Annotated in this window: 45 protein-coding genes (1 of these 45 only partly in view); 20 read left to right on the plus strand and 25 right to left on the minus strand. The window is 63.3% G+C overall.

What is annotated here, in order from left to right:
• Window positions 1-1,189, minus strand: the 5' portion of a protein-coding gene (locus tag VXL81_RS01100) for a peptidoglycan-binding domain-containing protein (protein WP_340544704.1). The gene continues 485 nt to the left of window position 1, outside the view; only the first 1,189 of its 1,674 coding nucleotides appear in the window; it begins with the start codon at window positions 1,187-1,189; the stop codon falls past the left edge of the window.
• Between the two features lie 124 nt (window positions 1,190-1,313).
• On the opposite strand from VXL81_RS01100, the gene lipB reads away from it, so the two are divergent.
• Window positions 1,314-1,985 (plus strand): lipoyl(octanoyl) transferase LipB, encoded by a 672-nt coding sequence (gene lipB, locus VXL81_RS01105; protein ID WP_416552586.1) that lies wholly within the window; start codon window positions 1,314-1,316, stop codon window positions 1,983-1,985.
• A gap of 29 nt (window positions 1,986-2,014) precedes the next feature.
• Here lipB and VXL81_RS01110 read toward each other — a convergent pair whose 3' ends face one another.
• Window positions 2,015-3,928: an alpha/beta fold hydrolase gene (locus VXL81_RS01110; protein WP_416552588.1), complete on the minus strand. Its 1,914-nt coding sequence runs from the start codon at window positions 3,926-3,928 to the stop codon at window positions 2,015-2,017.
• Window positions 3,929-4,379: 451 nt separating this feature from the next.
• Window positions 4,380-4,808: an HIT family protein gene (locus tag VXL81_RS01115; RefSeq protein WP_416535882.1), complete on the minus strand. Its 429-nt coding sequence runs from the start codon at window positions 4,806-4,808 to the stop codon at window positions 4,380-4,382.
• A gap of 326 nt (window positions 4,809-5,134) precedes the next feature.
• Here VXL81_RS01115 and VXL81_RS01120 point away from each other — a divergent pair, with 326 nt between their 5' ends.
• The 3 genes from VXL81_RS01120 to VXL81_RS01130 all read left to right on the plus strand — a co-directional run bounded on the left by VXL81_RS01120 (window position 5,135) and on the right by VXL81_RS01130 (window position 8,508).
• Window positions 5,135-6,808: a cytochrome c oxidase subunit 1 gene (locus VXL81_RS01120; RefSeq protein ID WP_340544700.1), complete on the plus strand. Its 1,674-nt coding sequence runs from the start codon at window positions 5,135-5,137 to the stop codon at window positions 6,806-6,808.
• Between the two features lie 156 nt (window positions 6,809-6,964).
• Window positions 6,965-7,456 carry a DUF2244 domain-containing protein gene (locus VXL81_RS01125; RefSeq protein ID WP_340544699.1) on the plus strand — a complete coding sequence of 164 codons (492 nt, stop codon included), beginning with the start codon at window positions 6,965-6,967 and terminating at the stop codon, window positions 7,454-7,456.
• 230 nt (window positions 7,457-7,686) lie between these two features.
• Window positions 7,687-8,508 (plus strand): prephenate dehydrogenase/arogenate dehydrogenase family protein, encoded by an 822-nt coding sequence (locus tag VXL81_RS01130; RefSeq protein WP_416552590.1) that lies wholly within the window; start codon window positions 7,687-7,689, stop codon window positions 8,506-8,508.
• A gap of 27 nt (window positions 8,509-8,535) precedes the next feature.
• Here the strand turns inward: VXL81_RS01130 and VXL81_RS01135 are convergent, their stop codons facing one another.
• Window positions 8,536-9,009, minus strand: a complete 474-nt coding sequence (locus VXL81_RS01135; RefSeq protein ID WP_260087338.1) for a GatB/YqeY domain-containing protein — start codon at window positions 9,007-9,009, stop codon at window positions 8,536-8,538.
• Between the two features lie 220 nt (window positions 9,010-9,229).
• Between VXL81_RS01135 and carA the strand changes: the two genes are divergently transcribed.
• Together carA and VXL81_RS01145 are read left to right on the plus strand one after the other, a co-directional pair.
• Complete coding sequence (gene carA, locus VXL81_RS01140; protein WP_416552592.1) at window positions 9,230-10,393, plus strand: glutamine-hydrolyzing carbamoyl-phosphate synthase small subunit; 1,164 nt, start codon at window positions 9,230-9,232, stop codon at window positions 10,391-10,393.
• A gap of 137 nt (window positions 10,394-10,530) precedes the next feature.
• A complete protein-coding gene (locus tag VXL81_RS01145; protein ID WP_416552594.1) occupies window positions 10,531-12,483 on the plus strand; it encodes a glycosyltransferase in 1,953 nt (650 codons plus the stop codon).
• On the opposite strand, the gene VXL81_RS01150 is transcribed toward VXL81_RS01145, so the two are convergent.
• Window positions 12,480-13,133 carry a GntR family transcriptional regulator gene (locus VXL81_RS01150; protein ID WP_340544695.1) on the minus strand — a complete coding sequence of 218 codons (654 nt, stop codon included), beginning with the start codon at window positions 13,131-13,133 and terminating at the stop codon, window positions 12,480-12,482. The genes VXL81_RS01145 and VXL81_RS01150 overlap by 4 nt on opposite strands.
• Before the next feature lie 180 nt (window positions 13,134-13,313).
• Here VXL81_RS01150 and VXL81_RS01155 point away from each other — a divergent pair, with 180 nt between their 5' ends.
• The 3 genes from VXL81_RS01155 to VXL81_RS01165 all read left to right on the plus strand — a co-directional run bounded on the left by VXL81_RS01155 (window position 13,314) and on the right by VXL81_RS01165 (window position 15,688).
• Window positions 13,314-13,955: a pyrimidine 5'-nucleotidase gene (locus VXL81_RS01155; RefSeq protein WP_416552596.1), complete on the plus strand. Its 642-nt coding sequence runs from the start codon at window positions 13,314-13,316 to the stop codon at window positions 13,953-13,955.
• A gap of 101 nt (window positions 13,956-14,056) precedes the next feature.
• Window positions 14,057-14,380, plus strand: a complete 324-nt coding sequence (locus VXL81_RS01160; RefSeq protein ID WP_416552598.1) for a hypothetical protein — start codon at window positions 14,057-14,059, stop codon at window positions 14,378-14,380.
• Window positions 14,381-14,491: 111 nt separating this feature from the next.
• Window positions 14,492-15,688, plus strand: coding sequence for a UbiH/UbiF family hydroxylase (locus tag VXL81_RS01165; protein ID WP_416552600.1), 1,197 nt, complete (start codon window positions 14,492-14,494; stop codon window positions 15,686-15,688).
• 88 nt (window positions 15,689-15,776) lie between these two features.
• Here VXL81_RS01165 and VXL81_RS01170 read toward each other — a convergent pair whose 3' ends face one another.
• Both VXL81_RS01170 and VXL81_RS01175 read right to left on the minus strand, forming a co-directional pair.
• The gene (locus VXL81_RS01170; protein ID WP_340544690.1) at window positions 15,777-16,235 is read right to left on the minus strand and encodes an Lrp/AsnC family transcriptional regulator; all 459 of its coding nucleotides are present in this window, start codon (window positions 16,233-16,235) and stop codon (window positions 15,777-15,779) included.
• A complete protein-coding gene (locus VXL81_RS01175; protein WP_340544689.1) occupies window positions 16,232-16,687 on the minus strand; it encodes an Lrp/AsnC family transcriptional regulator in 456 nt (151 codons plus the stop codon). Before VXL81_RS01175 ends, VXL81_RS01170 begins: the two co-directional genes overlap by 4 nt.
• Window positions 16,688-16,819: 132 nt before the next feature.
• Between VXL81_RS01175 and ilvC the strand changes: the two genes are divergently transcribed.
• From ilvC to VXL81_RS01190, 3 genes are all read left to right on the plus strand, one after another.
• Window positions 16,820-17,842, plus strand: a complete 1,023-nt coding sequence (gene ilvC, locus VXL81_RS01180) for a ketol-acid reductoisomerase (RefSeq protein ID WP_340544688.1) — start codon at window positions 16,820-16,822, stop codon at window positions 17,840-17,842.
• A gap of 89 nt (window positions 17,843-17,931) precedes the next feature.
• Entirely contained in the window at window positions 17,932-18,840 is a 909-nt protein-coding gene (locus VXL81_RS01185; RefSeq protein ID WP_416543183.1) for a DMT family transporter, read from the plus strand.
• Window positions 18,841-18,933: 93 nt separating this feature from the next.
• Window positions 18,934-19,851, plus strand: coding sequence for a DMT family transporter (locus VXL81_RS01190; protein WP_416552602.1), 918 nt, complete (start codon window positions 18,934-18,936; stop codon window positions 19,849-19,851).
• Between the two features lie 117 nt (window positions 19,852-19,968).
• Here VXL81_RS01190 and glmM read toward each other — a convergent pair whose 3' ends face one another.
• From glmM to VXL81_RS01230, 8 genes are all read right to left on the minus strand, one after another.
• Window positions 19,969-21,315, minus strand: a complete 1,347-nt coding sequence (glmM, locus tag VXL81_RS01195) for a phosphoglucosamine mutase (RefSeq protein ID WP_416535785.1) — start codon at window positions 21,313-21,315, stop codon at window positions 19,969-19,971.
• Between the two features lie 21 nt (window positions 21,316-21,336).
• On the minus strand, window positions 21,337-22,332 hold the full coding sequence (gene folP / locus VXL81_RS01200; protein WP_416543181.1) for a dihydropteroate synthase: 996 nt from the start codon (window positions 22,330-22,332) through the stop codon (window positions 21,337-21,339).
• Window positions 22,329-23,249: a dihydroneopterin aldolase gene (locus VXL81_RS01205; protein ID WP_340544682.1), complete on the minus strand. Its 921-nt coding sequence runs from the start codon at window positions 23,247-23,249 to the stop codon at window positions 22,329-22,331. Before VXL81_RS01205 ends, folP begins: the two co-directional genes overlap by 4 nt.
• A 151-nt stretch (window positions 23,250-23,400) precedes the next feature.
• The gene (locus VXL81_RS01210) at window positions 23,401-24,084 is read right to left on the minus strand and encodes a cell wall hydrolase (RefSeq protein WP_340546285.1); all 684 of its coding nucleotides are present in this window, start codon (window positions 24,082-24,084) and stop codon (window positions 23,401-23,403) included.
• A gap of 135 nt (window positions 24,085-24,219) precedes the next feature.
• Window positions 24,220-26,799 (minus strand): putative PEP-binding protein, encoded by a 2,580-nt coding sequence (locus VXL81_RS01215; protein ID WP_416552604.1) that lies wholly within the window; start codon window positions 26,797-26,799, stop codon window positions 24,220-24,222.
• A gap of 221 nt (window positions 26,800-27,020) precedes the next feature.
• Window positions 27,021-29,249: a glycine--tRNA ligase subunit beta gene (glyS, locus tag VXL81_RS01220; protein ID WP_416539341.1), complete on the minus strand. Its 2,229-nt coding sequence runs from the start codon at window positions 29,247-29,249 to the stop codon at window positions 27,021-27,023.
• Between the two features lie 145 nt (window positions 29,250-29,394).
• Entirely contained in the window at window positions 29,395-29,928 is a 534-nt protein-coding gene (locus tag VXL81_RS01225; protein WP_416535782.1) for a DUF6446 family protein, read from the minus strand.
• Between the two features lie 32 nt (window positions 29,929-29,960).
• Entirely contained in the window at window positions 29,961-30,890 is a 930-nt protein-coding gene (locus VXL81_RS01230) for a glycine--tRNA ligase subunit alpha (RefSeq protein ID WP_340544678.1), read from the minus strand.
• Window positions 30,891-31,148: 258 nt separating this feature from the next.
• Here VXL81_RS01230 and VXL81_RS01235 point away from each other — a divergent pair, with 258 nt between their 5' ends.
• The gene (locus VXL81_RS01235; protein ID WP_416552606.1) at window positions 31,149-32,939 is read left to right on the plus strand and encodes a serine protease; all 1,791 of its coding nucleotides are present in this window, start codon (window positions 31,149-31,151) and stop codon (window positions 32,937-32,939) included.
• A 114-nt stretch (window positions 32,940-33,053) separates the two neighbouring features.
• Here VXL81_RS01235 and VXL81_RS01240 read toward each other — a convergent pair whose 3' ends face one another.
• The 4 genes from VXL81_RS01240 to VXL81_RS01255 all read right to left on the minus strand — a co-directional run bounded on the left by VXL81_RS01240 (window position 33,054) and on the right by VXL81_RS01255 (window position 35,748).
• Window positions 33,054-33,695 carry an SDR family oxidoreductase gene (locus tag VXL81_RS01240; RefSeq protein ID WP_340544676.1) on the minus strand — a complete coding sequence of 214 codons (642 nt, stop codon included), beginning with the start codon at window positions 33,693-33,695 and terminating at the stop codon, window positions 33,054-33,056.
• Window positions 33,696-33,708: 13 nt separating this feature from the next.
• Window positions 33,709-34,242, minus strand: a complete 534-nt coding sequence (locus tag VXL81_RS01245) for a DUF1178 family protein (RefSeq protein WP_416552608.1) — start codon at window positions 34,240-34,242, stop codon at window positions 33,709-33,711.
• 130 nt (window positions 34,243-34,372) lie between these two features.
• The gene (locus VXL81_RS01250) at window positions 34,373-35,152 is read right to left on the minus strand and encodes an EcsC family protein (RefSeq protein WP_340544674.1); all 780 of its coding nucleotides are present in this window, start codon (window positions 35,150-35,152) and stop codon (window positions 34,373-34,375) included.
• 86 nt (window positions 35,153-35,238) lie between these two features.
• A complete protein-coding gene (locus tag VXL81_RS01255) occupies window positions 35,239-35,748 on the minus strand; it encodes a GNAT family N-acetyltransferase (RefSeq protein ID WP_340546284.1) in 510 nt (169 codons plus the stop codon).
• Between the two features lie 204 nt (window positions 35,749-35,952).
• On the opposite strand from VXL81_RS01255, the gene VXL81_RS01260 reads away from it, so the two are divergent.
• Together VXL81_RS01260 and VXL81_RS01265 are read left to right on the plus strand one after the other, a co-directional pair.
• Window positions 35,953-36,558, plus strand: coding sequence for a flavin reductase family protein (locus VXL81_RS01260; protein WP_416552610.1), 606 nt, complete (start codon window positions 35,953-35,955; stop codon window positions 36,556-36,558).
• A 9-nt stretch (window positions 36,559-36,567) separates the two neighbouring features.
• The gene (locus VXL81_RS01265; RefSeq protein ID WP_416552612.1) at window positions 36,568-37,209 is read left to right on the plus strand and encodes a CatB-related O-acetyltransferase; all 642 of its coding nucleotides are present in this window, start codon (window positions 36,568-36,570) and stop codon (window positions 37,207-37,209) included.
• Window positions 37,210-37,309: 100 nt separating this feature from the next.
• On the opposite strand, the gene VXL81_RS01270 is transcribed toward VXL81_RS01265, so the two are convergent.
• A complete protein-coding gene (locus VXL81_RS01270) occupies window positions 37,310-38,950 on the minus strand; it encodes a SulP family inorganic anion transporter (protein WP_416535776.1) in 1,641 nt (546 codons plus the stop codon).
• 372 nt (window positions 38,951-39,322) lie between these two features.
• Here VXL81_RS01270 and VXL81_RS01275 point away from each other — a divergent pair, with 372 nt between their 5' ends.
• From VXL81_RS01275 to VXL81_RS01295, 5 genes are all read left to right on the plus strand, one after another.
• The gene (locus VXL81_RS01275; RefSeq protein WP_416552614.1) at window positions 39,323-39,616 is read left to right on the plus strand and encodes a hypothetical protein; all 294 of its coding nucleotides are present in this window, start codon (window positions 39,323-39,325) and stop codon (window positions 39,614-39,616) included.
• 147 nt (window positions 39,617-39,763) lie between these two features.
• Complete coding sequence (locus tag VXL81_RS01280) at window positions 39,764-40,639, plus strand: S-methyl-5'-thioadenosine phosphorylase (RefSeq protein WP_416552616.1); 876 nt, start codon at window positions 39,764-39,766, stop codon at window positions 40,637-40,639.
• 244 nt (window positions 40,640-40,883) lie between these two features.
• Window positions 40,884-41,423, plus strand: a complete 540-nt coding sequence (locus tag VXL81_RS01285; protein WP_008563170.1) for an adenine phosphoribosyltransferase — start codon at window positions 40,884-40,886, stop codon at window positions 41,421-41,423.
• A 218-nt stretch (window positions 41,424-41,641) separates the two neighbouring features.
• A complete protein-coding gene (locus VXL81_RS01290; RefSeq protein ID WP_416552618.1) occupies window positions 41,642-42,118 on the plus strand; it encodes a fasciclin domain-containing protein in 477 nt (158 codons plus the stop codon).
• A 242-nt stretch (window positions 42,119-42,360) separates the two neighbouring features.
• On the plus strand, window positions 42,361-43,581 hold the full coding sequence (locus VXL81_RS01295; protein ID WP_340544667.1) for a CynX/NimT family MFS transporter: 1,221 nt from the start codon (window positions 42,361-42,363) through the stop codon (window positions 43,579-43,581).
• Between the two features lie 18 nt (window positions 43,582-43,599).
• Here VXL81_RS01295 and VXL81_RS01300 read toward each other — a convergent pair whose 3' ends face one another.
• The 5 genes from VXL81_RS01300 to VXL81_RS01320 form a co-directional block, all read right to left on the minus strand.
• Window positions 43,600-45,024 carry an FAD-binding oxidoreductase gene (locus VXL81_RS01300; RefSeq protein WP_416552620.1) on the minus strand — a complete coding sequence of 475 codons (1,425 nt, stop codon included), beginning with the start codon at window positions 45,022-45,024 and terminating at the stop codon, window positions 43,600-43,602.
• A 63-nt stretch (window positions 45,025-45,087) separates the two neighbouring features.
• Complete coding sequence (locus tag VXL81_RS01305; RefSeq protein ID WP_260105589.1) at window positions 45,088-45,678, minus strand: GNAT family N-acetyltransferase; 591 nt, start codon at window positions 45,676-45,678, stop codon at window positions 45,088-45,090.
• A complete protein-coding gene (locus VXL81_RS01310) occupies window positions 45,678-46,940 on the minus strand; it encodes a M16 family metallopeptidase (RefSeq protein WP_416540593.1) in 1,263 nt (420 codons plus the stop codon). Before VXL81_RS01310 ends, VXL81_RS01305 begins: the two co-directional genes overlap by 1 nt.
• Window positions 46,937-48,325 (minus strand): threonine synthase, encoded by a 1,389-nt coding sequence (thrC, locus tag VXL81_RS01315; protein ID WP_416552622.1) that lies wholly within the window; start codon window positions 48,323-48,325, stop codon window positions 46,937-46,939. Before thrC ends, VXL81_RS01310 begins: the two co-directional genes overlap by 4 nt.
• A gap of 4 nt (window positions 48,326-48,329) precedes the next feature.
• A complete protein-coding gene (locus tag VXL81_RS01320; protein ID WP_416552625.1) occupies window positions 48,330-49,004 on the minus strand; it encodes an SURF1 family protein in 675 nt (224 codons plus the stop codon).
• Window positions 49,005-49,010 lie beyond the last annotated feature (6 nt).

Here is a 49,010-nt window from a genome sequence, read left to right on the forward strand (position 1 = left end):
CCTGTGCCTGGCTCACTCCCTGCACCTTGGCCACAAGCGCTTCGCCGGAATTGATCGCATAGGACCGGGTCAGGCAGAACTGCTCACCCAATGCTAGCTCCGGGTCGCGCAGATTGGCAACGGTCATATAGCCACCGTTGGAACTGGTGAGCAGGCTGACCTTGCTGCAATGGCTGGTGAGCGACGCGGTGCTTGCCGCCGGTGCCGGTTGCTGGAACAGCTGAATGCCGGCCAGCCCGCCTCCGGCAGGAGCGGGTGCGGGAGCAGGCGCCGGAGCGACGGCCTGCGGCGCGGAGGCCAGCACAGTTGCTCCCGGAGCGGGTGCGGGCGCAGGGGCCGGGGTTGGCACAGCCGCCTGAACCGTGCCCGACGTCGGCTCATCCGTCATCCGGCAGACGCCCTGATGACAGGCGAAGTTTGCCGTCGTGACGCCCCGCGCCATGAAGTCATTGCGCTGATAGCCCTGCGGCGTTGAGGCAAAGACCATGACGGAGCAATGCGACGCACCGCACCAGAAGGAGCTGCCGGACACCGAGGTGTCGATCATGTAGTCGTTCTTGCCATCGCCGTTCAGATCCGCCAGCTGCATGAAACCCGAACGTTGCAACAGCTGTTCGGCGCTGGGATCGGCGCTGGCCGCGATTTCATCCACGGCCTGGCTGACTTCAAACGGCAGGCCGCCGTAGCTGCCATAGCCGGCTGCACTCGCGCTGCGGGTGCCGGTCGCCTCATCCCGCCAGATCCGCAACAGCCCGCGGACGCCATTGGGGCCCTGCATCGCCTTGATCACCTGCGGGCCGCCAATCTGGGCGCGGCTGTAGGACGACACCAGGAAATCCCGTTCATATTGTGTCAGCTGCCCGGTTGCCGGGAAACCCATATGCCCCTGATACTGCGCCACGGCGCTGCGGGATTTGCGCCCCATCACGCCATCGGGGGAGCCGGCGGGAAAGCCGAAGTAATTCAGCGCCGTCTGCGTTTCACGGTTCTGCGCCCGCGCGGGCGAATAGGTCCGTTTGCGGGTCACCGGCTGTTTGCGCGCGCGGTTTTTATGCGCTTCATTGACGATCACGCCGCCGATGATACTGCCGACCAGCGCCGCGCCAAGATTGTCGGCAACCGCCGGAGCAGCGCCGGAGGTCGCCAGAATTGATGCTGCCAATGTAGTTTTAAGAGATTTTGAGAACATATTACGCGTCCCCCCCATTGATGAATACACGCAATCACGGTAGCGCACGACCCATCACGCAGGCCAGAAAATTCCGCGCATTGCTCTATAGTGGTTACAAAAGTCATAACAAAGGACACCGTCGATGGTTGAATGGATCACCACCTCCGGCCTGACCGGCTATGACGAGGCCGTCACCTTCATGGAGGAGCGTGCGGCGGGTATTGCCGCAGGAACCCACGAGGAATGTATCTGGCTGGTTGAACATCCCCCGCTCTATACGGCCGGCACCTCGGCGCGGCCCGGCGATCTGACCGACCCCGACCGCTTCCCGGTCTACGCAAGCAAGCGCGGCGGACAATATACCTACCACGGACCCGGCCAGCGCGTGGTTTACGTCATGCTGGATGTCGCCAAGCGGGGCCGCGATGTGCGTTGTTTCGTCCGCCAGCTGGAGCGTTGGGTGATCCTGGCGCTCGACCGGTTCAACGTGACCGGCCATATCCGCGACGGCCGTGTCGGCGTCTGGGTGGAGCGGGACGACAAACCCCTGCGGCCCAACGGCGAGAAGACCGAGGACAAGATCGCTGCAATCGGCATCCGCCTGCGCAAATGGGTGAGCTTTCACGGCATTTCGATCAACGTGGAGCCTGACCTCAGCCATTTTGACGGCATCGTCCCCTGCGGCATCACCGAATTCGGCGTTACCAGCCTCGTGGATCTGGGCTTGCCGGTCACGATGACGGATGTGGATGTGGCGCTGAAGCAATGTTTCGATGTCGCCTTTGCCACAACCGAAACCTGTTCCCTCGACTAGGCGTCAGCCCCCGTTGCGGGACAGGCCGATCATGACGTCATGCGCTGACGCAGGTCGTCGATCGCTGCAAACACCAGCTCCGGCTGGGCATAGAGCAGCATGGTACCGGCGCGTTTGCTGACCCGGATCTGAAGGTTGGCGTGACCACTCCCCAGCGCGGCCTGCAATTTGTCGACCGGCGTCACGGTATCTTCTCCGCCATGCAGATAGATGGTCGGCGCGGCCTTGGCACAATGGCGCATGTCGCGCGAGCGAACCGCCAGCCGCAGATCAATTTCGTAGCCGCCGCGTCCCTGCTGCATCATCATCCTGTGGCTCTGGTCCAGAACCGCGCTCAACGCGGGGTCAGCCAGCAGTTGACGGTCCGCGCTTTCGCGGGCGATCTGGCGCGACACCAGGACCTGCGGCCCCTTTTGCCGCACGGACCGTGACCAGCTGCGCACCACAAGCGGCAGCACCGCGCTGGCATGGACCGCGCTCAGCGCCAGCGCGCGCTGATGCCCGCGCAGGGCCCTTGCATGTCCAATACTGGGCAATGGCAGTGTCGCGCCGATACAGACCACCCCGCCCAGCCGGTCACGCAGCCGGCGCCCGGCGGCGGCGGCAAACAGGCATCCGCTGCGATGCCCCATCAGGATGGGATTGACCAAACCCTCCGCGTCGATCAGCGCATCCAACTGGGTTACGAATAAATCAATCGGATCAGTCCCGCTCGGCAAACTGTCCGAGCCACCATAGCCGCAGCGCAAAGGTGCCAGACACCGCAGGCCACGCGCCCGCAACTGCGGTTGCAGCCGCTGGATCGCCGCAACCCCGTCAAAGATACCATGGACAAAGATCACCGGCTGGCCGCGCTCGGCGCCAAACTGCAAATATTGTGAAGTCAGCCCGGACGCCAGGCTCAGTACGCGTTGTGGGGGTGACGCGCGACCCGCAGCGATATCGTGATCGCGAGTCGTCTGCTGCATGAGATAGGCAAGGAACCGCAGCATCTCAGGGCAGTTTGGCGCTGCAGTTTTGCTGAGCATCTGGCCCAGAAGGGCCAGTTCAGGCCCGCGTTCGCCACCGGTCCCGATGCGCAGCTCAATCCAGTCGGCCTCAATCAACAGATGACGCAGCAGCGACATTTCCTCCGGATCAAAGCCGAACCGCAATGCCACCTGATCTGCCGCCACATCCGACCAGCCGGTCGTAAGCTGTTCCACCAGAACCGCCGGTGCCGAGGGGTCCACGGCCCGTAATCGGCCGCGCCATGCAGCCATGTCAGACGGGCGCGCGCCAGAAAGACCATCGACGGCGCCCAGCCTCTCCCCGCGGCCGCCCACCGCTTGGCACATCAGCAGCCGCCCCCCCTCGCCCCGCAGCAACGTAAGTGCAGGGCGCGGCCTATCCTCATCAAAAAGCGTGTACCACAGCGGCAGCTTGGCATCCGCGACCCCAATGGCCTGAGCGATCCAGGGCGCGGTGATGCGCCCACGGCTCGGCCAGTCATCACCTGCGGCCAGAATCTCCGCCTCGCGCGATACCAGCAGCCAGTTCCTCGCACCGCAGGGAAGCACTGCCTGAAGCTCTGGCCAGGATCCATGGCTCTGCGCCGCGATCAGGCGACTCCTGAGATAGATGGCGCGGTCAAAGTGACGTCCGATCAGCGCCGACCCGGCAAGCTCGCGTTCAGGTGACAAATGCGCCGAAAGCCCCAGCCCATCAGAAGAGCCCGCAGATCCCTGCCAGGAGCTGGCAACCGCCTTACCGGCGCCAACCGGCGTCGATCCTATCAGTGCGCTCTTGGCTTTCCCGGCGACACCATCATAGCCCGCACGGATCAGCCGGTCCCGCCAGGCGACCGCATTGGACGCGCCAAGAACAGAGCCGTAGACGGCCGCTGCCACTGTCTCGTCCGACAGCCCCCTTAGATCACCACTATCCTCTGCCGTCTTACCCACGGCCCCTCCTCAGCAACATACACAGGCCAAACGCCCGTCACTTTGCAAAACCATGGCGCATCTGCGCAGGTTGGTATGAACACAACCAGCCCCGACCAATACGAGACTGCCGCAACTTTCATTTCCGGTTCCCCTTCGCCGGGCGCTGCAAAGACACCACGGGCAGGCCAGGGACAGGCCGCCATAAACATGAAACCCACATCGCTCCGCCTGGACAGCTGCGCTGCCAAGCCCCCTCCCGATATCGGTTCAGTTCTCAGTTCTTCAGGCCCTATGGCCGAGACTGCCGGGACCCTAGGATAAACGGGTCACACATATCAATATAAATTTCATCCAAAGGTAGAATAACTGGTCCGCGACTTCGCGCCTGTGCATCAGCACAGCAGCACGAGCCGCGACAGGCCAGGACAGCCCGCCGGTAATCGCTTACTCTGAGAACATGCGGCCTCTATCAGGCGGCGGCGTCCACGGCCTTGCGCATTATCTCCGCATGTGCCTGCAAAACACCCGGATCGGCCATTATGCCCGGTGGTCGCACTGTATCGCCGTCGCGACGTGGCAACACGTGGAAATGCAGATGGAACACCTCCTGCCCACCCGCAGCCTCGTTGAACTGCTGAATGGTAATCCCTTGGGCGTCAAATGCCTGCATCGCGATCCGACCGATCTTCTGCACGGTCGCCATGACCGCAGCCAGCTGGGCCGGTGATGCGTCAAGGACATTCCGGCAGGGCGTCTTGGGGATCACCAGCATGTGCCCGTCGGAGCGCGGCATGATATCCATAAACACCAGGGTGTCATTGTCTTCGTAGACTTTGTGCGCTGGCAGTTCTCCGAGCAGAATTTTTGCGAAGATATTGTTTGGATCGTACACCGCCACTATCTGCCCTCCGTAGCTATCAACGGGAACTTGCGCGGCTATCGCCCGCTGGTCAAGCACACAAGGACCGCCCGTTCGATAAAACACGGCTAAATCCTTCCCGGACGACCCAAGGCCGGGGGGCGCTTCGCCGTGACATACGCCGGACCACGGCGCCAAAGGATCAGAAAGGCAGCCCGAAAGGGCCTGCCCGCGACAATTATTCTTGATCCATATCAAACTCCGCCATTGAAGGCCTGTTGCCGGCGAACTAAAACGCAGGATGAGTCTAGGCCCGCCGGGGACGGTGTTTGTTGGCCTATCGTTATGCAACAGGAGGCACCTTAATGGCAGATGCAGCCATTCATGGTCACGGCCACGAAGACGAGCGCGGTTTTTTCACCCGCTGGTTCATGAGCACGAACCATAAGGATATCGGCATTCTCTACCTGATCGTTTCGGCGATCGTTGGTTTCATCTCCGTCGCGTTCACCGTTTACATGCGGCTTGAACTGATGGATCCCGGCGTTCAGTACATGTGCCTTGAAGGTGCACGTCTTTTTGCAGATGCGTCTGCGGCATGTACCCCCAATGGGCATCTGTGGAACGTTCTGATCACCGGCCACGGCATCCTGATGATGTTCTTCGTGGTTATTCCCGCGCTGTTCGGCGGGTTCGGCAACTACTTCATGCCGCTACAGATCGGCGCGCCGGACATGGCGTTCCCGCGGATGAACAACCTGTCGTTCTGGATGTATGTCGCGGGCACCTCGCTCGCGGTTGCCTCGGTCCTCGCACCGGGCGGCAACGACCAGGCCGGTTCCGGCGTCGGCTGGGTTCTCTACCCGCCGCTGTCCACCAACGAAGGCGGCTTCTCCATGGACCTGGCGATCTTCGCCGTTCACGTCTCTGGTGCGTCCTCGATCCTCGGTGCGATCAACATGATCACCACCTTCCTGAACATGCGTGCCCCCGGCATGACCCTGTTCAAGGTGCCGCTGTTCTCCTGGTCGATCTTCGTCACCTCCTGGCTGATCCTGCTGTCCCTGCCAGTTCTGGCCGGCGCGATCACAATGCTGCTGATGGACCGCAACTTTGGGTTCACCTTCTTTGACCCTGCTGGCGGCGGCGACCCGATCCTGTATCAGCACATCCTGTGGTTCTTCGGCCACCCGGAAGTGTACATCGTGATCCTGCCGGGCTTTGGCATCATCTCCCACGTGATCGCGACCTTCGCCCGCAAACCGGTCTTCGGCTACCTGCCGATGGTCTGGGCGATCATCGCGATTGGTGTTCTGGGCTTTGTCGTCTGGGCGCACCACATGTACACCGTCGGCATGTCGCTGAACCAGCAGGCCTACTTCATGCTGGCCACCATGGTGATCGCGGTGCCCACAGGCGTTAAGGTGTTCTCCTGGATCGCCACCATGTGGGGCGGCTCGATCGAGTTCAAAGCTCCGATGATGTTCGCCTTCGGCTTCCTGTTCCTGTTCACCGTCGGTGGTGTGACCGGTGTGGTTCTGTCGCAGGCGGCTGTCGACCGCGCCTATCACGACACCTACTATGTGGTTGCGCACTTCCACTACGTGATGTCGCTGGGTGCTGTCTTTGCGATCTTCTCCGGTGTGTACTTCTACTTCGGCAAGATGACCGGTCGTCAGTACTCCGAGCTGGGCGCCCAGATCCATTTCTGGATGTTCTTCATCGGCGCCAACCTGACCTTCTTCCCCCAGCACTTCCTGGGCCGTCAGGGCATGCCGCGTCGTTACATCGACTACCCGGAAGGCTTTGCGTACTGGAACAAGATCTCGTCCTATGGCGCGTTCCTGTCCTTTGCATCGTTCCTGCTGTTCTTTGGCGTTGTGATCTACTCGCTGCTGCGCGGTGCCCGCATCACCCAGAACAACTACTGGAACGAATATGCGGATACGCTGGAGTGGACCCTGCCCTCTCCGCCGCCGGAGCACACCTTCGAAATCCTGCCCAAGCAGGAAGACTGGGATCGCTCCCATTCGCACTAAGGTGTTGATGAACTGAATGACAGACAGGCCCCGGAGCACCCGCTTCGGGGCCTTCTTTCTGCCCGCAGCACCGACCCGGTTCCCCCCTTTTGCAGCTGCGACGCATGGCCCTGTCGAGATGCTGGACAGGCCGCTGGCGGACGCTAAATTCACGCCATGCCGTATCAATGGATCACAGCCCGAACCGACAGCAATCAAGAGCTGCACCTATGGCCGCATCAGTCGCTGCCGCCAGAGGGCTATGTCCGCTTTCTGGGTGTGCTTGCGGCGCTGATCACCATCCCGATGATCCCCCTTTTGGGCAGTGCGGCGCTCTGGGGGGTTCTGCCCTTTGTGACAGCGACGCTGTTTGCGGTGAAATGGGCGCTGGATCGCAGTCGCCGTGACCGGCATGTGCTGGAAGTGCTGACGCTGGACTCCACCGAAGCGCATCTGGAGCGCATCAACCCGACCGGACAGCGCCAGAACTGGCGTTGTAACCGCTATTGGACACAGGTCGAACTGCATGCCGATGACGGACCCGTGCCGAATTACGTCACCCTGCGCGGCAGTGGCCGAGAGGTCGAAATCGGCGCCTTCCTGTCCGAGGAGGAACGCAAGGCGCTCTATGAGGATCTGAAGACCGCGCTGCACCGGCACAGCCCGTGACACCCCGATGCCGGAGCGCCCCGCATAACTGCACCTTTGACTTTGGCCGGGGCGCCGCGTATCAGAGGCATATGTTCAATACGTCCGTATCCTTTTCGATCCAGTATTATCCGCTGTTTTCATAACGGCGGACGTATTCTCATTTCTTGATGTTCATCCCGCCGCGTTCCGGCGGACAGAGGCAGCATCTCACATCATCCCAACGGCAGCGCGGCACAGACCGGAGCCCGATGTCGATGTCGCTTTCCACCAGATTCCCCCGCGTTGGCCTGATTGGTTTTGGCGCCTTTGGCCAGCTGATCGCCCGTCACCTGTCGCCGCTGGTGCCGATCTGCGTGCATGATCCAGCCTCAGGCTGTGACCTGCCGCAACACCCGTCCCTGCGTTTCTGCCCGCTTGCCGAAACCGCCGCCTGCCCGCTGGTCATTCTTGCCGTCCCTGTCAGTGCGATGGAGCAGCTCTGCCACGAGATTGCACCGCTGCTCACCCTCGGCGCATTGGTGATGGATGTCGGCTCTGTCAAAATGGCGCCGGCGGAGGTGATGCTGCGGACCCTGCCGCCTGAGGTCCAGCTTCTGGGAAGCCATCCCTTGTTCGGCCCCCAAAGCGCCGCGCAGGGTCTCGCCGGTCAGAAAATCGCTCTCTGCCCCTTACGCGGCGCGCGCCCCTTGCGTCTGGCGGCGCTGCTGCGCCATGTCTTCGGGCTCGATGTCATCTGGACCACACCCGAGGCCCATGATCGCGAGCTGGCGACAGTACAGGGTCTGACCCATCTGATCGCCCAGGCGCTCAGTCAGGTTGCGCCGGGTCCCCTGCGGATGACCACAGCCAGTTTCGAACTGATGCAACAGGCCAGCCGGATGGTCGCCGGAGATGCCCCCAACGTGCAGCAGGCGATCCTGCGCGACAATCCCTTTGCCGCTGAGGTGCGCGCGACCTTCCTGCAATGCGCGGCCGACCTCGGCCAATCATCCACATACCAGCCCCGGGCAACCCCCTGGTCGGCAACCCAATGCCCAGCAAAAAGCCCGCCAAAGGTGGCGGGCTTCTGATCTGACAGCGATTGGCTCAGATCAGCGTCAGCAGTCGCCGCTGTGGCAGAGCTGATCCTTCACCAGGGGGCCGACTTTGCCGAAATCCATCTGGCCGGTGTATTTGCCCTTCAGGGCGCCCATCACCTTGCCCATGTCACGGATCGACTGCGCACCAGTATCAGCAACCGCAGCCTTGACCGCCTCGGCGATTTCGTCGTCGCTCAGCTGTTTGGGGAGAAATTCCTCGATGATAGCAATCTCACCCAGCTCGCGTTCGGCCAGGTCCAGCCGTCCGCCTTCCTCGTAGGCGCGTGCGCTTTCGTTGCGCTGCTTGGTCATCTTGCCCAGAATGGCGAGGATCTCTGCATCGCCAATTCCGCCCCCTTCACCATCGACCCGGTCGGCAATTTCACGGTCCTTGATCGCGGCATTGATCAGACGCAAGGTTGCCAGTCGGGCAGCTGCGCGGTCCTTCATGGCCTGTTTCAGGGCCATATTGACCCGAGTTCGCGTATCCATTTATCTGTCCATTCCCACGGAGTCGGAAACCGGATCTTTACCTAAAGTGGTAGTCAAGTTCAAGTTGGGGCCAGACAAATGACGTTGGGGCACCCAAACACCGTTAGATGGTGCCGGCCTCGCCCCGCAAACAGGCCCAGATCGCAGCGACGGAGGCTTGACGGCTTGGCGCACACCCCTTAGATACCCGTGAATTTTGCCCATATTGGAGAGTCGCGCCATGGCCGATACCGTCCCACCCAAGCCCACCGCATGTTTGGCACTGGCTGATGGCACCATCTTTTATGGAAACGGCTTTGGTGCCACCGGCGAAACCGTGGCAGAGCTCTGCTTCAACACGGCCATGACCGGCTATCAGGAAATCATGACCGACCCCTCCTACGCGGGGCAGATCGTGACCTTCACCTTCCCTCACATCGGCAACACCGGCGTCACCCCCGAGGATGACGAAACCGCCGATCCCGTCGCCGCAGGCATGGTGGTGAAATGGGATCCGACACAATCCTCCAACTGGCGCGCCACCGAAGAGCTGAAAACCTGGCTCACCCGCACCGGGCGTATCGCCATCGGCGGCGTTGACACCCGCCGCCTGACCCGTGCGATCCGCCAGCAGGGCGCCCCGCATGTGGCCCTGGCCCATGATCCCGACGGCAATTTCGACATCGAAGCACTGATCGCCAAGGCCCGCGAATGGTCGGGCCTTGAAGGGCGCGACCTGGCCAAGGACGTTACTTGCGCGCAAAGCTATCGCTGGGACGAAATGCGGTGGGCCTGGCCCGAGGGCTATACCCGTCAGGAAGACCCCAAGCACAAGGTTGTCGCCATCGACTACGGTGCCAAGCGCAATATCCTGCGCTGCCTCGCATCGGCGGGTTGTGACGTGACCGTCCTGCCGGCCTCTGCCACCGCTGATGAGGTGCTGGCCCATAACCCCGATGGTGTATTCCTCTCCAATGGTCCCGGTGATCCCGCCGCCACTGGCGTTTATGCCGTGCCGATGATCCAGCAGATCCTCGACACCACGGATCTGCCGATGTTCGGGATCTGCCTCGGCCACCAGATGCTGGCACTGGCGCTTGGCGGCATGACCGTCAAAATGAACCACGGCCACCACGGCGCCAACCACCCGGTGAAGGAGAACGCCACCGGCAAAGTTGAGATCACATCGATGAACCACGGGTTTGCCGTCGACGGGCAGAGCCTGCCTGACGGTGTCGAAGAGACGCATGTGTCGCTGTTCGACGGCTCCAACTGTGGCATTCGCATCTCCGATCGTCCGGTCTATTCGGTGCAGCACCACCCCGAAGCAAGCCCCGGCCCGCAGGACAGTTTCTACCTGTTCGAGCGCTTCGCCGAGGCTATGGCTGCGCGCAAATCTGCGTAAATTCAGCGGGGCTGAGATAAGCCTACGCAAAAAACACTGTTCCATGGCAAGCTTTTGCCATGGAAAACAGGGGCTTGAGAAATACGCCCCTGTAAAAACCTCTTGCTCGAATCCATGACCGCATAAACTGTGCTGTCATGGTTGAACACAACCTCAAATTCCTAGAGGCGGCACGACCCCTCATTCGGCGCGAACGCCAGACCTCCTTTGAACGGCGGCTGGTGGAAGATCACGCCGTCAGCAAGGATCACCTGATGCGGGCGCTGGTTCTGCGTCAGCATCAGCGCGCTCCGATTGATCAGATCCTTGTTTCCGAAGGGTGGGCCAGTCAGGAGCAGGTTCTGGATGCGCTGTCGTCCCAGCACGGGATGCCACGGGTTGATCTGGGCGGTCATCGCCCCCAGGCGCGTCTGCTCGCGCGCAAACCCGCCCGGTTCTGGCTGCGTCGCTGTGCGCTGCCATACATGCAACTGGGGCAGACCGTGATCGTCGCGATAGCGCATCCAGCCGCCTTTGCCGAGGTGCAGCGCGACCTTGCAGAAAGCTTTGACGATGTGCGACCGGTGATCGCAAGCGAAGCGCAGATCACCGAACTGCTCAGCAGTCATTTCCGCGAGGATCTTGCCCGCGACGCCAGCGCCTCTGTACCGCTGCGCTATAGCTGCCGCACTTTGCGCCAGCCGAACTGGCTAGGCCTGCCGCTGCTGACGGGGCTCGCCGGCCTTGGCCTGACCGCGACCCGGCCAAGGCTGGTTTTCACCCTGCTCTGCGGGTTGGCGCTCTTTACGCTCTTGCTGTTCATTCTGCTGAAATGTGCAGGTTTCGTATCCCATTTGCAGGACCGGCGGCGGCGACGTCTGCACGAGAGCACGCAGCCTCTACCAAAGCAGCCGCCCAGCGCAGGCCCTCTACAGCTGGCGGCCACGGGACAGCGCCTGCCGCGCATGTCGGTCCTTGTCCCGCTCTACAAAGAGGCCGAAATCGGCCGCGCCCTCCTGCGACGCCTGTGCAAACTCACCTACCCGCGCAGCCTGCTCGAAGTACTGCTGGTCCTCGAAGAAGACGACGAGGTCACCCGCAACGCCATCCATTGCGCCGATTTACCCGATTGGTTCCGCGTGATCGAAGTGCCCGCCCACGGCGGCCTGACCACCAAGCCACGGGCGATGAACTACGCGCTGAACTACTGCCGGGGGGAAATTATCGGTGTTTGGGATGCCGAAGATGCCCCGGATCCCGACCAGTTGGAACAGGTCGCACGTGCCTTTGCGCAGGGCGATAACGATCTGGCCTGCCTGCAAGGCGCGCTCGACTACTACAACCCGGATCAGAACTGGATCTCGCGCTGCTTCACCCTCGAATACGCCAGCTGGTTCCGCATCGTACTGCCGGGCATCGCCCGCCTTGGGCTGGTGGTTCCGCTGGGTGGCACCACGCTGTTTATCCGCCGTGACATTCTGGAACAGCTGGGCGGCTGGGACGCCCATAACGTGACCGAGGATGCCGATCTTGGCGTCCGCCTCAGCCGCCTTGGCTATCGCACGGAAATGCTGCCCACCACCACCTATGAGGAGGCCAACTGCCGCGCATGGCCCTGGATCAAGCAACGCTCGCGCTGGCTGAAGGGGTTCATGGTCACCTATCTGGTCCATATGCGCCGCCCCGCCGTACTGGCGCGGCAATTGGGCTGGCGCCAGTTCCTCGGCCTTCAGGCCTTCTTCCTCGGCACCGTTGGCCAGTTCCTGCTGGCGCCCTGCCTCTGGACCTTCTGGCTGATCACCCTCGGCCTTGGCCATCCCAGCGCCCCGTTGCTGCCCGCAGGCGCGCCCTATCTGGCCGCTGCCGCCCTGGTTTTCTTTGAACTCCTTGGCATCATCATCGCCGTTACAGCGGCCTTTGCCAGCGGTCGGCGATCGCTGGCGATTTGGGCTCCCAGCATGATGCTCTATTTTCCGATGGGTGTGATTGCCGTCTACAAGGCGCTCTACGAGCTGATTTTCAAACCGTTCTTCTGGGACAAGACCGCGCACGGCCAGCCCGCGAAGGCTCGCAAGCCGCTCGCCCCGAGGCTCCCGACCGGTGGCGCCTAGCCCTTGCTGCGATCGCCCGCGTCCTGTTTCAGCCGGGTCATGAAGGCGACGGAAATATGATCCTTCAGCGCCCGCCCCGCCGCCTCTTCATCGCGACGCTCGATCGCGTTCACGATGGTCTTATGTTCGGCCTGCGCAATCCGGCCCCGCCCCTCCGCCGCCAGCGAGGTGGTCGCCATCAGCGCCATCGTGCGGTGGACCAGGTTCAGCTGCTGCACCAGGTACCGGTTATGTGACGCCAGATGGATCTGCTCGTGAAACCGGCGGTTGGCCTTCGCAAGCTCCGTCGGATTGTCTACAAAGGCATCGTCAGAGGCGACCATCTCCTGCAGCACCCGGACCTCCTCCTCGGTAGCGTGCCGCGCCGCAAGGCTGGCCGCCAGCCCTTCCAGCTCGCGCCGCACCACATATAGCTCCGCCATCTGGTTGTGATCCAACGAGGCAACAATCAGCGACCGGCCATCGCGCTCCAGCAGCGATTGGGTCTCCAGCCGCTGCAACGCCTCGCGGATGGGCGTGCGCGAGACACCGAACCGTTCGGCAAGGTCGCTTTCGACCAGACGGTCTCCGGGCCGGTAAACCCCGACATCGATGGCTTCAAGGATCAGCGCGTAAGCGTCGGTCTGGCTGGTGCTGCGGGTCAGGTTCATGTCGATCCTTGGGTTGTTGACCCCCGATGTCTACAGGTCCGGCCGCCATGCAATCAACCCCGCCCCGAGCACGCAGTTAAAATCAGCCCCTCGGATCGACCCGAAGACGCCACGACGATGTAGTGCACCGGCGCATGGCGACAGTTGCAATCATGCGGCGGGCGACCTAGGTCACAGGCCATGGTATCGCAATCTTTTTCTCACGTCCGCCACTGGGTGTTCGATCTCGACAACACCCTCTATCACCCCTCCGCCCGGCTGTTCGATCAGATCGAGGTCAAGATGACGGACTACGTCATGACCGCGCTTGGCGTCGACCAGCAGATGGCCAATAAGCTGCGAGATGACTACTGGCGCGAACATGGCACCACCCTTGCCGGACTGATGGCCCATCACGATCTGGACCCGGACCCGTTCCTGATCGAGGTCCACGACATCAATTTCGATCATCTGGAGCCGGACAGCCTGCTGGCCGAACGGATCCGGGATCTGCCGGGCAAGCGGATCATCTATACCAATGGCACCGCTCCCTATGCCGAGCGGGTGCTGGCGGCGCGGGGTCTTGAGGGCTGCTTTGACGAGATCTACGGGGTCGAACATGCCAATTACCGCCCCAAACCCGAACGTCAGGCCTTTGACATCATCTTTGCCAAGGCAAAGATCAACCCGACAAAGGCTGCGATGTTCGAGGACGATCCGCGCAATCTGCAGGCGCCGCATGATCTGGGGATGCGTACGGTGCATGTGGCACCAACCGCGGCGACCGGCGCGCATATTCACCACCACACGGATGATCTGACCGGGTTTCTCGGGCTGCTGTAGCCGCCTGCGGACAGCGTAAGGTGGCCCCCGGCATGCGCATCCTGTCGCCCCCCCGTGGCGCGCCGCCGCACCCGACTTTTTCCGGGACTGATAACCTCTATATGGCAGGTAGCTTTTCCGCGCAGGCCCGGCCCTTCCGCCATCAGGCTGCGCTCTCCGCCACAGCCAAGGATGCCCGCCAGATGAATGACCTGACGTTCGACCACAGCCAGCACCGCACCACTGTGACCGCAGCCCCGGCGGCGGCTCCCGTGCCTGCCGACAGCCATAACAGTGGCGCCACAAAGGCGCTTCTGGCTATCCTCCTTTATGTTCTGCTCTGGGGCCTCGCTGTTGCGATCTGGGGCCTGCCCGCGCTGTTCCTCCCTGCGGTCGCCAAGACCGGCATCATGTTTGTCGTCTTGGTGATGATCACCCGTGGCTAGGGGCGCGGCGCCAATTGAACCCCGAAAAAGGCCCGGCATAAGGACAGTATGTCGCTTGTCATTCCAGCTGCCAGCGGCCTATCTCAGGACCAGTGATGAAAGGCAGGTCTGATGACTGACAGCTGTGACATTCTGATTTCGGGTGGCGGTATCGCCGGGCTCACCGCCGCCGCAACCTTTGGCGCCGCCGGGTTCCGGGTGATCTGCGTCGACCCGACCGCGCCCGTAACACTGCGCGACGAGGCCGGTGCCGATCTGCGAACCACCGCAATCCTGCAACCGGCAAAGGCGCTGTTGCAGGACGCCGGGATCTGGACCCGGCTCGACGCCCACGCCGCGCCGCTGGACATCATGCGGATCATCGACGCTGGCGGGGCAGAGCCGGTGGCCCGTGTCACCAAGGATTTCAAATCCGCCGATATCTCCGATCAGCCATTTGGCTGGAACCTGCCCAACTGGCTCCTGCGCCGGGAACTTTTGGCACGTCTGGACGATCTGGAGACGGTGGATTTCCGTGCGGGTCTGGGCACCACCGGCCTGTTCACGCGCACGGACTCCGCCCAGGTCACCCTGAGCGATGGCACCCGGGTCACGGCCCGTCTTGTGCTCGCCTGTGACGGGCGCGACAGCCCGATGCGGCGGGCAGCGGGCATCCCTGTGCGGACCACCCGTTACGGACAGAAGGCGCTGGCCTTCGCCGTGACCCACGACCTGCCCCATCAGAATGTCTCGACCGAAATTCACCGCTCCGGCGGCCCCTTCACTCTGGTGCCGCTGCCCGATCACGACGGTCGGCCCTCCTCTGCGATTGTCTGGATGGAACGCGGCCCAAGAGCCGAGGTATTGCAGCGGATGGATCAGGCCCCGTTCGAAATCGAGATGAACCGGCGCAGCTGCGGTGTGCTGGGAGACCTGCGGCTGGCCTCACGCCGCAGCATCTGGCCGATCATCAGCCAGTCTGCCGCCCGCATGTCGGGCGAACGCCTTGCCCTGATGGCCGAAGCCGCCCATGTGGTGCCACCAATCGGCGCCCAGGGCCTGAATATGTCGCTGGGAGATCTGCGGGTGCTGCTGGATCTGGCACAGACCCGGCCCGAGGCCCTGGGCGACGCCAGGATGCTCGAGAGCTATCACAAGGTCCGCCATGGCGACATTCTGATGCGGGTGAAGGGGATCGACCTATTGAACCGGACCTCGATGCTGTCGCCTCGCCCGCTGCGCGATTTGCGCGCGTTTGGCCTGAATGCGCTCTATTCCATGGCCCCCGTACGCAAGACCCTGATGCAGATGGGGCTTGGGGTAAAATAGGGATCCGGCCCCCTACGGGGACCGGTGCCTTCGGCGAGAGTATTTGGGGAAAGATGACAGGGCTGTCGCATCCGGGCGACGGCGGCGTTTAACCGAGCGGGCCGGGTCGGCGCTCTTCGCTCAAGAGCACATTGGCATCCACATTGCCCACCCCGGGCAGGGTCATGATCCGGCGCCGCAGCACGCGTTCAAAATCAGCAATGTCGCGCGCCGTCACCCGCAGGCGATAGTCATACATGCCCAGCACATGTTCGACCGTCTGCACCTCCGGGATGGCAGTCACCGCACGTTCGAAATCTTCAAGCGAGACGCGCCCCTTGGTGGCCAGTTTGAGCCCCAGAAAGACCGTCACACCAAAGCCCAGCTTGCCGGCATCAAGATCCAGCTTGCGGCCCCGGATGATCCCCGTCTCCTGCAGGCGGCGGATGCGGCGCCAGGTTGCGGGCTGGCTCAGCCCCAGTTCGCGCCCCAAGGCGCCGGCCGATTGCGTGGCATCCCGTCCCAATGCGCGCAGCAGCGCGTGGTCGATGTCATCCAGTGCCATCATATCGGCAGCGCCTCGTCCGATTTGATGCGTGCCACATGCATCAGCGCCTCAATGTCGGTGATATGCGGCAGGATCAGGATCTGGCTGCGGTAAATCCCCTGATAATGTGCCATGTCCCGCGCAATCACCGAGAGCCGTACATCGACCTGGCCAAGGAAGGTCTGGATTTCCAGCACCTCCGGGATCTCACGCGCGGCGGGGATGAATTCATCAAAGGCGCGGGGATTGGTCTTGTCCAGCGTGATCCGCAGCGAAACCTCCACCTCATAGCCAAGCGCACGCCAGTCGATCACCGCCCGCTGCCCAAGGATCACGCCGGTCTCGCGCAGCTTCTCCAGCCGCCGCGACAGGCGTGAGGCGGTGAGGCCAAGGCGATCCCCCAGATCAGGCAGCGATTGTTCTGGGTCCGCCTGAAGATGGCGAAGTATGCGTCGGTCCAAGTCATCAAGCATGATTTTCATTATAATTGCGTAATACACGAATGACCATTGCAATAATTTGCAGATTTTCGCGCCAGATACGCCTCTCCTTTATTGAAAACATGCCTATGCTGCATCCAAACACGAACCAAAAGGACGATGATCATGCGTGTATACTATGACCGCGATTGCGACGTTAACCTGATCAAGGACAAGAAAGTGGCCATCCTGGGCTATGGCTCTCAGGGCCACGCCCACGCGCTGAACCTGCGCGACAGCGGCGCCAAGAACCTTGTCGTCGCCCTGCGCGAAGGCTCCCCTTCCGCGAAGAAAGCCGAAGGCGAAGGCCTGCAGGTGATGGGTATCGCAGAAGCGGCGGCCTGGTGTGACGTGATCATGTTCACCATGCCCGACGAACTGCAGGCAGAAACCTACAAGAAATACGTCCACGACAACATCCGTCCGGGTGCCGCGATCGCGTTTGCCCACGGCCTGAACGTGCACTTCGGCCTGATCGAGCCGAAAGAAGGCGTCGACGTCATCATGATGGCCCCCAAAGGCCCCGGCCACACCGTGCGCGGTGAATACACCAAAGGCGGCGGCGTGCCCTGCCTGGTGGCTGTTGACACCGACGCCACCGGCAAAGCGCTGGAAATCGGCCTGTCCTATTGCTCCGCCATTGGTGGCGGCCGCTCCGGCATCATCGAGACCAACTTCCGCGAAGAATGCGAAACCGACCTGTTCGGCGAGCAGGCGGTTCTCTGCGGCGGTATCGTCGAGCTGATCCGTTGCGGGTTCGAAACTCTGGTCGAAGCCGGTTACGCACCTGAGATGGCCTATTTCGAGTGCCTGCACGAAACCAAGCTGATCGTTGACCTGATCTATGAAGGCGGCATTGCCAACATGGATTACTCGATCTCCAACACCGCGGAATACGGCCAGTATGTCACCGGCCCGCGCATCCTGCCCTACGAGCAGACCAAAAAAGCCATGAAGGACGTGCTGACAGACATCCAGCAGGGCAAATTCGTGCGCGACTTCATGCTGGAAAACGCTGTGGGCCAGCCCACCATCAAAGCGTCGCGTCGTGCCAACGACGAGCACCAGATCGAAGTGGTCGGCGGCAAGCTGCGCGACATGATGCCTTGGATTTCCGCAGGCAAGATGGTCGACAAAGAGAAGAACTAAGGCGCCCGCGAGACTGCTCGCACACCCTAGCTCTCCGGGGCGCTCCTGTTTGGGGCGCCCTTTTTCATTTGTTTCACTGAGGTGATCCGATGCCAGACTCCCCCGGTGCCGCCAATTGGGCCAAGCTGTTGTTCCTAGGTGTGATCTGGGGCGCCTCCTTCATGGCGGTGTCACTGGCGCTCAGGGGCTTTGCGCCGCTGACCATTGCCGCGCTCAGGATCTCCATCGGTGCAGCCTGTCTGCTGGCGGCTGTCTACGCCATGGGAATCGGCCTGCCCACCCTGCGCAACCGCGACGGCCGCATCATCTGGGCCTGCGCGGCTGGCATGGGGCTCTTTACCAATGCGCTGCCCTTCACCCTGCTCAGCTGGGGGCAGACTTTTGTGGCCAGCGGCTTTGCCGGGGTCTGCATGGCGGTGGTGCCGCTGTTTGTGCTGCCGCTGGCGCATTTTCTGGTGCCGGGAGAGCATATGACCCTGCGCCGCAGCATCAGCTTCCTGATAGGCTTTGCCGGTGTGGTGGTGCTGATCGGGATCGACGCCCTCCGCTCTGCCGGAACGGATTTTGAATCGCTGGCCCGCCTCGCCTGCCTTGGGGCCTCGCTCTGTTATGCCATCGGTGCGATCATCACCCGGCTCTGCCCACAGGTGAATATGCTCTCGCTCTCGGCAGCAACCCTCCTGTGCGGAGCCACAATGATGGTGCCGGCCGCGCTTTGGGTCGAAGGGCTGCCAGAGCTGCCCGCCCCCCTGCCACTGGGCGCCGTGATCTACCTCGGCCTCTTGCCCACCGCGCTCGCCCAAGTGCTGCTGGTGCAGGTCGCCCGCAGCGCAGGCCCGGCATTCCTGTCCACCGTGAACTATCAGGTGCCGGTCTGGTCGGTGATCTTTGGTGCGGCGCTGCTGGGGGAAACCCTGCCACCGCAGCTGTTTGCCGCGCTGGCGCTGATCCTCGGCGGCCTGCTCCTCAGCCGCAGCCGCCGCCCGCGCATGGCCTGAACCGCAAATCGTTCGATAGCGGACAAAGCAATTGCGATTGACCCGGCCACTCCGTCGGGGTCTTGTCGCGCGACACCACAAAGGGAGATCGCGATGCCCGATATCGCCCCGCGCTACTGGCTGATGATCGCCGCCCTGGGCTTTGTCTGGGGTGGGACATTCCTGCTGATCAAGCTGGCCCTGACGGGCACGACGCCGTTCTGGCTCGCGGCCAGCCGCATCGGGTTTGCAGCTTTGCTGCTGACCGCGATCTGGGGCCTGCGCGGGTTCAGGCTGTTCAAGGATGAGACCAACTGGCCATCGCTGGTGATTATCGGCGTGCTCAGCACCGCGCTGCCCTTCATGCTGATTTCATGGGGCCAGCAGCATGTCTCCTCTGGATTTACCGGCGTCAGCATGGCGGCGATTCCGCTGATGGTGCTGCCCTTGGCGCATGTCTTTGTGCCGGGAGAGCAGATGACCCTGCGCCGCCTGATCGGGTTTTCCATCGGCTTTGTCGGGGTCGCGGTCCTGATCGGCAGCAAGGCGTTTCAGAGCACCGGCGCCGCATTGGAGGGCTATGGCCGGGCCGCCTGCCTGTCCGCCGCCGCCTGCTATTCGGTCAGCTCCATCCTGACCCGGCGCCTGCCGCCAGTGGATCCGCTGGGGCTGGCCGCCATCCTGCTCATCATCGGTTCTGCCGTGACCCTGCCTGCGGCCTGGCTGCTGGAGGGACCACCCGAGATCCCGGACATGCAAACCCTGGGCATTGCAGCGGTTCTGGGCCTGGTCCCTACCGCCGCAGCCAATCTGCTGCGGGTCATAGTCGTTCGTGAAGCAGGCCCCACCTTCATGACACTGACCAACTATCAGGTTCCGGTCTGGGCGGTGGTTCTGGGGGCCATATTTCTGGGCGAGGAACTTCCGCCCTCCATGCTGCTGGCGATGGCCCTGATCCTCGGCGGTCTGGGCATCAGCCAATTCGGTGCGTTGCGGCGATTGTTTGGCTCCCCGCGCAAGCTGCGGCCCTGAGACAAGGCAAAACCCGCCACCCGGTCACGGGTAGCGGGTCCATCTCAGCTGTCCATCGGCCTGTCACAAGCCCTGTAATGTCACAAGCCCTGTCACAGGGCATGTCCGACGACCGGACTATTCAGCCACAGCCGCCTCAACCGCAGCAACCACGCTATTCACTGCCTCTCTCAGCACGGCAGCATCTTCGCATTCGGCCATGACCCTAACCAGCGGTTCGGTGCCTGACTTGCGGATCAGCAGACGTCCCTGCCCAGCAAGAGAGGCTTCGGCGCTCTGGATCGCGCTCTGCACCTGATCTGTTTCCAGCGGTGTCTGCCCGGCGGCAAATCGGACATTCTTCAGCAGCTGCGGCACCGGGGTGAACTGCTGCGCCAGCTGCGATGCCGGGCTGTCGGAGCGGATCATCTCCGCAAGAAAATGCAGCCCTGCCATCAGCCCGTCCCCGGTGGTCGCGTAATCCGACATGACAATATGGCCGGACTGCTCGCCGCCGAGGTTGAAGCCGCCTTCGCGCATCCGTTCCACGACATAGCGATCACCAACTGCCGTCCGCTCAAGCCCGATCCCGCGCGCGTCGAGATGCCGCTCAAGTCCCAGATTGGACATCACCGTCGCCACCAGAGCCTTGCCGGACAGCAGGTCATCCTCGGCCCAGCGGGTCGCCAGCAGCGCCATCAGCTGATCGCCATCCGCCACTTTTCCGGTCTCGTCGATCAGGATCACCCGGTCGGCATCCCCGTCAAGACAGATCCCCACATGGGCGCCATGGGCCACAACGGTCTCTGCCGCGGTCCCCGGATGAGTAGAGCCACAATCGCGGTTGATATTGGTGCCATCGGGTGAAACACCCACCGGTATCACATCGGCGCCCAGCTCCCACAGGATTTCCGGCGCAGCCCGGTGGGCAGCCCCATTGGCGCAATCAATCACCACCTTCAGCCCGTCCAGCCGGATATCGCGGGGCAGCGAGCTTTTGACCCGCTCACCGTAGCGGAACCGCGCGTCATCAATCCGTTTCGCACGCCCGATATTCTGCGCCTGCGCGGGTTCGACACCGGCCTCGATCAGAGCTTCCAGTTCCATTTCGACGGTATCGGACAGTTTGAAACCATCCGGTCCAAAGAACTTGATCCCATTATCCGCCGCCGGATTGTGGCTGGCCGAGATCATCACGCCAAGATCGGCGCGCATCGAGCGCGTCATCAGCCCCACCGCCGGTGTCGGCACCGGGCCAAGCAGCAGCACATTCATACCGGTCGACGTCAACCCCGCGGTCAGCGCGCTTTCGAACATGTAGCCCGACAGGCGGGTGTCCTTGCCAATCACCACACGGTGCACCCCGGAGGCGTCGCGGCGGAAGTACCGGCCAACAGCCGCGCCAATGCGCAGCGCCATGTCCGCTGTCATAGGATGGATATTGGCCGTGCCACGCACGCCATCCGTGCCAAAAAACTTGCGCATATCAGCCCTTTCGGTCGGGTCTTATCGGACGGCCTGCCACAGGCGAACCGCCTGCGCCGTCTCGGCAACATCATGCACCCGCAGGAATTGCACGCCTTGGGCCAGGGCTGCAAGCCCTACCGCGATAGAGCCCGGCGCGCGGGCGGCAGCATCCGGCTCATGGCCCAGCTTGCCGATAAAGCCCTTGCGCGACACCCCCAGCAGGATTGGACAGCCCAACCCATGGAACAGGCTGAGATTGCGCAACAGGGTCAGATTGTGGTCCAGCGTCTTGCCAAACCCGATGCCCGGATCAACCACGATCTGTTCCCGCACCACCCCGATATCTTCCAGCCTGTCGATCTGCCCCTTCAGGAAATCATAGACATCCAGCAGGACGTTCTCATAGGTCGGATCTTCCTGCATCGTCGCCGGGTCGCCCTGGGCGTGCATGATACAAGCAGGAACCCCGGCCTGCGCAGTCAAGGGTGCCAGAGCCGGATCAAAGGTAAATCCCGACACGTCGTTGGTCAGGCTCGCTCCGGCGTCCAGCGCCTCGGCCAAAACGACCGCCTTGCGCGTATCAATGGAGATCGGCACCTGCGAACGGGCGCGGATCGCTTCAATCACCGGAGCGGTGCGGCGGATCTCCTCATCTTCGGGGACCAGCGCGGCACCGGGGCGGGTGGATTCTCCGCCAACGTCGATGATGCTTGCCCCGTCGGCAACCATCTGCAAAGCCGCCGCACAGGCGGCGCTGACCTCATCATGCTGCCCGCCATCCGAGAAACTGTCAGGGGTCACATTCAGGATGCCCATGATCTGCGGCTGCGTCATATCCAGACCGGCAATCGTTGCCCGCCGCGCCGTCAGCCGGTGGCGCACATCCTCGGGCAGCAGACCGGCAGGCATCAGCCGCGGTGGCGCGCCGCGCTCCAGCACTTCCACCTGGGTAAACCAGAGCCCGCCACTGATCAGCGACAACGCCCCCTCGGGGCGATTGTCCCCGTGTTGTACCAGCGGTCGGTAATAACTCACAGTTGGGTCTGCTCCACATCCACGGCGCGCAGCGGCACCCCCGGATTGCCAGGCAGTGCGGCGCCAATCACGATCATCTCGCCGGCCTCGAATGTGGCGGCGAACCAGGCAGCCAGCGCCACCGCGTCAGAGGGCGCCGCCGAAGGGCCATCTACCGCATCCAAAACGATTTTTGACGGAGCCCAGACGCAAATCTGCCCGTTTTTCATGGCCCAGTCCAGCTCCGTTCGCGTCGAAACGACGACACAGCGATCATCCTTTGCCGCGAGCCGCCAGGCGTTCTGTTCAATTGCCAGCAGATCAATCCGGCGCTGGGTCCATTTGTGACCGGTCTGCGGCGTGGCCAGCTCATGCGCCCCAACACAGAGGATCAACGGACGCTTGCGACACTGCATCTGGTCGATCCAGCCGGTCAGGTGGTCACTGTCGATGGCGCGGTTGGACAAATACATCAGCCGCGGATGCGGGCGCTCTTCACTGTCGACACCGGTCGCGACCTGATTGCGGGCGCGCACGATTTCCACACCCAGCGCCCCCGGCCCGCGATCCAGTTTCTCAATCCGCACAAAGGCCCGCACGGCCTGCGGTTCCAGCAGGATCCGCTCGGCCACGCGCTCCGCCAGGGTTTCCAGCAGGTTCAGACGTTCTTCGGACAGCTCACGCGCAATCGCCTCTGTCACCCGGTCATACGACAGGATGCGGTCGACATCATCATCCAGATCCGCAGGCAGCGGCGCAACTTCAACAACCACATTGAAGCAGATACGCTGGGTGGTTCCGCGTTCTGCCTGAAAGGCGCCGATTTCCACCTCGACGATGTGATCCCTGAGCGAAATCCGATCCAGCGGTCCGCGCGCTGCAGTGGCCTCCGACCGTTCGGAAGGATGCGCAAATGCGAGACGAATTTCTGAAGACATGACGGTCGAGCCCCTGAACTGGCTATCTGGCGGTGAGGTTCCAGCATAAACATGCCGCGCCCGCATAACAGGCCTTCATGCGCCATACCAGTGGCCGAAAACGGCGCTGCCAGGGTTTCAACCACGGCAAGCACCCGCCCCCTGACACGCCTTAGTTGTTGAGCGCAGTCCGAAAACGATCATCGCGGTAAAAGAGATGGACGCCGATCCGCGCGGTCTTGGTAAAGCTCTTGCTCCAGCGCGGACGCACCGCTGTGGTATGGTAATAGGTCGCGCCATCGGTGATCCCGGTGATCGCCCCATCCATCACCAGACGGGCCACTTTGGAGACCCGCTCAAATGCGGTTTTCTCGCGGATCACTTCCTTATGGCCGTCGCATGTGTAGGTGAACTGGCACTGATACTTGCGCCCGGTCCCCTGGTTGATCACGCCGCACAGGCTGTCAGGGAACTGCGAGGATTTCACGCGGTTCATAATCACCTCGGCGACGGCGAACTGGCCCTTCACGGTTTCACCGCGCGCCTCGAAATAAAGCGCTTCGGCGAGGCAGGCAAAATTCTCGCCCCCCTTGGCGGCCGGAATGGTGTCCAGCCATGCCTTGGTGAATTTCACTTCGGTCGCCTTGGCCTTCTTGGCCGAGCGGTTGAAGTTGAAGAAATTGTTCAAACGCCCGGTCGGCACGGCGTTCAGGGTGGATTGCTCACGTTCGAACAGCGCGTCCAAACCGGAATCCGCATATACATCTTTGGCCGCTGCCAAGGCGGCAGCAAACACGGCAGCTACAGTCAGAATCTTCATAAGGGCATCCCCACTAGACAGATCGCGCACGGCCATCCCAACGTCACGCGATCGCACCTCCTAGTGGAAATCCCTCCAAACGTCCAGCGACGGGACAGCGCACCCCGCTGCCCCTTGGTTAAGCGCCAATCCGCTGCTTTCTGCTGCCCCTGCGAAAGCCCCTTGTTTTCTTTACGATTTTAGAGATTCGCGTGGTGAATCTCCGGTTTGGCTGGAAATCGCCAATTGCGCCGCAGCAAGCCGTGCAACGGGCACCCGAAACGGGGAACAGGAGACGTAATCGAACCCGGCCTCGCGACAGAACGCAATCGATTCGGGGTTGCCGCCATGCTCGCCACAGATCGACAGCGTGATCTGCGGGTTCTCTGCACGGCCCCGCTGAACCCCCAGTTTCAGCAGCTCGCCGACCCCGTCTGTATCCAGCACGTGGAACGGATCCTCTGGAAAGACGCCCTGATTGACATAGGCCGACATAAACCGCCCCGCATCGTCCCGCGACATGCCGTAGGTCATCTGGGTAAGGTCGTTGGTCCCGAAGCTGAGGAACGAGGTATGCGGCGAAATCTCACCCGCGCGCAGGGCCGCACGCGGGGTCTCCACCATGACCCCCAGACGATAGGTGAAATCCTCGCCACGCTCGGCCTTCACCGCCAGCGCGACGGCATCAATGCGCGCCTTCACCAGCTCCACCTCACGTTTGGCCGAGACCAGCGGGATCATGATCTCCGGCACCACCGGATCGCCCTCCTTGGAGGCATCCAGAGTGGCCTCGAAAATCGCCCGTGCCTGCATGTCGTAGATTTCCGGAACCGTCACCCCCAGCCGCACGCCGCGCAGGCCCAGCATGGGGTTGTATTCCTCCATCTCCTCGACCCGGCGGGTCACATCGCTCACCGGGATACCCAAGGCTTCCGAAAGCTCCCGCTGCCCGGTTTTGGAGGTCGGCAGGAATTCATGCAGCGGCGGGTCGAACAGCCGAATACAGACCGGCAGCCCTTCCATGATGCGAAACAGCGCAAAGAAATCCTCCCGCTGCATCGGCAGCAACCGCGCCAGCACCGCAGCCCGCCCCTCCGAGGTCTCGGCAAAGATCATCTCCCGCATCACCGTCAACCGGCCGGGATCAAAGAACATATGCTCGGTCCGGCACAGGCCGATCCCCTGCGCGTTGAACTTGCGCGCGGTCTCGGCATCCTCCGGCGTGTCGGCATTGGCGCGGATGTCGATATCGCGCACCTCATCGGCCCAGGTGAGAAGGGTCTGAAAGGCGCCGTCCTCCGCCGCCTCCAGCATCTCCGGCTCGCCCGCCAGCACCTCGCCGCTGCTGCCGTCGATGGTGATGATATCGCCACGGCTGAACACCCGGTCGCCCTGGGCCACCAGCTGCTTGCGCCGACTGTGGAACTTCAGGTTAGAGGCCCCGACGATACATGGCAGCCCGAGGCCGCGACCGATCACCGCCGCATGGCTGGTGATCCCGCCGCGCTCCGTCAGCACCCCGACCGCCGCGTGCATACCCCGCACATCCTCGGGCGAGGTTTCGCGCCGCACCAGAATGCAGGGCTCACCGCGCGCCGCACTGGCCTGCGCCTCCGCAGCGGTAAACACCAGCCGCCCGGTGGCGGCACCGGGGCTGGCGGCAATGCCCTTTCCGATCACATCACGGGTCGCCCCCGGCGCCACCTGCCGGTGCAGCAGCTCGGTCAGAATATGCGCGTCGACCCGCATCACCGCTTCCTGCCGCGGGATAATGCCATCCTCGGCCAGCGCCACCGCGATCCGCACCGCCGCCTGTGCCGACCGGGTGACCCGCACCCCGTCCAGGATATGCACCGCGCCGCTCACGATCACGAATTCCACCTGCATCTCTTCGCGCAGACGCTGTCGCATCAGCCGGGCATGGGATTTCAGATCGGCAAAGGCCTCGGGCGCCGATTCCTCCAGCGATGGCCCGCGCGGGTCACGCTCCAGATACAGCGCCTCGGCCCCCGCCCCCAGCGCATCGCGCCCCTGGCTCTGGCTCAGGTACCGCCCGGTGATCTGCGGCTGACCGGTCTTGGTATTGACCAGCTGCAACACACCCGAACCGCATTCGCCCTGACCAAAGCCCGGCACCATCTCCTGCACCACCAGACCCAGCCCGGCATCCGCAGGCGCGCCCTTGGCCTGCCGCAACAGTCGGGCCGAGGTGCCTTCCCAGGCCCGCGCCATCGACCGCAACACCGCCGCCAGCTGCTCCGCCGGATCCTGTGGAAACGGCTCATCGGTCTCCGCCTCATAGGCGTGCAGAACCTCGCTCAGCGCATCCGGCCCACCGTCCTCCACATCGTCAAAGACATCCGGGTCCAGCCGCGCCACATGCACCGCATAAGACTGCACAAACCGCAGATACAAGGCCGCCGCCCCGTCGCGCCCAAGACTGTCGCAAAGGTCGACATAGCGCGCATCATTCATGCCGATGTTGAGGATCGCACCGGGCCCGCCCCAATCGGGATCCTGTGACGACGGGCGCACACAGAGCAGCGCATCCGACGGAAAGGCGTCAACAATCGCCGCCATATCCGGCATCTCGCCCTGGGCGATCCCGTGCACCGCCTGAAACGACAGCGCCACGGTGCGCGGCACCGGCAGATCCAGCCGCACCAGACGTTGCAGGCATTTCGCCCGCCCGCCATGGGTGTGATTGGCAATGGGTGCCACCGGCGTGATCAGCACGGAATCCGGCGTCTCATCCTGTGGGGCACGAGCCATGTCTCGATCATTTTTCTGCACTGCGGCGCCTTTCCTTTGCTATGCAGCATAGCCCTGTCGTCCATTCCCGCAAGGAAAAGCACGTGGACCAAAAGGAGAAAACCGGGACGACCCTGCGATCACCCCGGTTTCTCGTTGTTTTGCCTGCCCGGACTGCCCGGACTGCCCGGACTGCCCGGACTGCCCGGACTGCGCGGTCAGATCGCGGCCCTGCGGGGGGCTCAGCCCTCGATCCGGGTCAGATCGGCGACCTGCCCGCAGACCTTGCGGATCTGGCTCAGCAGGTTCAGGCGGTTGCGGCGCACCACCTCATTGTCGGAATTGACCTGCACCGCTTCAAAAAACGCATCCACCGGGGCGCGCAATGCGGCCATGCTGCCCATGGCAGCCGCGAAATCTTCGGCCTCGATGGCCGAAGAGATCGCCCCCTCGCTCTGCGCAAGCGCATCGAACAGGGCCACTTCGCTGTCATCCTCGGCGAATTTCTTATCCGCGCCGTAGGAATATTCTACGCCATCCTTCTCCTCGGCCTGCGCCAGGATATTGTTGGCCCGTTTGAAGCCCTGCAACAGGTTCTCGCCATCCTCGGAGGCCATGAACTCCTCCAGCGCACGGGCGCGTTTCACCAGCAGCGTGAGGTCATCGTTGGCCTCCATCGCGATGCAGGCGTCGATCACGTCATGACGGATGCCCTGATCACGCAGGAACACCTTGAGACGGTCGTGGAAGAAGGAGAGGAGGTCACGCGACACATCCGGCAGCTGCGTCTTCAGCCGCTCGATATGTTTGGGCAGATCCCCGTCAAAGGCATCCAGCACCGTGCGCACGGCAGAACCAAAGACACCGTGATCGGCGATCTCGTTCAGCATGTCCTGCATCAGCCCCGTAGCAACCGGGTCACCACCGTTCTGGGCCATTTCATGGCGCAGCAGATGGGCATCAATTGCCCCGTCCAGCCGCATCCGCACATCATTGTCCAGCACCAGCCGGATCACCCCCAGCGCAGCACGGCGCAGGGCAAAGGGGTCTTTGGAGCCGGTGGGTTTTTCATCAATCGCCCAGAACCCGGTCAGCGTGTCCAGTTTATCGGCCAGCGCCACGGCAACCGAGACCGGCTCGGAAGGCACATCATCCGACGGGCCAAGCGGCGAATAATGCGCCTCGCAGGCATTGGCCACCTCTTGCGGCAGACCAGCCGCCTCCGCGTAGTAGCGCCCCATCAGGCCCTGCAACTCGGGGAATTCATAGACCATTTCAGAGCTGAGGTCGGCCTTGGCAACCCGTGCGGCCTGCTCTGCCAGATCGGCATCGGCTCCGACAACCGGCGCGATCTCGCGGGCCAGCGCGGCAATGCGGTCAATCCGCGCCGCCTGCGTGCCCAGCTTGTTGTGGAAGGTCACATTGCCCAGCTTCGCAACCCAGGGCTCAAACCCCTGCTCGGTCACCGTGCGCAGATCATTCTCCCAGAAGAACTTCGCATCCGCCAGCCGTGCCGACAGAACTTTTTGGTTGCCCGCCAGGATGGTCGCGCCATTGTCGGCGGTCTCGCGGTTGGCGACGGTGATGAACTTCTCGATCCGCCCGGTCTTCGGATTGCGCACCGAGAAAAACTTCTGATGTTCCTTCATCGAGGTCTGCAAGACCTCCGGCGGCAGCGCCAGGAATTCATCGTCGATGGCGCCCATCAGCACCACTGGCCATTCCACCAGACCAGCGACCTCGGCCAGAAGACCCTTGTCCTCGACAACCTCCAACCCGCTGGCAAAGGCCTGATTGGTGGCCTCCTGCCAGATGGCCGCTTCCCGCTCGGCCGGATCCAGCACCACATGCGCCCGCTTCAGCTTGGCGGCATAATCGTCAAAGCTGGATACGGTGATCTGATCCGGCGCCATGAAACGGTGGCCAAATGTGGTCTTGCCCGATGCAATTCCGTCGATATCCAGCGGCACAACCTCGGCGCCATCCTCCTTGGACAGGAGACAGAGGATCGAATGCAGCGGGCGCACCCAGCGCAGGGCGCCCGATCCCCAGCGCATGGACTTCGGCCAGGGGAAATTGCGGATGGTGTCTTCCAGCACCTCTGCAATGATCTCTGCCGCCGGGCGCCCCGGCTTTTCGATCAGGGCAAAATAGACTGCGCCCTTCGGGGTGTCGCGCTCTTCCAGCTGCTCGCGTGTGAGGCCCGCACCGCGCAGGAAGCCTTCGATGGCCTTGTCCGGCGCGCCCACTTTCGGCCCCTTGCGCTCCTCGCGCACTGTCGGGGAGTGCTCCAGCAGCCCCTCAAGCGCCAGCGTCAGACGGCGCGGCGTCGATAGCGCATGGGCACCGGCATAGGTCAGCCCCGCTTCGACCAGACCATCGGTCACGCGCTTTTTCAGATCCTCCGCCGCACGCGCCTGCATACGGGCCGGAATTTCCTCGGAAAACAGTTCAATCAGAAGATCAGGCATCAGATGTCCTTACGGATGGCCGCGCGCGGCGCGGAAAATACGTGTTGACGGAACGGAGCCGCTTCTGAACGAAGGGCTGCGCCGTCCCGCGGGGTGGCGCTATTGCGCCGCCCCAGAGGGGCGGTACTCTTCAGAAAGGCAAGCATCATTCGCCTCCGACCGCCTCTGGCCGGGGCGGGCATTCCTCGCCCACAACCGTGCCGTCATAGGCTTTCTGGCCGCAATCGTTCAGCTCATGCCAGACATAGCCGCGCCCTGCGTCGGTGATCGCTACGATGCGGTCCACCCCGTAAGAGATATTCTTGACCGACAGAAAGCTCTCGGCGCGTCCCTCGGCCAGCGCCTGACCAATGGCTTCGGCATCAAAACAGTCAAACCAGCCCGGCGCATTGCGCGGCTCTTTCTGATCCGACAGCACAAACAGTTGCGCCAGCTCTTCGGGCTTCAGATCGGTAGCGAAACAGGCGCGATAGCGAATGGGAGAACTCTCCGCGTCGATCGCCTCAAAGCCACTGTAGCGGATCGGCAGCGCCGCGCCACCACCAAGCGGCGTCAGCATCACGTCCTTGCCCGGCTCCAGCTCGACATCCTCGTAAAAGCCGTAGACCTGCAGGTAATACATCGCCGCCCCAGCCGCGAGGCCGGAGCAGATCAGGATCAGCGAAAGGAACTTGCCCATACCGTGGACTCCTATTGGCAATCAGCCTCGGGTTACGCTGCGTGACCGCCGGCTTCGGTCTGCACAAAGGCATCGGCGCATTGCTTGGCCAGCGCGCGCACCCGGCCGATATAGGCCTGCCGCTCGGTGACGGAAATGACGCCGCGCGCATCGAGCAGGTTAAAGACATGGCTGGCCTTGATGCACTGGTCATAGGCCGGATGGGCCATGATGATGCGTTTGCCGGTCTTGGGGTCGATATGCTCCTGCGCGAGGATCGCGGCGCATTCGGCCTCGGCCTCCTCGAAATGGCGCAGCAGCACCTCGGTATTGGCCACGTCAAAGTTCCAGCGGGCGTATTCTTCCTCGGTCTGCTTGAACACATCGCCATAGCTCAGCGGGATCAGCGCGTCCGGGTCGTTGAACGGCATGTCCATCACGTGATCGACGCCCAGAATATACATCGCCAGACGTTCCAGACCATAGGTCAGCTCGCCCGATACCGGGTGACAATCGTAGCCGCCGACCTGCTGGAAATAGGTGAACTGGCTGACTTCCATACCGTCGCACCAGACTTCCCAGCCCAGGCCCCAGGCGCCGAGCGTCGGGCTTTCCCAGTCGTCCTCGACAAAACGAATGTCGTGCATGTCCATATCGACGCCGATCGCCTCGAGGCTGCCCAGATACAGCTCCTGCAGGTTCGGCGGCGAGGGTTTGATCAGCACCTGATACTGGTAGTAGTGCTGCAACCGGTTCGGGTTCTCACCATAGCGGCCATCGGTCGGACGGCGCGACGGCTGCACATAGGCGGCCGCCCAGGCCTTGCTGCCCAGCGCGCGCAGCGTGGTCGCGGGGTGAAAGGTGCCCGCGCCGACTTCCATGTCGTAGGGCTGCATAATGGCACAGCCTTTGGAGGCCCAATACGTCTGAAGCCGCAGAATGATCTCTTGGAACGAGCGCGGAGCGCCTTTGGTGTCGGTCATGTTTCTTCCCTATGGGGGCAGCAAATCCGGGGTTCTTCCTATGCAAGCCCCGGCGCAGGGTCAACGGCGCATCGCAGCCTCAGCGGCTCCGGCCCCGCTGAAACACGCAGCCCCCGCCCTCCAGCGCGTCCCTGAGACCACATCAGCCGAATTTGGCGCCATCCGCCGGGTTTTCCCCCTGCGAAGAGGAGTTCCCTTCGCGGCGCGAAAGTGGTTATGTGCGCGCCAACGACCGATCACCCCGATAGAGGCCTTTTGATGAAGAGTTTGATTGCTACGCTGGCACTGTCCCTGATGGCGCTGGCATCCGCCTTTACAGGTGTTGCCACCGCCCAGACCGGCACCCAACAATCCGCGCAGGAGACGGTCTGGATCCAGGTTGCCGCCCGCGCCTCCCTGCGCGAAGCCCAGGCCGAAGCGCAGGAATTTGCCGCGCGGCTGCCCGATGTCTCCGGCTTCTCGCTTGGCGGTGGCTGGTATGGCATTCTGCTTGGCCCCTATACCCGCAGCGATGCCGACCGGGTGCTTCAGGTCTACCGCGCCGAACGGCAGATCCCGCGCGACAGCTTCATCGCGTTAAGCAGCAACCTCGGCAATCAGTTCTACCCGACAGCCGCCACCGCCAATACCGAACCACAGGCCACCGTCGAAAGCCCGGTTCTGGAGCCGATCGACCCCGCAGTGGTGACCCAGGCCCCGGCGGAACCGATCGAAACCGTGCTCCCCGATGAGACCCCGGCTGAGGCGCGCCGCAGCGAATCCCGTCTCACCCGTGAAGAACGCATGGATCTGCAAATCGCGCTCAAGGCCGCCGGTTTCTATACTTCCACCATCGACGGCGCCTTTGGTCGCGGCACGCGTGGCTCCATGTCGGACTGGCAATCGGCCCGCGGCTACGCGCCCACCGGTGTGCTGACCACCGCCCAGCGTCAGGCGCTGATGGATGAATATAACGCGCCGCTGATTTCGGTTGGCATGGCCCCCCTCACCGATACCAAAGCCGGGATTTCGATGCAGGTCCCCGCAGGTGAAGTGACCTTCGATCGCTACGAATCTCCCTTTGCCCTGTTCAAGAGCAGCGGCGATCTCGGCGCGCAGCTGCTGCTGATCAGCCAGCCCGGTGACCGGCGCACGCTCTACGGTCTCTACGACATCATGCAAACGCTGGAGATCGTCCCTCTGGACGGTCCGCGCCAGCGCAGCGGCGACAGCTTCACCCTGGAAGGCCGCGGCAATGGCATCGTCTCCTATACCGAGGCCCGGCTCGCCAATGGCGAAATCAAGGGCTTCACGCTGGTCTGGCCGACCGGTGACGACGAGCGGCGCGCCCGCGTGCTGGCAGCGATGTCGGCCAGCTTCGAACGCATCGACGGCGTTCTGGATCCCGCCGCCGGTGCCGATGCCCCGCAGAATGTCGATCTGATCTCGGGCCTTGACGTGCGCAAGCCGCGCCTGTCGCGCTCCGGCTTCTATGTCGATGCCAAGGGCAGCGTGGCGACCACCGCCGATGTGGTTGCAGGCTGCACCCGGGTGACACTGGATCACGACTACCAGGCCGAGGTCGCCTATACCGACACCGCCACCGGCATCGCCGTGCTGCGCCCGGTTGAGGCGCTGGCCCCGATGGCCGTCGCCAAACTGGCCAGCGCCTCCGCCCGGCTTCAGTCCGATATCGCGGTTTCCGGCTTCTCTTACGAGGGCGTCCTCGGCGCCCCCAGCCTCAGCTGGGGCAGCTTGCAGGATGTAAAGGATCTGTCCGGCAACCCCGGTGTCTCGCGTCTGCAACTCAGCAGCCAGCCGGGCGATGCGGGCGGCCCGGTGCTGACCACCGATGGCGCCGTGCAGGGCATGTTGCTGAGCCAGACCAAAGGCGCCACCCAGCTGCCAGAAGGGGTCAGTTTTGCGGCAAATGCCGATACCCTGCGCGCCGCCCTGAGCAGCGCCGGGGTCACCGCCTCTGACGCCAGCGCTGAGGCGACCGCCTTGCCGGTCGGGGCGCTGACCCGTCAGGCCAGCGGCATGACCGTTCTGGTCAGCTGCTGGGACTGAGACACGGCCAGCCACCGCCCTACGGGGCTCTGCAAACCAAGAAAAGGCCGGAGCGAATGCTCCGGCCTTATTCGTTTCCGCGCCGATCTGTTCAGCCGGTCTTCACTCACACGCTCAATAGGCGTGGATACGGCCATCCCAGGTGTGAAAACAGCCCGTGGTTTCCGTGCTCAGCACGTCAAACTCATGCAGCAGCCCGGCGACGGATTCCTGCACCGAGATGTCGCCCTCTTCGCCGCCCATATCCGTCCGCACCCAGCCCGGATGATAGATCCCGACGGCGATGCCCTCCGGCAGCAGATCCGTCGCCAGATTGCGCCCGATATTGAGCGCTGCCGCCTTTGACGCGCGATAGGCATAGCTGCCGCCGGGCGCACGGGCATGGCTCGCCATCTGTGACGAAATGATCGCGATCTTCGGATCCGCCGCCAGCCGCAGGTTCGGCAACAGCGCCTGCACCGTCAAAAAGACCCCAGTGACATTGGCGGCCAGCGTCTTGCCCCAGACCTCGGCAGAGTAATCCTCCAGCGCCATTGATTTATCGAGATAGACACCGGCGTTGCACACCAGCAGGTCAACCGGTCGCCCCTTCAGCTGGGCGGCAAACCGCGCCTGCTGGCCGGGATCGGTCACATCCAGCCGCACACCGGAGGAATGATCGCGCGACGTGCCCGTCACCTCGTGACCATCCTCCCGCAGCTTCGCGACCAATTCGCGGCCAATGCCCCGGCTGGTTCCTGTCACGACGACATGCATACATGCTCTTCCTTCAATTGGTTTTTCTATTGGGCAGGAAGGGCAGCGGCAGCACCGGCACGCCCTCCTCGATCAGCGCCCGCGCCTCTTCCGGCCGGGCCTCACCGTGGATCGCCCGCTCCGGCGCATCACCAAGGTGCATGGCGCGCGCCTCATTGGCGAAATCCTTACCGACGTAATCTGAATTCTTCTCAACCTTGCGCCGCAGCTCCGCCACCGCAGCCTCCAGCTCTCCCGATGGGGTGCTCAGCGCCCCCGCACCGGGTGGGACCGCCCGCAGCGCGCCCGGCGCTCCAGCCGCCTGTGGTGCAGGTTGCTGCGGCGCGACAGCCCCCGCAGCGGCACGCGACTCTGCCTCACCGACCGGCGAAACCGCCGTACGGCCGGGGCGCACGCGGGGCGCCATGATTGCCTTTTCCACCTGACTGGATCCACATTGCGCACAGGCCACCATCCCCGCCGCTACCAGCTTGTCAAAAGCGGCTGCCGACTGGAACCAGCTGTCAAAACTGTGTCCTTCAGCGCATTTCAGAGCGTATTGTATCATCGTCATCACTCTTCATCAGGAGGGGATGATTAAATCTGCAATCCCCACAAGTGCAAGGGCAGAAGCGCCCGCTGCCGGTGTTCCACATCAGACCGCCGCAGATCGGCAACCGCCTTCGGGGGGCGGGCGGCTACCGTGGTGCCAGCAACCGGTCCTGCAGGCGCGCAACCAATGTCTCATGTGGCTGATCCGCCGCCACCGCCAGACGACGCAGACCAAAATGGACCCGCGCCATTTCCTGATAATAGCCCGAATAGACGAAATTGGTCGTGGCCCCGGCCACGGCCCCCAGCACCGGCAGTGTCTGCGCGGCCAGCTTCTGGCCCAAAACCATGCTGAAACGGGGTGCCACCTGCGCGATCAGTTTCTGCACCGCCCCCCCGGTCAGCCCCAGCCGCAGTGACAGGAACCCCAGATCCGCGCCATCATCCGCCGCCAGCGGACCGGCAGCAGCGAACACCCGGATACAGTCAAAGCGAACGCCCTCGGCCTCCGGGTCAAAGCCCTCTTCGGCCGCCACCCCCTGAATACTGCGCAGCAGGAAGGCCGTGGTTGCGGGCAGCTCGACCAATGCTCCGGGCAAACCGCCCATGCCACCCGCCGCGCCCATCGCGGCGCTGACCGCGCGGTTGACCGCCGCCGGCTGATCCGGCACCACCCGGCGCGATCCGCTGGCCCCCTGCATCGCCAGTTGCAGCGCCTGCTCGGTGGCGCCGTTCAACCGGCTCCGCACCGGCGCAGGCAATTTGTCCAGCAGCCCGTCAACCGAGCCGCCCAGCAGGTTCAGGATCTGGATGCCCAGCCCACCGGCGGCGCGGTAACGCTTGGCCAGCGCCTCCAGCTCCGCCTCCACGGCAGCAGCGTCCAGCGGCGTGGTCAGGGCAGTGTCAGGGGTCAGGATCTCGGTCATGGCATACCTCATGTTGCCAAAAAAATGTTTGTCTTCCCGGCCCGTATTTCAAGATCTCGGTGACCTGCGCCTGCGATCCACCCCGATCAGCCGGGGATCTGCGGCCCGCTCCAGCGCAGAACCCTGCCGCGCACATCGGCCCAGCCGCCAGCCGCCAGATCCAGACCCAAAACCCGCTCCGGGTTGGTCGGCGGCGGCATCTCGACCGCGGGCAGCAGCGAAAACCCAAAGCGCCGGTAATACGGCGCATCGCCCACCAGCAGCACCCTGCTCCAGCCGCGCTCCTCCGCCTTGGCCAGACTGTCGCGGATCAGGGCGCCGCCCAGTCCCTCGCCCTGATGGGTCGGGTGAACCGCCACTGGCCCCAGCAGCAGCGCCGGCAGGCCCGCCTCACCAATCCGCACCGGCCAGAAGCGGATCGCCCCGGCCAGAATACCGCCCTGATCGCGCGCCACCTGGCTCAGCCCGCTGACCGGCGGCACGTCGTCGCGCAAACGATAGGACGACAGCGCCTCGCGACCGGGCGCAAAGCACAGGTCATATAGCGCCTCGACCTCCCAGCGGTCCTCGGGCTGCTCTGCCTTCAACTCAATCACGCGCCCGCCTCCACGCCCGTCGCCGTCACCGCCCGCTGACCAGCCCAGCACCACCGAGGGATTTGCCCCACAGCGCGCTGCAAACTCTTCACGCAGGCTGGTCATCGCCCTAACACGGGCGTAAGCCTTGGGCAAACCCCGGCAGCCGGATCCGCAAGCAATACCAGCAGGCTACCGCTCCGGCTCAGACTTGGAGACCAGCATATGTTCTACCGACCCGAGAGCGGCCACGGGCTGCCGCACAACCCGTTCAACGCCATTGTCACCCCGCGCCCCATTGGCTGGATTTCCACCCGTGCGGCCGATGGCACCAACAATCTGGCGCCCTATTCCTTCTTCAATGCCGTCGCCTATGAACCGCCGCAGGTGATGTTTGCCTCCACCTCGGCCAAGGACGATCAGGACGGCACCAAGGACAGCGTGGCCAATATCGCCGAAACCGGCGTGTTCTGCGTCAATGTTGTCTCCTACGCGCTGCGGGATGCAATGAACGCCAGTTCCGCAGCCCTGCCGAAGGGGGTGGATGAATTTGCCCACGCGGGTCTGGAGATGGCCGCCTGCGCAACCATTCCCTGCGGTCGTGTCGCCGCCGCCCCGGCTGCGCTGGAATGCCGCCTGACGCAGATCGTGACCCTTCCCGGCGCCGCCAACAAGGTGGTCTTTGGCGAGGTGGTCGGCGTCCATCTCGACGACAGCTGCCTGATCGACGGAACTTTCGATGTGACCCGTTTCCAGCCGCTGGCGCGCCTTGGCTACCGTGACTACTCTGTGGTGCGGGGTCTGTTTTCCCTCACCCGCCCGGATGAATGAGGCCCAGAAATGCCGTTACCCGACCCAAAGAAACGCCATCCGATCACCCTGCCCGATGGCAGCGCCCATGCCGGCACGGTGATGCTGTCGGAGGCGATTGATCACCCGAATTTCTCCATCGGCGCCTTCACCTATGCCTCCGCCTTTGAACCGCCGTCGGACTGGGCCAGCCGTCTGGCGCCCTATCTCTTTGCCGGATCGCGCGAGCGGGTGGTGATCGGCAGATTCTGCCAGATCGCCGAGGGCGTGCGCATCATCACCGCCTCTGCCAATCACGCGCAGGACGGGCTCAGCTGCTATCCTTTCCCGGTGTTCGATCAGACGCAGATGACCGGATTTCAGCCCGATACCCGCGACACGGTGATCGGCAATGATGTCTGGATCGGCTATGGCGCGATGATCCTGCCGGGGGCGCGGATCGGGGATGGCGCCATCATCGGTGCCGGTGCGGTGGTGCGCGGGTCAATCCCGCCCTACGCCATCGTGACCGGCAACCCCGGCACCGTCCAAAGCTACCGCTTCACCAAACCGCAGATCGCGCGCCTGCTTGGCCTGAAATGGTGGGACTGGCCCGCCGACCTGATCTCGCGCGCTGAACCTGCGCTCTTGTCCGGTGACCTCGACATGCTGGAGACCCTGGCACCGGACTGACCAAGCTTTGCCCAAGAGCGCCGTTCAATCACCGTAAAACGAGAAAACCCGCGACGCCGATGGTGTCGCGGGTTTCTTCTTTCAGATGCTACCGGACAGCTTAGTGGCCACCCAGGATCCCGGTCTTGACCGAGTAGTCCACCGCCAGCGCATAGTCAGGGTCATCGTCGCTATCGACCATCAGATGCCCGGCCTTGGTCAGAAGCTGATGGCAATCACGGCTCAGATGCCGCAGCACCAGCGCCTTGCCCTCGGCCTCATACTTGCCCGCCAGCGCCTCGATCGCCTGTAGCGCCGACTGGTCCACCACCCGGCTGCGGGCAAAGTCCACGATCACATGATCCGGGTCATTCGCCACATCGAACAGCTCGATGAACCCGTCGGTCGAGCCAAAGAACAGCGGCCCCTCGATCTCATAGACCTTGGCGCCCTTGTCGGTGGCGGATTCGCGGGTATAGGCGTGGATGCGGCGGGCGTTGTTCCAGGCATAGGCCAGCGCCGAGACGATCACGCCCACAACCACCGCAATCGCAAGGTCGGTCATCACCGTCACCACGGTCACCAGCACAATGACAAAGGCGTCCATCATGGGCACTTTGGTCATCACCTTGAAGCTGTTCCAGGCAAAGGTGCCGATCACCACCATGAACATCACGCCCACCAGCGCCGCCAGCGGGATCTGCTCGATCAGCGGCGAGGCCACCACGATAAACGCCAGCAGGAACAGCGCCGCAGCAATGCCAGCAATCCGCGTCCGACCGCCGGATTTCACATTGATCATCGACTGGCCGATCATCGCACAGCCGCCCATGCCGCCAAAGAAGCCTGTGACCACGTTGGAGGCCCCCTGCGCGATACATTCCTGGCTTGCCCCGCCCCGCTTGCCGGTGATTTCACCAACCAGGTTCAGCGTCAGCAGGCTCTCGATCAGGCCGATCGCCGCGAGGATCACCGCATAGGGCAGAATAATCCACAGCGTCTCCAGCGTGAAGGGGGCCAGCGCTGTGCCGTAAAGGCCTTCACCCGTGCCAAACGGATTGTGGAAGGAGGGGAAACTGCCCTTGATCGAGGCCATATCGCCCACCGTCGGCACGTCAATGCCCAGCGCAATCACCAGCGCCGCCACGATGCCGATCCCGGCCAGTGGCGCCGGAACGATGGCGGTGATCTTGGGTGTGCCCCAGATGATCAGCATGGTCAGCCCCACCAGCCCCAACATCATGATCAGCTGCGACCCTGCCAGCCAGGCCTCGGTATTGTCCGGGTCTTTGAACTGCGTGAGCTGCGCCAGGAAAATCACAATCGCCAACCCGTTCACAAAGCCGAGCATCACCGGATGCGGCACCAGCCGGATGAATTTCCCCCAGTGCATGACACCGGCAAAGATCTGCAAGATCCCCATCAGCACCACCGTGGCAAAGAGGTATTCGACCCCATGCTCTGCCACCAGCGCCACCATCACCACCGCCAGCGCCCCCGTCGCGCCGGAGATCATCCCGGGTCTGCCGCCAAAGACGGCCGTGATCAACCCGACCATAAAGGCCGCGTAAAGCCCCACCAGCGGGTGCACCCCCGCAACAAAGGCAAAGGCAACCGCCTCCGGCACCAGCGCCAGCGCCACGGTCAGGCCCGACAGCAATTCGGTGCGCACACGGCCCACGGTAAAGCCCTCGTCCTGCATGATGGAGAGATTGGGCGGTGAAATCTGCTTGGCGAGCGTCGCCATTATGCCGCGGGTCATGGGGTCACCTGTGATCGGGAAAGGGTATCGTTAGCGCCCGCCCCTAGCGGAATTCCGCCAGTGGGGCAAGGGCAGCCCCCGTTACCGCCCGCTCAGCGCCCAATGGGTCAGCTCTCCTGCCCAAATGTTTCGCACGCGAAACATTGCGGCAACGCTGCTGACATTAAACTTAGGCGTTTAGCAGCACTTAACCACTCGCCTCGCTTTGATTGGCCCACAATCCATCGGACGGTTCTCATCATTGGAATTGGAGAATATGTGATGCAAGGCGCCAACAAGATAACGGATTTAAGGACGATGCAGGAAGGCGAGCTTTCCCCAGCAGATGAAAAGCGCATCGCCGCCAGCTCTCGAGCTTCACCAGATCGTGTTATGTGCGATCTGAACCCTCACATCCGCAGTGACCGATCTGCGAAGCCCGCCGGTCATTGGAGCGAGACAACCATTCCCGGCCGCGACTGGGAAAGCTTCTCAGCCATCGCCTATGCCGCCGACGTCGTGGTTCCGATCATCGACTTCGGCCAGACCGAGGCCTGGGCACCCTCCACCACCCGTGGCCCGGCGGGTGTGGTTCTGTGGTGGGCACGCTGGGTCTTCACCCTTGCAGGCTGGATCGTCACCGCCCTTGGCGCGGCGGCTTTGACCGGGATCATCCGGCGCGAATAGCGCCCGCCTGTCATCTTTCTCCAAATACTCTCGCCGAAGGCCTTGCTACCGCCCACAGGGCGGCAGCAATCAAATGCCCCGTCGCGCTTGTCAAACCGGGGCCTCCTCGGGCAGAACGACAAGGACCAGCTTCAGGGGACAGAACACGTGACACAGGAAACAATGATTGCCGTCATCGGCGGCTCGGGCCTCTATGACATCGACGGGCTGCAAAACGCAGAATGGGTCTCGGTTGAGACGCCCTGGGGGGCGCCCTCGGATCAGATCCTGACGGGCAACCTCGATGGTGTGAAAATGGCCTTCCTGCCCCGCCACGGGCGCGGCCATGTGCATTCGCCGACCGAAGTGCCCTATCGGGCCAATATCGACGCGCTGAAACGGCTCGGCGTCACGGATGTGTTTTCGATCTCCGCCTGCGGCTCCTTCCGCGAGGAGATGGCGCCGGGGGATTTTGTCATTGTCGATCAGTTCATCGACCGCACCTTCGCGCGCGACAAGAGCTTTTTCGGCACCGGCTGCGTGGCGCATGTCAGCGTGGCCCATCCGACCTGCGAGCGGCTGTCCGATGCGGCAGAGACCGCGGCGCGGGACGCGGGCATCAATGTGCATCGCGGCGGCACCTATCTCTGTATGGAAGGGCCGCAGTTCTCCTCCATGGCCGAAAGCAAGATGTACCGCAGCTGGGGCTGCGACGTGATCGGCATGACCAATATGCCGGAGGCCAAGCTCGCCCGCGAGGCTGAGCTTTGCTACGCTTCCATCGCCATGGTGACGGATTTCGACAGCTGGCACCCGGATCATGGCGCGGTGGAGATCACCGACATCATCGCCACCCTGACCGGCAATTCCGCCAAGGGCCGTGCGCTGGTGCAGCGGCTGCCTGCGCTGCTGGGGGCGACCCGCGAGGCCTGCCCGCATGGCTGCGACCGCGCGCTGGAACATGCCATCATGACGGCGCCGGAAAAACGCGATGCCGCGCTTCTGGCCAAACTGGATGCGGTTGCCGCACGGGTTCTGGGCTGACCGGCTGCCGGGGCCGCCGAGGCGGCCTCGGCATACCGACCGCCGGGTCTGGTAACGGTTGATTATTGCCTCCGCCGCTGGTTCCGAAAGGCCACAGCCGCGCCGGTTGAGAGCAGCCACCCCATCCGCCCCCTTGCCTGCGCCAAGAGCATCAGCGACATATCATTGGTCGCGTCGCCCGCTAGGGGCCGCAGGCGCCAGAGATCAGACGACCCATTCCAGACGACCAAAAAGGGGACACCCCATGGCCCGCAAGACTGCTGTCAAAGACTACATCCGCACCATCGTGGATTTCCCCCATGAGGGCATCATGTTCCGCGATGTCACCACGCTGTTTGCCGATCCGCGCGGGTTTCGCATGGCAATCGACCAGATGCTGCACCCCTATGCGGGCGAGCAGATCGACAAGGTTGTCGGGCTTGAGGCGCGCGGTTTCATCCTTGGTGGCGCCATCGCCCACCAGCTGAGCGTTGGTTTTGTGCCGATCCGCAAGAAGGGCAAGCTGCCCGGCACCACCATCAGCCAGGAGTACAAGCTGGAATATGGCGAGGCGATCATGGAGATCCATGACGACGCGATCCAGCCCGGAGAGAAGGTTCTGGTGGTCGATGACCTTCTGGCCACCGGCGGCACCGCGGCGGCGGGCATCAAGCTGATCGAGCGGCTTGGCGGTGAGATCGTCTCCTGTGCCTTCATCATCGACCTGCCGGAGCTTGGCGGCCGCAAGGTGCTCGAAGATCTGGGCATGGATGTCACCGTGCTCTGCGAATTCGAAGGCGCCTGAGCCTCTGCAAATAGGGTTGGATCACCCCTTAATTGCAAAGAGCGTCCAGCGTTCAATCACATAATTGTGAGTGGAAGTTCCAAAAGCGCGCGGCTTAGGCGGCGCGCTTTTCTTGTCAACATGCAGGTGGCGGAAACCCGCCAGATCCAAACCGCAGACTTCGCCGTAATACCGTCAATGCCGACACAGGCAGGTAACCCAGACAGAGGACTGTACTCATGATCCGCAAGACACTTCTGACCGCCGCCGCCACGCTCGCCCTGACCACCTCGGCTTTTGCCGGTGGTAACGCAAAGGACATCGTTGACACGGCTGCGGGTGCCGGTGATTTCTCGACCCTGGTCGCCGCTGTTGAAGCTGCTGGCCTGGTCGACACCCTGAAAGGCGACGGTCCCTTCACCGTGTTTGCCCCGACCGATGCCGCCTTTGCCGCCCTGCCCGAGGGCACCGTCGAAGAACTGCTGAAGCCTGAAAACAAGGACAAGCTGATCGAGATCCTGACCTACCACGTGGTGCCGGGCAAGGTGATGTCCGGTGATCTGGTCGATGACATGAAGGCCGCCACCGTTCAGGGCAGCGAAATCACCATTGATCTGGACAGTGGCGTGATGGTCGATGAGGCCAAGGTGGTGACCGCCGATATCGAGGCTGAAAACGGCGTCATTCACGTCATTGATACCGTGATCATGCCCTGAGCCTACGGGTGGGTCGGCCAGCGAAGCGGTTCGCGCGGCCACCACCCACAGGTGGCGTGAACGCAGCCCGGCGATCTTTTTCCTTTCGGATCGCGGGATGCCTCAGCCCCACCATCGGCAGCGGCGGCCCGAGACGTCGCTGCCGAGACCCTTTGCAACGATAGCAGCCTTTAGGCCTCTCTCCCCCGGTAACAGGCGTTATTATCGTTGCAGCATGTCGGCGCGTCTCCTAGCGTGCCGACATGTCTACATCCGCAATCCTCGACAGCCGCTACTCCTGGACCAGACTTCTGGTGACGCTGGCCATTGCCACCGTCGCCAATGTCGGCATGTGGGCGGTGATTGTGGTGATGCCTGCGGTCGAAGCCGAGTTTGGCGCAGGCCGCGCGGCGGCGTCGCTTCCCTATACATTGACGATGATCGGCTTTGCCGTTGGCAATCTGGTGATTGGCCGTCTGGTAGACCGGTTTGGCATCACGCTGGCGCTCTGCGCGGCGGCGGCGCTCAGTGCGGTGAGCTACGGGCTGGCGATGCTGGCGCCGGATATGCTCTGGCTGTCGGCGGCGCATCTGTTTCTGGGGCTTGGCACGGCAGCGGGGTTTGGTCCGCTGATCGCCGATATTTCGCATTGGTTCCAGCGGCGGCGCGGCATCGCGGTGGCGCTGGTGGCCAGTGGCAACTACCTCTCCGGGGCGATCTGGCCGACCGCCCTTGCCGATATGCTGGCCGAAAGCGGCTGGCGCAGCGTTTATGCCACATTGGCAATGGTCACGCTGCTGGTGGTCGTGCCTTTGTCCGTGGTGCTGCGGCGGCGCATCCCGGTGGACGCCCTGGGCCACAGCGCAGCCGCATCCGCCAGCAACGCGGCCCGGGCCGGGCTCTCGCCGCGCCAGCTCCAGTGGATTTTGGGGCTGGCCGGTATTGGCTGCTGCGTCGCCATGTCGATGCCGCAGGTCCATATCGTGGCCTATTGCGTCGGGTTGGGCTACGGCCCCACGGTGGGCGCCGAGATGCTGTCGCTGATGCTGCTCGGCGGCGTGGTCAGCCGGGTGATTTCGGGGCTGGTCGCGGATCGGTTCGGCGGCGTACGCACGCTGCTGGTGGGCTCCATCCTGCAATGTATCGCGCTGTTTCTATACCTGCCCTATGACGGCATGGTCTCGCTTTATCTGGTCAGCGCCATCTTTGGCCTGGCGCAGGGCGGAATCGTTCCCAGCTATGCGCTGGTGGTGCGGGAATACATGCCCCCGGAGGAAGCGGGAACGCGAGTTGGTTTCGTGATGATGATGACCATCCTGGGCATGGCGCTGGGAGGCTGGATGTCCGGCTGGATCTACGACGTCAGCGGGTCCTATCAGCTGGCCTTTGTGAACGGGATCCTGTGGAACGGGCTCAACATCGCGATCATGGTGCTGCTGCTGATGCGCAGCCGACCGGCGCGGCCCCGGATGCAACCGGCCTAACGACGGTACCACCACTGCCTAGTCTGCCAGTGGCACCACCGCGCCGGGGTTCATGATGCCATGCGGATCAAGCGCCTGTTTGATCGCCCGCATTGCCGCCAGTTTGACCGGATCGCCATATCGCGCCAGATCGGCGACCTTCAGCCGCCCGATGCCATGTTCGGCGCTGACCGAGCCGCCGTAATCATGGGTCAGATCATGGACGCAGCGTTTCACCTCATCGCGCAGATGCTCATAGGTGCTGCGGTCCCGCCCCTGCGCCGGAAAGACATTGTAATGCAGATTGCCGTCGCCCAGATGGCCAAAGCAATTGATCCGCATATCTCCCAGGGCCGCCAGACGCTTGCCACCTTCGACAATGAAATCGGGGATGCGCGAAATCGGGATCGAGATATCATGGCTGGAGACCGAGCCGATGCGGCGGTTGCCTTCCGGGATATGTTCGCGCACCGACCATAGCGCCTGCCGCTGCGCCTCAGACTGGGCGATGACGCCATCGCTGCTCAGCCCCGCTGCCAGCGCCGTCTCAAACAGCTGCGCCAAGGCATCCTGCGGGGCGCTGCCCTGCGGCAGTCCAAGATCAATCAGCACGCACCAGTCCGGCAGGTCGCTGAACGGCAGCCGCAGATCTGGCAGGGTTTCGCGCAGGAACTCAAGCCCCTGCCGGTGGATCAGTTCGAAGGCGCTGATCGTCTCGCCCAGCTGGTCCCGCGCCATCGCCAGCAGATCAATCGCCGCCGCTGGCGAGGCCACCGTCAGCATCGCGGTGCCCTGTTCGGCCGGAATCGCGGAGAGTTTCAGCGACGCGGCCGTGATAATGCCCAGCGTGCCCTCGGCCCCGATCAGCAGGTTGCGCAGATCATAACCGGTGTTGTCCTTGCGCAGGCGGCTGAGGCCCTGCCAGATCTCGCCGGTTGGCAGCACGGCTTCCAGTCCCAGACAGAGATCGCGGGCATTGCCGTAGCGCAGCACATTGACGCCGCCCGCATTCGTGGACAGGGTGCCGCCGATGCGGGCGGTGCCCTCGGCGGCGAGTGACAGTGGGAACAGTCGGCCCGCTTCGGTGGCGGCGCGCTGCACGTCGGCCAAGATCATGCCCGCCTCAACCGCGATAACGTTCTCCTGCGGGTAAACCCCGCGCAGGGCGGTCATCCGTTCCAGCGAAATCACCAGCGGCGCCGCCCCCCCGGCACCCATGATCTGCCCGCCAACAAGCCCGGTGCCGCCGCCATAGGGCACCACTGGCACATGGGCTGCATGGGCTGCCCGCAGCAGCGTTGCGACCTCGTCGGTGCTGCGCGGCAGGGCGATGACCCCCGCCTGCCCGTGATAGCGGCCACGCGGCTCTTCCAGATAACGCGGTTCAGCCGGGCGCAGGGTATCGGCAGGCAGCACCGCGCGCAGATGGTCGACAAAACCGGTGTCCGCAGGGTTCAGGGTCATGCGCATCTCTCCTAATGCCGTGCTGTAGGGTCGGCCCCCGCGTTGACCGCGCCCGCCGCGGCCTCAGGCCTGGCCGACCTGCGTGCGTCCGCGCCGGTCATGGCGCAGGGAAGCATATAGAACGTGGGTGCGCCAGCGCCCGTTGATTTGCAGATAGGATTGCGCCACACCTTCATATTTGAAGCCCGCACTCTCCAACAGCCCGCGCGAGGCGGCGTTTTCCGGCAGACAGGCCGCCTCGATCCGGCTGAGGTCCAGCTTGGTAAAGGCGTGATGCACCACGGCCCCGATCGCCTCACGCATATAGCCGTGGCGGGCAAAGGGCTGACCGGTCCAATACCCCAATGTGCCCGCCTGCGCAGGCCCACGACGGATATTGTCGAGGGTGATTGCCCCGATCAGCAGCTGATCGCTGCGCCGGATCAGGAACAGCGGCAGCGCCGAACCGGAGCTGACCGCCCGGCGCGCCCAATAGACCCGATTGGTGAAGCTCTTGCGGCTCAGGTGATCCGCCGCCCAGCTCGGTTCCCACGGGGTGAGATAGCCCTGGCTGTGCTGGCGCAGCGCCGCCCAGTCGCGAAAATCCGCATGAACCGGCGGCCTGAGAGTCAGGCGTTCGGTCTCGATACGCACCTTGCGTCCGGTCAGCAACATCAGGCCGCGCGCCTCTCCTGCAGAGCGGCCAGCGGGGCGGCGTCGCCCACCGGACCATAGAGCGCCAAAGCCATCGAGGCGCGGTGGGCCATCTCTTCGGCCATGGCGCGCACATCGGCAGTGGTCACCGCGTCGATCCGCGCCACGGTCTCCTCAAGCGGCGGCACCTTGTCCCAGATCTGCACCAGCCGTGCCAGCCGTTCGGCGCGGTTGGTGGGGCTTTCCAGCCCCATCAACATCCCCGCCTTCATCTGCGCCCGAGCCCGGTCCACCTCGGCGTCGCTCATATCGCTGGCGGCGCGCTTCATCTCGTCGATGGTGATCTGGGCCAGTTCGTCCAGCTGATCGCCGGAGGTGCCTGCATATAGCGTGAGCGTGCCGGTATCGGCATAGGCGCCGGTCTGGGCAAAGATGGTGTAGCACAGCCCGCGTTTTTCACGCACCTCCTGGAACAGGCGGCTCGACATGCCACCCCCCAGTGCGCTGGAGTAGATCTGCGCGGTATAGATCGCATCGTCGCGGTAGCCCGGCCCCTCAAACGCCAGTGCGATATGGGCCTGTTCCAGCGCCTTTTCATGGCGCGCCTCACCGCCCGTGAAGCTGGCCGCTGCGGGCATAATCAACGTCTTGGGGGGCATTTTGCCAAACAGCTCTTCGGCCAGTTTGACAATGGCATCGTGATCCACCGCACCGGAGGCGGCAAGGATCATCTGGCCGGGGCCATAATGTTCCGAGACAAAGCGTTCCAGATCTTCGCGGCCAAAGGCTCGCACCCGCTCGGCGGGACCAAGGATGGTGCGGCCAATGGGCTGATCGTGATAGCTTTCTTCCTGAAGCCAGTCGAAAATCACATCATCGGGCGTATCCAGCGCCTGACCGATTTCCTGTAGGATCACGCCACGCTCAATCTCGATCTCGCGCGGGTCGAACACCGGGTTCAGAACGATGTCGGCCACGACATCCAGCGCCAGAGGTACATCCTCCTGCAACACGCGGGCGTAATAGGCGGTCACTTCGCGGCTGGTGTAGGCGTTGATATAGCCGCCAACATCCTCGATCGCCTCGGCAATCTCCAGCGCGCTGCGCCGCTTGGTGCCTTTGAACGCCATATGCTCAAGAAAATGAGCGATGCCGTTCTGCTCGATCCGCTCGTTCCGCCCGCCTGCGGTCACCCAGATGCCGATGGCGGCAGATTGCAGCCCCGGCATGGTTTCGGTGACGATCCTGAACCCGTTGGCGAGTTGGTGCTGTTGAACTGTCAATTCGCGATGTGCTTTCTGATATGTGTCTCAAGAGTGGTCAGATCATTGGCGATCCGCGTCACCCGCTCCGATCTGTCATACAGATCTGCCATGCGCGGGGGAAGAGGCGGATGAACGCCGCTGGCAGCCTCGACCGCAGCCGGGAATTTCGCCGGATGGGCGGTGGCCAGAGTCACCATCGGGACCGATGTGTCACGCTGTTCATTGGCGACTTTCACGCCGATGGCGCTATGCGGGCAGAGCAGCTCACCCGAGGCGGCGCGTTCGGATTTGATGGTGGCGGAGGTTTCCTCCTCCGAGCAGCGACCGGACACGTAATGCTCTTGCAGGGCCTGCATGGCGCCCTGGCTCACCTCGAAACCGCCTGTCTTCAGCTCCTCCATCAGCTGAGCCACTGCCGCGCCATCTTGCCCGTAGGCATAGAACAGCGCGCGTTCAAAGTTAGACGAGACCTGGATGTCCATCGACGGGGAGATCGACGGAATGGTTTCGCCCTTGTGGTAGCCCTGCCCGCTCAGGCAGCGATGCAGGATATCGTTCTGGTTGGTGGCGACCACCAGCTTGTCGATGGGCAGGCCCATCTGCTTGGCGATGAAACCTGCAAAGATGTCGCCGAAATTGCCGGTCGGCACGGTGAAGCTGATCTTGCGCTCCGGCGCGCCCAGCGACACGGCGGAGGTGAAGTAATAGACCACCTGTGCCAGCACGCGGGCAAAGTTGATCGAGTTCACGCCGGCCAGTTTCACCTCATCGCGGAAGTCGAAGTCGTTGAACATATCCTTCAGCGCGGCCTGGCAATCGTCGAAGTCACCATCCACGGCAAGCGCATGCACATTGGCATCGGTGGGCGTGGTCATCTGGCGGCGCTGCACCTCGGACACCCGGCCATGCGGATAGAGGATAAAGACATTGACCGCCTCCAAGCCACCAAAGGCCTGGATCGCCGCCGACCCGGTATCGCCGGAGGTGGCGCCGACGATGGTCACGCTGTCGCCGCGCCGTTTCAGGGCGGTTTCAAACAGCTGACCGATCAGCTGCATCGCGAAATCCTTGAACGCCAGCGTCGGGCCGTGAAACAGCTCCAGCAGGAAATGGTTCGGCGCCAGCTGCACCAGCGGCGCGCAGGCGGCGTGGCCAAAGCCGTCATAGGCGCGGGCGATGATGCCGCGGAATTCCTCATCCGTGAAGCAATCGCCAAGGAAGGGGCGCATCACGCGAAAGGCGACCTCCTCGTAGGAGCGACCGGCAAGGGCCGCGATCTCATCCTTCGACATGGTCGGGATTTCCGCGGGCACGTAAAGACCGCCGTCACGGGCAAGCCCGGTCAGCATGGCGTCTTCAAAGGTCAGCTCGGGCGCCTGGCCCCGGGTCGAGATATATTTCATCGCTTCAGCCTTCGGATTTGGGGCGCGAGCGCCACAGGAAATAAGTGGTCATCGCGGCCCAGATAAGGGCCAGCGAAAACCAGGTGATCGCGTATTGCAAGTGATTGTTCTGAATGCCCGCCGTGGTCACCGGCTGTGGTGTCACCGCTGCATCTGGGGCGACGCTGCGGGCCACAATCAGCACCGGTTCAGTGTCGAGCCGCTCTGCCATATAGGCCAGATCGCGGGCATAGAGGATATTGGTGTCAACTTCGGGGGCCGGTGTGGTCCAGTCGCCTTCATCCGGCCACAGCAGGTTGCCGGTAACCGTGACCGGACCAAACGCGCGCGCGCGCTCCTTGGCGGCGGAGGCAATGAACCCGCGGTCCAGAAGCAGGCGGCGGCCCTCCTCCGTCACCAGAGGGGCGATGATGCGATAGCCGGTCTCTGCCGCCTTGGTCACCCAGAAGACATGAAGTTCGCCCGGCTCGATCCGACCGCTGACGGTGACGGCACGGTAACGGTCGTCTTCCTCGGTCGGGGTCAGCGGCAGCGCCGTCGGCGCAGCGGCGATGCGCGCCTCGATGGTCTGAAGCAGGTCTTCTTTCCACTCCAGTCTCTGGATCTGCCAGATCCCCAGCGACAGCAGCGCCATGAGGCCCAGACCGCCAACAAGGGAGAGAAAGATCAACCGTCGCATCGCGCC

The sequence above is a fragment of the Phaeobacter sp. JH204B genome, assembly GCF_048055755.1.
GTDB lineage: Bacteria > Pseudomonadota > Alphaproteobacteria > Rhodobacterales > Rhodobacteraceae > Phaeobacter > Phaeobacter bryozoorum.

Bases quoted from the DNA above. Each gene is read 5' to 3' on its own strand.
- VXL81_RS01295 (WP_340544667.1), top strand. From the start codon at position 42,361: ATGTCTACATCCGCAATCCTCGACAGCCGCTACTCCTGGACCAGACTT.
- thrC (WP_416552622.1), bottom strand. From the start codon at position 48,325: ATGAAATATATCTCGACCCGGGGCCAGGCGCCCGAGCTGACCTTTGAA.
- VXL81_RS01120 (WP_340544700.1), top strand. From the start codon at position 5,135: ATGGCAGATGCAGCCATTCATGGTCACGGCCACGAAGACGAGCGCGGT.
- VXL81_RS01215 (WP_416552604.1), bottom strand. From the start codon at position 26,799: ATGGCTCGTGCCCCACAGGATGAGACGCCGGATTCCGTGCTGATCACG.
- VXL81_RS01250 (WP_340544674.1), bottom strand. From the start codon at position 35,152: ATGACCGAGATCCTGACCCCTGACACTGCCCTGACCACGCCGCTGGAC.
- VXL81_RS01160 (WP_416552598.1), top strand. From the start codon at position 14,057: ATGGCAGGTAGCTTTTCCGCGCAGGCCCGGCCCTTCCGCCATCAGGCT.
- VXL81_RS01305 (WP_260105589.1), bottom strand. From the start codon at position 45,678: ATGTTGCTGACCGGACGCAAGGTGCGTATCGAGACCGAACGCCTGACT.
- VXL81_RS01225 (WP_416535782.1), bottom strand. From the start codon at position 29,928: ATGGGCAAGTTCCTTTCGCTGATCCTGATCTGCTCCGGCCTCGCGGCT.
- VXL81_RS01205 (WP_340544682.1), bottom strand. From the start codon at position 23,249: ATGTCTTCAGAAATTCGTCTCGCATTTGCGCATCCTTCCGAACGGTCG.
- VXL81_RS01155 (WP_416552596.1), top strand. From the start codon at position 13,314: ATGGTATCGCAATCTTTTTCTCACGTCCGCCACTGGGTGTTCGATCTC.
- VXL81_RS01320 (WP_416552625.1), bottom strand. From the start codon at position 49,004: ATGCGACGGTTGATCTTTCTCTCCCTTGTTGGCGGTCTGGGCCTCATG.
- VXL81_RS01145 (WP_416552594.1), top strand. From the start codon at position 10,531: ATGGTTGAACACAACCTCAAATTCCTAGAGGCGGCACGACCCCTCATT.
- VXL81_RS01275 (WP_416552614.1), top strand. From the start codon at position 39,323: ATGTGCGATCTGAACCCTCACATCCGCAGTGACCGATCTGCGAAGCCC.
- VXL81_RS01185 (WP_416543183.1), top strand. From the start codon at position 17,932: ATGCCAGACTCCCCCGGTGCCGCCAATTGGGCCAAGCTGTTGTTCCTA.
- VXL81_RS01235 (WP_416552606.1), top strand. From the start codon at position 31,149: ATGAAGAGTTTGATTGCTACGCTGGCACTGTCCCTGATGGCGCTGGCA.
- VXL81_RS01240 (WP_340544676.1), bottom strand. From the start codon at position 33,695: ATGCATGTCGTCGTGACAGGAACCAGCCGGGGCATTGGCCGCGAATTG.
- VXL81_RS01260 (WP_416552610.1), top strand. From the start codon at position 35,953: ATGTTCTACCGACCCGAGAGCGGCCACGGGCTGCCGCACAACCCGTTC.
- VXL81_RS01230 (WP_340544678.1), bottom strand. From the start codon at position 30,890: ATGACCGACACCAAAGGCGCTCCGCGCTCGTTCCAAGAGATCATTCTG.
- VXL81_RS01245 (WP_416552608.1), bottom strand. From the start codon at position 34,242: ATGATACAATACGCTCTGAAATGCGCTGAAGGACACAGTTTTGACAGC.
- VXL81_RS01190 (WP_416552602.1), top strand. From the start codon at position 18,934: ATGCCCGATATCGCCCCGCGCTACTGGCTGATGATCGCCGCCCTGGGC.
- VXL81_RS01285 (WP_008563170.1), top strand. From the start codon at position 40,884: ATGGCCCGCAAGACTGCTGTCAAAGACTACATCCGCACCATCGTGGAT.
- VXL81_RS01150 (WP_340544695.1), bottom strand. From the start codon at position 13,133: ATGAACCTGACCCGCAGCACCAGCCAGACCGACGCTTACGCGCTGATC.
- VXL81_RS01170 (WP_340544690.1), bottom strand. From the start codon at position 16,235: ATGATGGCACTGGATGACATCGACCACGCGCTGCTGCGCGCATTGGGA.
- VXL81_RS01165 (WP_416552600.1), top strand. From the start codon at position 14,492: ATGACTGACAGCTGTGACATTCTGATTTCGGGTGGCGGTATCGCCGGG.
- VXL81_RS01135 (WP_260087338.1), bottom strand. From the start codon at position 9,009: ATGGATACGCGAACTCGGGTCAATATGGCCCTGAAACAGGCCATGAAG.
- VXL81_RS01265 (WP_416552612.1), top strand. From the start codon at position 36,568: ATGCCGTTACCCGACCCAAAGAAACGCCATCCGATCACCCTGCCCGAT.
- VXL81_RS01210 (WP_340546285.1), bottom strand. From the start codon at position 24,084: ATGGCCGTGCGCGATCTGTCTAGTGGGGATGCCCTTATGAAGATTCTG.
- VXL81_RS01290 (WP_416552618.1), top strand. From the start codon at position 41,642: ATGATCCGCAAGACACTTCTGACCGCCGCCGCCACGCTCGCCCTGACC.
- VXL81_RS01175 (WP_340544689.1), bottom strand. From the start codon at position 16,687: ATGCTTGATGACTTGGACCGACGCATACTTCGCCATCTTCAGGCGGAC.
- VXL81_RS01130 (WP_416552590.1), top strand. From the start codon at position 7,687: ATGTCGATGTCGCTTTCCACCAGATTCCCCCGCGTTGGCCTGATTGGT.
- lipB (WP_416552586.1), top strand. From the start codon at position 1,314: ATGGTTGAATGGATCACCACCTCCGGCCTGACCGGCTATGACGAGGCC.
- glmM (WP_416535785.1), bottom strand. From the start codon at position 21,315: ATGCGCAAGTTTTTTGGCACGGATGGCGTGCGTGGCACGGCCAATATC.
- ilvC (WP_340544688.1), top strand. From the start codon at position 16,820: ATGCGTGTATACTATGACCGCGATTGCGACGTTAACCTGATCAAGGAC.
- VXL81_RS01270 (WP_416535776.1), bottom strand. From the start codon at position 38,950: ATGACCCGCGGCATAATGGCGACGCTCGCCAAGCAGATTTCACCGCCC.
- VXL81_RS01300 (WP_416552620.1), bottom strand. From the start codon at position 45,024: ATGACCCTGAACCCTGCGGACACCGGTTTTGTCGACCATCTGCGCGCG.
- glyS (WP_416539341.1), bottom strand. From the start codon at position 29,249: ATGCCTGATCTTCTGATTGAACTGTTTTCCGAGGAAATTCCGGCCCGT.
- VXL81_RS01125 (WP_340544699.1), top strand. From the start codon at position 6,965: ATGCCGTATCAATGGATCACAGCCCGAACCGACAGCAATCAAGAGCTG.
- carA (WP_416552592.1), top strand. From the start codon at position 9,230: ATGGCCGATACCGTCCCACCCAAGCCCACCGCATGTTTGGCACTGGCT.